The sequence below is a fragment of the Kribbella sp. NPDC004536 genome (assembly GCF_042873835.1).
Classification (GTDB): domain Bacteria; phylum Actinomycetota; class Actinomycetes; order Propionibacteriales; family Kribbellaceae; genus Kribbella.
The window spans coordinates 2,403,616-2,457,704 of sequence record NZ_JBIALY010000001.1 but is presented as its reverse complement, the minus strand read 5'-3'; the positions used below and the strand labels follow the sequence as shown (position 1 = coordinate 2,457,704).

57 protein-coding genes and 3 tRNA genes (3 of these 60 cut by a window edge) are annotated in these 54,089 nt (G+C 68.7%); 33 read left to right on the top strand and 27 right to left on the bottom strand.

The window, feature by feature from the left end:
- Window positions 1-869: the 5' portion of a serine hydrolase domain-containing protein gene (locus ACFYRU_RS12250; protein ID WP_387656602.1), read on the bottom strand. It extends 499 nt beyond the left edge of the window; the window shows 869 of its 1,368 coding nt (coding positions 1-869); the start codon lies at window positions 867-869; its stop codon lies off the left edge, out of view.
- A gap of 197 nt (window positions 870-1,066) precedes the next feature.
- On the opposite strand from ACFYRU_RS12250, the gene ACFYRU_RS12245 reads away from it, so the two are divergent.
- Complete coding sequence (locus ACFYRU_RS12245; protein ID WP_387656599.1) at window positions 1,067-1,951, top strand: hypothetical protein; 885 nt, start codon at window positions 1,067-1,069, stop codon at window positions 1,949-1,951.
- On the opposite strand, the gene ACFYRU_RS12240 is transcribed toward ACFYRU_RS12245, so the two are convergent.
- Window positions 1,915-2,562 (bottom strand): hypothetical protein, encoded by a 648-nt coding sequence (locus ACFYRU_RS12240; RefSeq protein WP_387656597.1) that lies wholly within the window; start codon window positions 2,560-2,562, stop codon window positions 1,915-1,917. The two genes, ACFYRU_RS12245 and ACFYRU_RS12240, sit on opposite strands and share 37 nt — an antisense overlap.
- A gap of 104 nt (window positions 2,563-2,666) precedes the next feature.
- On the opposite strand from ACFYRU_RS12240, the gene ACFYRU_RS12235 reads away from it, so the two are divergent.
- On the top strand, window positions 2,667-3,230 hold the full coding sequence (locus tag ACFYRU_RS12235) for a dihydrofolate reductase family protein (protein ID WP_387656595.1): 564 nt from the start codon (window positions 2,667-2,669) through the stop codon (window positions 3,228-3,230).
- Window positions 3,231-3,277: 47 nt separating this feature from the next.
- Here ACFYRU_RS12235 and ACFYRU_RS12230 read toward each other — a convergent pair.
- Window positions 3,278-3,350 (bottom strand) — tRNA-Arg (locus tag ACFYRU_RS12230).
- A gap of 80 nt (window positions 3,351-3,430) precedes the next feature.
- On the opposite strand from ACFYRU_RS12230, the gene ACFYRU_RS12225 reads away from it, so the two are divergent.
- From ACFYRU_RS12225 to ACFYRU_RS12210, 4 genes are all read left to right on the top strand, one after another.
- Window positions 3,431-3,985 (top strand): hypothetical protein, encoded by a 555-nt coding sequence (locus ACFYRU_RS12225; RefSeq protein WP_387656592.1) that lies wholly within the window; start codon window positions 3,431-3,433, stop codon window positions 3,983-3,985.
- A 159-nt stretch (window positions 3,986-4,144) separates the two neighbouring features.
- On the top strand, window positions 4,145-4,735 hold the full coding sequence (locus ACFYRU_RS12220; protein ID WP_387656589.1) for a hypothetical protein: 591 nt from the start codon (window positions 4,145-4,147) through the stop codon (window positions 4,733-4,735).
- The gene (locus ACFYRU_RS12215) at window positions 4,732-5,943 is read left to right on the top strand and encodes a hypothetical protein (RefSeq protein ID WP_387656586.1); all 1,212 of its coding nucleotides are present in this window, start codon (window positions 4,732-4,734) and stop codon (window positions 5,941-5,943) included. Before ACFYRU_RS12220 ends, ACFYRU_RS12215 begins: the two co-directional genes overlap by 4 nt.
- A 327-nt stretch (window positions 5,944-6,270) precedes the next feature.
- Window positions 6,271-8,139, top strand: coding sequence for a phosphoenolpyruvate carboxykinase (GTP) (locus tag ACFYRU_RS12210; RefSeq protein ID WP_387656583.1), 1,869 nt, complete (start codon window positions 6,271-6,273; stop codon window positions 8,137-8,139).
- 57 nt (window positions 8,140-8,196) lie between these two features.
- Here ACFYRU_RS12210 and ACFYRU_RS12205 read toward each other — a convergent pair whose 3' ends face one another.
- Entirely contained in the window at window positions 8,197-8,847 is a 651-nt protein-coding gene (locus ACFYRU_RS12205; RefSeq protein ID WP_387656580.1) for a phosphoribosyltransferase, read from the bottom strand.
- 29 nt (window positions 8,848-8,876) lie between these two features.
- On the opposite strand from ACFYRU_RS12205, the gene ACFYRU_RS12200 reads away from it, so the two are divergent.
- Window positions 8,877-9,290 carry a PPOX class F420-dependent oxidoreductase gene (locus ACFYRU_RS12200; protein WP_387656577.1) on the top strand — a complete coding sequence of 138 codons (414 nt, stop codon included), beginning with the start codon at window positions 8,877-8,879 and terminating at the stop codon, window positions 9,288-9,290.
- Entirely contained in the window at window positions 9,281-10,171 is an 891-nt protein-coding gene (locus ACFYRU_RS12195; RefSeq protein WP_387656576.1) for an LLM class flavin-dependent oxidoreductase, read from the top strand. The genes ACFYRU_RS12200 and ACFYRU_RS12195 overlap by 10 nt, the downstream gene beginning before the upstream one ends.
- Window positions 10,172-10,295: 124 nt before the next feature.
- Here ACFYRU_RS12195 and ACFYRU_RS12190 read toward each other — a convergent pair.
- A tRNA-Ser gene (locus ACFYRU_RS12190) sits at window positions 10,296-10,385 on the bottom strand.
- 288 nt (window positions 10,386-10,673) lie between these two features.
- Between ACFYRU_RS12190 and ACFYRU_RS12185 the strand changes: the two genes are divergently transcribed.
- From ACFYRU_RS12185 to ACFYRU_RS12160, 6 genes are all read left to right on the top strand, one after another.
- Window positions 10,674-12,251: an LCP family protein gene (locus ACFYRU_RS12185; RefSeq protein WP_387656573.1), complete on the top strand. Its 1,578-nt coding sequence runs from the start codon at window positions 10,674-10,676 to the stop codon at window positions 12,249-12,251.
- Window positions 12,252-12,318: 67 nt separating this feature from the next.
- Entirely contained in the window at window positions 12,319-13,308 is a 990-nt protein-coding gene (locus tag ACFYRU_RS12180) for a hypothetical protein (RefSeq protein WP_387656570.1), read from the top strand.
- 34 nt (window positions 13,309-13,342) lie between these two features.
- Entirely contained in the window at window positions 13,343-13,801 is a 459-nt protein-coding gene (locus ACFYRU_RS12175; protein WP_387656567.1) for a hypothetical protein, read from the top strand.
- Between the two features lie 4 nt (window positions 13,802-13,805).
- Window positions 13,806-14,762 carry an acetylxylan esterase gene (locus ACFYRU_RS12170; protein ID WP_387656565.1) on the top strand — a complete coding sequence of 319 codons (957 nt, stop codon included), beginning with the start codon at window positions 13,806-13,808 and terminating at the stop codon, window positions 14,760-14,762.
- A 40-nt stretch (window positions 14,763-14,802) separates the two neighbouring features.
- Window positions 14,803-17,973: a BTAD domain-containing putative transcriptional regulator gene (locus ACFYRU_RS12165; protein WP_387656562.1), complete on the top strand. Its 3,171-nt coding sequence runs from the start codon at window positions 14,803-14,805 to the stop codon at window positions 17,971-17,973.
- 87 nt (window positions 17,974-18,060) lie between these two features.
- A complete protein-coding gene (locus ACFYRU_RS12160) occupies window positions 18,061-19,464 on the top strand; it encodes an FAD-binding oxidoreductase (RefSeq protein WP_387656560.1) in 1,404 nt (467 codons plus the stop codon).
- Here ACFYRU_RS12160 and ACFYRU_RS12155 read toward each other — a convergent pair.
- Both ACFYRU_RS12155 and ACFYRU_RS12150 read right to left on the bottom strand, forming a co-directional pair.
- A complete protein-coding gene (locus ACFYRU_RS12155; protein ID WP_387656557.1) occupies window positions 19,461-19,691 on the bottom strand; it encodes a hypothetical protein in 231 nt (76 codons plus the stop codon). The genes ACFYRU_RS12160 and ACFYRU_RS12155 overlap by 4 nt on opposite strands.
- Window positions 19,692-19,706: 15 nt before the next feature.
- Complete coding sequence (locus ACFYRU_RS12150) at window positions 19,707-20,009, bottom strand: MarR family winged helix-turn-helix transcriptional regulator (RefSeq protein WP_387656554.1); 303 nt, start codon at window positions 20,007-20,009, stop codon at window positions 19,707-19,709.
- On the opposite strand from ACFYRU_RS12150, the gene ACFYRU_RS12145 reads away from it, so the two are divergent.
- Complete coding sequence (locus ACFYRU_RS12145) at window positions 19,992-20,534, top strand: hypothetical protein (RefSeq protein WP_387656551.1); 543 nt, start codon at window positions 19,992-19,994, stop codon at window positions 20,532-20,534. The two genes, ACFYRU_RS12150 and ACFYRU_RS12145, sit on opposite strands and share 18 nt — an antisense overlap.
- 234 nt (window positions 20,535-20,768) lie before the next feature.
- On the opposite strand, the gene ACFYRU_RS12140 is transcribed toward ACFYRU_RS12145, so the two are convergent.
- A complete protein-coding gene (locus tag ACFYRU_RS12140; protein WP_387656548.1) occupies window positions 20,769-21,635 on the bottom strand; it encodes an HIRAN domain-containing protein in 867 nt (288 codons plus the stop codon).
- 232 nt (window positions 21,636-21,867) lie between these two features.
- Here ACFYRU_RS12140 and ilvA point away from each other — a divergent pair, with 232 nt between their 5' ends.
- A complete protein-coding gene (gene ilvA / locus ACFYRU_RS12135) occupies window positions 21,868-23,139 on the top strand; it encodes a threonine ammonia-lyase IlvA (protein WP_387656546.1) in 1,272 nt (423 codons plus the stop codon).
- Here the strand turns inward: ilvA and ACFYRU_RS12130 are convergent.
- The 7 genes from ACFYRU_RS12130 to ACFYRU_RS12100 form a co-directional block, all read right to left on the bottom strand.
- Complete coding sequence (locus ACFYRU_RS12130; protein ID WP_387656543.1) at window positions 23,136-23,579, bottom strand: hypothetical protein; 444 nt, start codon at window positions 23,577-23,579, stop codon at window positions 23,136-23,138. The genes ilvA and ACFYRU_RS12130 overlap by 4 nt on opposite strands.
- A 68-nt stretch (window positions 23,580-23,647) precedes the next feature.
- Window positions 23,648-23,890 carry a LuxR C-terminal-related transcriptional regulator gene (locus ACFYRU_RS12125; RefSeq protein ID WP_387656541.1) on the bottom strand — a complete coding sequence of 81 codons (243 nt, stop codon included), beginning with the start codon at window positions 23,888-23,890 and terminating at the stop codon, window positions 23,648-23,650.
- Window positions 23,887-25,344: a rhamnulokinase family protein gene (locus ACFYRU_RS12120; protein ID WP_387656539.1), complete on the bottom strand. Its 1,458-nt coding sequence runs from the start codon at window positions 25,342-25,344 to the stop codon at window positions 23,887-23,889. The genes ACFYRU_RS12125 and ACFYRU_RS12120 overlap by 4 nt, the downstream gene beginning before the upstream one ends.
- Window positions 25,341-26,765 (bottom strand): arabinose isomerase, encoded by a 1,425-nt coding sequence (locus ACFYRU_RS12115; protein ID WP_387656536.1) that lies wholly within the window; start codon window positions 26,763-26,765, stop codon window positions 25,341-25,343. Before ACFYRU_RS12115 ends, ACFYRU_RS12120 begins: the two co-directional genes overlap by 4 nt.
- Window positions 26,766-26,776: 11 nt before the next feature.
- Window positions 26,777-28,804, bottom strand: a complete 2,028-nt coding sequence (locus ACFYRU_RS12110) for a bifunctional aldolase/short-chain dehydrogenase (protein ID WP_387656533.1) — start codon at window positions 28,802-28,804, stop codon at window positions 26,777-26,779.
- On the bottom strand, window positions 28,805-29,968 hold the full coding sequence (gene rhaI, locus ACFYRU_RS12105; protein ID WP_387656530.1) for an L-rhamnose isomerase: 1,164 nt from the start codon (window positions 29,966-29,968) through the stop codon (window positions 28,805-28,807).
- A gap of 3 nt (window positions 29,969-29,971) precedes the next feature.
- Window positions 29,972-30,298 carry an L-rhamnose mutarotase gene (locus tag ACFYRU_RS12100; protein ID WP_387656529.1) on the bottom strand — a complete coding sequence of 109 codons (327 nt, stop codon included), beginning with the start codon at window positions 30,296-30,298 and terminating at the stop codon, window positions 29,972-29,974.
- A 189-nt stretch (window positions 30,299-30,487) separates the two neighbouring features.
- Here ACFYRU_RS12100 and ACFYRU_RS12095 point away from each other — a divergent pair, with 189 nt between their 5' ends.
- On the top strand, window positions 30,488-31,564 hold the full coding sequence (locus tag ACFYRU_RS12095; protein WP_387656526.1) for a LacI family DNA-binding transcriptional regulator: 1,077 nt from the start codon (window positions 30,488-30,490) through the stop codon (window positions 31,562-31,564).
- Here ACFYRU_RS12095 and ACFYRU_RS12090 read toward each other — a convergent pair.
- Entirely contained in the window at window positions 31,544-32,194 is a 651-nt protein-coding gene (locus ACFYRU_RS12090; protein WP_387656523.1) for a TetR/AcrR family transcriptional regulator C-terminal domain-containing protein, read from the bottom strand. The genes ACFYRU_RS12095 and ACFYRU_RS12090 overlap by 21 nt on opposite strands.
- A gap of 84 nt (window positions 32,195-32,278) precedes the next feature.
- On the opposite strand from ACFYRU_RS12090, the gene ACFYRU_RS12085 reads away from it, so the two are divergent.
- Genes ACFYRU_RS12085 through ACFYRU_RS12075 form a run of 3 tightly spaced genes read left to right on the top strand, consistent with a single transcriptional unit; the run spans window position 32,279 to window position 34,645 of the window.
- A complete protein-coding gene (locus ACFYRU_RS12085) occupies window positions 32,279-33,082 on the top strand; it encodes an alpha/beta fold hydrolase (RefSeq protein ID WP_387656520.1) in 804 nt (267 codons plus the stop codon).
- A gap of 29 nt (window positions 33,083-33,111) precedes the next feature.
- Window positions 33,112-34,056 carry an aldo/keto reductase gene (locus ACFYRU_RS12080; protein ID WP_387656517.1) on the top strand — a complete coding sequence of 315 codons (945 nt, stop codon included), beginning with the start codon at window positions 33,112-33,114 and terminating at the stop codon, window positions 34,054-34,056.
- A gap of 43 nt (window positions 34,057-34,099) precedes the next feature.
- Window positions 34,100-34,645 (top strand): DUF4240 domain-containing protein, encoded by a 546-nt coding sequence (locus ACFYRU_RS12075; protein WP_387656514.1) that lies wholly within the window; start codon window positions 34,100-34,102, stop codon window positions 34,643-34,645.
- A 46-nt stretch (window positions 34,646-34,691) separates the two neighbouring features.
- Here the strand turns inward: ACFYRU_RS12075 and ACFYRU_RS12070 are convergent, their stop codons facing one another.
- Genes ACFYRU_RS12070 through ACFYRU_RS12060 form a run of 3 tightly spaced genes read right to left on the bottom strand, consistent with a single transcriptional unit; the run spans window position 34,692 to window position 36,910 of the window.
- A complete protein-coding gene (locus ACFYRU_RS12070) occupies window positions 34,692-35,321 on the bottom strand; it encodes a hypothetical protein (protein ID WP_387656511.1) in 630 nt (209 codons plus the stop codon).
- Window positions 35,322-35,333: 12 nt separating this feature from the next.
- Window positions 35,334-36,560, bottom strand: a complete 1,227-nt coding sequence (locus tag ACFYRU_RS12065) for an RNA polymerase sigma factor (protein WP_387656508.1) — start codon at window positions 36,558-36,560, stop codon at window positions 35,334-35,336.
- Complete coding sequence (locus tag ACFYRU_RS12060; protein ID WP_387658092.1) at window positions 36,557-36,910, bottom strand: YciI family protein; 354 nt, start codon at window positions 36,908-36,910, stop codon at window positions 36,557-36,559. Before ACFYRU_RS12060 ends, ACFYRU_RS12065 begins: the two co-directional genes overlap by 4 nt.
- Before the next feature lie 181 nt (window positions 36,911-37,091).
- Between ACFYRU_RS12060 and ACFYRU_RS12055 the strand changes: the two genes are divergently transcribed.
- From ACFYRU_RS12055 to ACFYRU_RS12045, 3 genes are all read left to right on the top strand, one after another.
- Window positions 37,092-38,516, top strand: a complete 1,425-nt coding sequence (locus tag ACFYRU_RS12055; RefSeq protein WP_387656506.1) for an MFS transporter — start codon at window positions 37,092-37,094, stop codon at window positions 38,514-38,516.
- A gap of 10 nt (window positions 38,517-38,526) precedes the next feature.
- Window positions 38,527-38,682: a hypothetical protein gene (locus tag ACFYRU_RS12050; protein ID WP_387656503.1), complete on the top strand. Its 156-nt coding sequence runs from the start codon at window positions 38,527-38,529 to the stop codon at window positions 38,680-38,682.
- 67 nt (window positions 38,683-38,749) lie between these two features.
- Window positions 38,750-39,112 (top strand): YciI family protein, encoded by a 363-nt coding sequence (locus tag ACFYRU_RS12045; protein ID WP_387656501.1) that lies wholly within the window; start codon window positions 38,750-38,752, stop codon window positions 39,110-39,112.
- On the opposite strand, the gene ACFYRU_RS12040 is transcribed toward ACFYRU_RS12045, so the two are convergent.
- Window positions 39,083-39,823 (bottom strand): enoyl-CoA hydratase/isomerase family protein, encoded by a 741-nt coding sequence (locus tag ACFYRU_RS12040; RefSeq protein ID WP_387656498.1) that lies wholly within the window; start codon window positions 39,821-39,823, stop codon window positions 39,083-39,085. The two genes, ACFYRU_RS12045 and ACFYRU_RS12040, sit on opposite strands and share 30 nt — an antisense overlap.
- Before the next feature lie 194 nt (window positions 39,824-40,017).
- The gene (locus ACFYRU_RS12035) at window positions 40,018-40,536 is read right to left on the bottom strand and encodes an ester cyclase (RefSeq protein WP_387656495.1); all 519 of its coding nucleotides are present in this window, start codon (window positions 40,534-40,536) and stop codon (window positions 40,018-40,020) included.
- A gap of 26 nt (window positions 40,537-40,562) precedes the next feature.
- Between ACFYRU_RS12035 and ACFYRU_RS12030 the strand changes: the two genes are divergently transcribed.
- Both ACFYRU_RS12030 and ACFYRU_RS12025 read left to right on the top strand, forming a co-directional pair.
- Window positions 40,563-41,240 (top strand): TetR/AcrR family transcriptional regulator, encoded by a 678-nt coding sequence (locus ACFYRU_RS12030; protein ID WP_387656493.1) that lies wholly within the window; start codon window positions 40,563-40,565, stop codon window positions 41,238-41,240.
- 210 nt (window positions 41,241-41,450) lie between these two features.
- On the top strand, window positions 41,451-42,371 hold the full coding sequence (locus ACFYRU_RS12025) for an SH3 domain-containing protein (RefSeq protein WP_387656491.1): 921 nt from the start codon (window positions 41,451-41,453) through the stop codon (window positions 42,369-42,371).
- A 46-nt stretch (window positions 42,372-42,417) separates the two neighbouring features.
- On the opposite strand, the gene ACFYRU_RS12020 is transcribed toward ACFYRU_RS12025, so the two are convergent.
- Window positions 42,418-43,686 (bottom strand): FAD-binding oxidoreductase, encoded by a 1,269-nt coding sequence (locus tag ACFYRU_RS12020; protein WP_387656488.1) that lies wholly within the window; start codon window positions 43,684-43,686, stop codon window positions 42,418-42,420.
- Window positions 43,687-43,773: 87 nt separating this feature from the next.
- On the opposite strand from ACFYRU_RS12020, the gene ACFYRU_RS12015 reads away from it, so the two are divergent.
- Window positions 43,774-44,559 (top strand): aminoglycoside phosphotransferase family protein, encoded by a 786-nt coding sequence (locus tag ACFYRU_RS12015; protein ID WP_387656486.1) that lies wholly within the window; start codon window positions 43,774-43,776, stop codon window positions 44,557-44,559.
- On the opposite strand, the gene sigJ is transcribed toward ACFYRU_RS12015, so the two are convergent.
- Window positions 44,498-45,376, bottom strand: coding sequence for an RNA polymerase sigma factor SigJ (sigJ, locus tag ACFYRU_RS12010; RefSeq protein ID WP_387656483.1), 879 nt, complete (start codon window positions 45,374-45,376; stop codon window positions 44,498-44,500). The two genes, ACFYRU_RS12015 and sigJ, sit on opposite strands and share 62 nt — an antisense overlap.
- 222 nt (window positions 45,377-45,598) lie before the next feature.
- On the opposite strand from sigJ, the gene trpD reads away from it, so the two are divergent.
- Genes trpD through ACFYRU_RS11995 form a run of 3 tightly spaced genes read left to right on the top strand, consistent with a single transcriptional unit; the run spans window position 45,599 to window position 48,017 of the window.
- Window positions 45,599-46,639, top strand: a complete 1,041-nt coding sequence (gene trpD, locus ACFYRU_RS12005) for an anthranilate phosphoribosyltransferase (RefSeq protein ID WP_387656481.1) — start codon at window positions 45,599-45,601, stop codon at window positions 46,637-46,639.
- A complete protein-coding gene (locus tag ACFYRU_RS12000) occupies window positions 46,639-47,562 on the top strand; it encodes a sigma-70 family RNA polymerase sigma factor (protein WP_387656478.1) in 924 nt (307 codons plus the stop codon). The genes trpD and ACFYRU_RS12000 overlap by 1 nt, the downstream gene beginning before the upstream one ends.
- Window positions 47,563-47,615: 53 nt before the next feature.
- On the top strand, window positions 47,616-48,017 hold the full coding sequence (locus tag ACFYRU_RS11995) for a YybH family protein (protein WP_387656475.1): 402 nt from the start codon (window positions 47,616-47,618) through the stop codon (window positions 48,015-48,017).
- Window positions 48,018-48,033: 16 nt separating this feature from the next.
- Here the strand turns inward: ACFYRU_RS11995 and ACFYRU_RS11990 are convergent, their stop codons facing one another.
- Both ACFYRU_RS11990 and ACFYRU_RS11985 read right to left on the bottom strand, forming a co-directional pair.
- Complete coding sequence (locus tag ACFYRU_RS11990; protein WP_387656472.1) at window positions 48,034-48,804, bottom strand: alpha/beta fold hydrolase; 771 nt, start codon at window positions 48,802-48,804, stop codon at window positions 48,034-48,036.
- A gap of 4 nt (window positions 48,805-48,808) precedes the next feature.
- On the bottom strand, window positions 48,809-49,573 hold the full coding sequence (locus tag ACFYRU_RS11985; RefSeq protein WP_387656469.1) for an acyltransferase domain-containing protein: 765 nt from the start codon (window positions 49,571-49,573) through the stop codon (window positions 48,809-48,811).
- 103 nt (window positions 49,574-49,676) lie between these two features.
- Here ACFYRU_RS11985 and ACFYRU_RS11980 point away from each other — a divergent pair, with 103 nt between their 5' ends.
- Complete coding sequence (locus ACFYRU_RS11980) at window positions 49,677-50,405, top strand: DinB family protein (RefSeq protein ID WP_387656466.1); 729 nt, start codon at window positions 49,677-49,679, stop codon at window positions 50,403-50,405.
- A 1-nt stretch (window position 50,406) separates the two neighbouring features.
- Here the strand turns inward: ACFYRU_RS11980 and ACFYRU_RS11975 are convergent.
- Window positions 50,407-50,495 (bottom strand) — tRNA-Ser (locus tag ACFYRU_RS11975).
- 256 nt (window positions 50,496-50,751) lie between these two features.
- On the opposite strand from ACFYRU_RS11975, the gene ACFYRU_RS11970 reads away from it, so the two are divergent.
- The 3 genes from ACFYRU_RS11970 to ACFYRU_RS11960 all read left to right on the top strand — a co-directional run.
- Window positions 50,752-51,990: an MFS transporter gene (locus ACFYRU_RS11970; protein ID WP_387656463.1), complete on the top strand. Its 1,239-nt coding sequence runs from the start codon at window positions 50,752-50,754 to the stop codon at window positions 51,988-51,990.
- 76 nt (window positions 51,991-52,066) lie between these two features.
- Window positions 52,067-53,284: an MFS transporter gene (locus ACFYRU_RS11965; RefSeq protein ID WP_387656460.1), complete on the top strand. Its 1,218-nt coding sequence runs from the start codon at window positions 52,067-52,069 to the stop codon at window positions 53,282-53,284.
- A 233-nt stretch (window positions 53,285-53,517) separates the two neighbouring features.
- A protein-coding gene (locus ACFYRU_RS11960; protein ID WP_387656457.1) for a gamma carbonic anhydrase family protein crosses the window boundary here: on the top strand, window positions 53,518-54,089 show its 5' portion. 22 nt of this gene lie beyond the right edge of the window; the window shows 572 of its 594 coding nt (coding positions 1-572); its start codon is at window positions 53,518-53,520; its stop codon lies off the right edge, out of view.
- Window position 54,089, bottom strand: a 1-nt sliver of a protein-coding gene (locus ACFYRU_RS11955) for a sucrase ferredoxin (RefSeq protein ID WP_387656454.1). The gene runs 953 nt beyond the window's last position; only 1 of the gene's 954 nt is visible here; its start codon lies off the right edge, out of view; its stop codon straddles the right edge of the window (only 1 of its three bases is visible, at window position 54,089). The genes ACFYRU_RS11960 and ACFYRU_RS11955 overlap by 23 nt on opposite strands.

Genomic DNA, 54,089 nt, shown 5'->3' with positions numbered 1-54,089 from the left:
GCGACGACGAGTTCGTGCGACGGTACGACCACGCAGTACTGCTCGTACGCGCCGTTCCCGTGGTACCCGTGCCGCGACATCCAGAACTGATAGCCGTACCCACACAGGAAGTCCGCGTTCTCCGACCACTCCGGGTGCGGCAGCGTGTCGACGTGCTTCGTGGTCGCGAGCTCCACCCACTCGCGTGGTACGAGCTGCTCGTCACCCCAGCGCCCGCCGCGCAGCAGCAACTCGCCGAACGCGGCAATCGCCTCGGTGCGTAGATGCAACCCGTGGAACCCGAACGCGTTCCCGCTCGCGACCCGGTCCCACTCGGCGTGCTCGATCCCCATCGGCTTGAACAACCGCTCGTCGAGGTACTCCGGCAACCCCTGCCCCGTGACCCGCTCCACCATCCGGGCCAGGACGAAAGTGGTCGCGTTGTCGTACGCATGCCGGGTCCCCTCGGCCGCGACGAACGGCACCCGCAGAAACCCCTTCACGAGGTCGGCCGGCTCCAACCGCCAGGCCTCCTCGAGACTGTCGAGCTCGTGCCCGACGGTCATCGACAACAGGTGATCAACAGTGATCCGCCGCCCCTGCTCCGACACGTCCGCCGGAACGTGCTCCGGCAACACGTCGACCACCCGATCGTCCAACGCCAACAGCCCATCGCCGATCGCCATCCCCACCGCGATCGAGGTGAACGACTTCGTCAACGAATACAGCAGATGTACGCGATCCGCCGAGTAGGGCGCCCACCATCCCTCGGCAACCACCCGCCCGCGATGCACCACCATCAACGAATGACACTCGACCCCCCGCCGCCGAATCCCGTCCAGCAACCCGTCAACCGCCCCCAACACCTCACCCCGCGGCAACAATTCCACCCACGAACGCTAACAAGAACAGCCTTGTCGGCGCCGGGCATTAATCTCGCGGGATGCTGATCGAACCGCGACCGCTGGGACCTGATGCCGGTGGGCGATGGGTTCGGTGGTGGGGGTCGGTGGGGTGGGAGCGTGGGGTGGATGAGTGGGTCGAGTGCCGGGTGAAGGAGGTTGGGCGGCGGGTTGTTGGTGTGGGGGTGACGTATCGGGCTCGGTTCTGGTCGGTTGTTCGGTGTTACTCGACTGGTGACGGGCTGGTTTGGTTCAAGGAGAACAACCCTGGGCATCGGTTCGAGGCCAGGCTGGTTGGGGAGTTGGCGCGGTTGGCGCCGGACCACGTGATCGTGCCGATTGCGGTTGATCCGGAGCGGGGCTGGTTGCTGACGGACGACTGCGGTACGACCCTCACGCACGCGGACGTTGCGGATCAGGGGTCGCGGCTGATCGTCGTACGGGCGTTGGCTCGGTTGCAGAGTGCGCTGCTCGGGAAGGTCAAGCCCGGGATGATCACGCTCGCCCCGGAGGCTGCCGGCGATCGACTGCGGGCCGTCGCTCGCGAGTGGGTAGCGTTGCCGGCGGGGCATCCGTTGCGGATCGACCCGGAGCTGGCGGCGCGGGCTCGGGTGGCGGCCGACGTTCTTGATCGACGTACGGCGGCTCTCAGCGGGACCGTTCCGCTCGACCTGGAGTTCAACGACGTCTACCCGGCGAACATCTTCGCCGACCGCTCCACCGGCGTACTCCGCCCCCGCTTCTTCGACTTCGGCAACACCCTGTGGGCGCACCCGTTCGTCACCCTGCACGGCTTCCTCGACTCGGTTGTCGACTGGACGCGGAGGTCGCTCTCCCATGAAGACCGGGAAGCGTTGTACGCGGCCTACCTCGCGGTCTGGAGCGATCACTTGGCCGCCGACCCTGGCGTGCTCCGGCAAGACCTGGACGTTGTCGAGCCGCTCGTCGACGTTCATCGGCTCGTTTCCTGGCAGCGTCTCATCCCCCACGCCGACCCGCTGGAACTCCGTACCCGCGCCGAGATTCCCCGGCGCTACCTGGAGCTCGCGGTTCGGGGCCTCCGTGGTTGAGTCAGCGCCAATGGAATCAGCGCGAGCACCGTGACGACGACCGCCGCTGGAAAGAGCCACGAAGGGTGTCGCGGCCAGGCCAGAAGTATGGCCTGAACGACGAAGACGACAGCGAGCGCGGCCGCGGCCACGAGCTCGCCGACTCGCGACCTGCGCGGCCCTTCCGGGAACAGGCCCGCGAGGACCTCGTCTTGATGGCTCGAGCGCGGGATCTGCGCCCAGTAGTTGATCAGATCGACCTTCAGGTCCGCCACGGCGACCATGGGCTTGAGCAGTGCGACGGCGATGCAACGGCGACCGACTCGCCGGCTGATCCTGGCTCCGAGCATTCCGGCCTTCGCGAATGCGACGTTCTCTCTCGCGATCCGGTGGGTCCACAGCGGATTGCGTACGACCAGTTCGTCGGATGAGAGCCACACCGCGGGCCGTACCAGGCCGAACCACCAGATCGCCGCCCAGATCACGATCCCCGTGATCGGATCACTGATCGGGTGGTCGACTTGCATTGCAGTCGAGATCAGGGCGATCGGCGCGATCGCAAGGATCGCCACTCCGATCCCGAGCCGGACACCCCAGCTCACCCGCCAACAACGGATGACGTCTGTGCTCACTCAGGAATCATGGCAGCCGGCGGAATTCTCGACCAGAGTGAGAATCGCCTTGTCGGATCCGGAGCGTGTCGTTCGTCGTAGGAGTGACAGGAAGGCATGGCGCCATGCGGAAACTGATCTACGGCATGAACCTGAGCCTGGACGGCTACATCGCCGCGCCCGGCGACGACCTCGGGTGGAGCGCGCCGAGCGACGAGCTGTTCCAGTGGTGGCTCGACCAGGAGCTGGCGATCGGGCTGTTCCTGTACGGGCGCAAGCTCTGGGAGACGATGAGCTCCTACTGGCCGACCGGCGACGAGCAGCCCGACGCGACCGCGGCGCAGATCGAGTTCGCGCGGAACTGGCGGGATACGCCGAAGGTGGTGTTCTCCTCGACGCTCGACAAGGTCGACTGGAACGCCCGCCTGTTCACCGGCGACGCCGTACCGGAAATCACCCGCCTCAAGTCCACCGACGGCGACCCGATGCGAGTCGGCGGCGCAACCCTGGCGACGGCGGCGCTGCGAGCCGGCCTGGTCGACGAGTACGAAATCATCACCCACCCGGTCCTGCTCGGCGGCGGCACCCCGTTCTTCACCACCCTCGACAACTGGGTGAACCTGACCCTGACCGAGACCCGCACGTTCCCCGGCGGCATCACCCTGGCCCGCTACGAGACGAGGCGCTGAACAACAAAGGCCCAGGTCAGAGACTCTCAACCTGGGCCTTCACGAAGCGCGCTCGGAGGGATTCGAACCCCCAACCTTCTGATCCGTAGTCAGATGCTCTATCCGTTGAGCTACGAGCGCTGGACAACGTCGAGTAACGATACATGGAGGGGGCGGATGTTTGCCAATCGGGGGCGGGGAGGGGCGTTTACGATCCGCAGATGGGAATCGAGGACTTGCTGGGTGGGCGGGATCTGGGGGACGTGAAGAAGGCGGTCGGGTTCGTGATGGAGAACTCGGACGACTTCCAGAAGGTGCTGAATCTGGTGCGGGGGTTGCCGGACGACGCGGTCGGGTTCATCGGGAAGCTGCCGGAGCTGTTGAAGACGATCGGGTCGGGGCTCGCGGAGGCCGGTGAGCAGGCGGCGAAGGCGGCCGGCGCGCTGGTGGGCGAGGACGGCGAGGGTGGTGCGCGGAAGGCGTTGACCGGGAGCGCCGGGACGATGAACGCGGCGAAGGACCGGCTGCACGACGCGGCCGGGATGTTGTCGGGGCTGGCGGGTGAGCTGGACAAGATCCCGGGGATCGGCGACGCCGCGGCGAAGAAGCTGAACGACGGCAGCGGCCAGGTCGGCGCGGTCGCGACGGAGATCGAGAGCCTGGCCGGGAACCTGCAGGACCTGTCCGGGATCCTCGCGACGGTCGGCGACGCGCTGAAGGGCCTCGGTACGAAGCTCACCGAGTCCGGTGGCTCGGTCCAGACACTGCTCGGCTGACACCAGCCCCCGGTGACTGGGAATAGGCTATTGCCCCTTCCCAGTCACCACAGACACTTCCCAGTCGCCGCCACCGTGGAACCGGGGTTGGGTGACGTTCGTCTAACGCGGGGTGTTCGGGCGGCGAGGGAGGACCTCCGCGTGGCTAAGGTCGCGGGCATGGCGAGTCGGCTGGTGCGTGGTACGGCGATCGGGTGCGGCGTCGCCGCGCTGGTGGGCGGCGGGGTCGGGTTCGCGGTCGGGGAGCCGGTGACGAAGTCCGACCTGGCGCCGGCCCGGGCGATGCCGAGCGACCTGTGCGCCCGGATCGGTGACGTGTCGAACCTGTTGCCCAAGGCATCGGGCGGACCGGTGACGATGACCCAGGGCGGTACGTCGACGATCACCTGCAGCGCGGGCAGCTCACGCGCGAAGGTACGGGCGTACACGTCGGCGAGCGTGAAGGTGACGATCACGACGTACGGCGGGCAGGACGCCGGCGCGGGCAACGCCCCGTTCACGCCGGACCAGGTCGCGAACCGGACCTTCACCCGGTCCCCGATCAAGGGGTACGACGAGGGCCGCCCGTACCCGACCAAGGTCGAACGGACCGAGAGCGGCCTGGCGGGCGAGTCGTGGAACGTGCACGCGCTCGTCCAGCACGCCGACATCGTCGTACTGGTGGAGTACACCGCCAACCCGATCGACGGGGACACCGCGCAGCAGGCGGCCCTGGCGCTGGCGGACCGCGCGATCTGGGAGAGCAAGTGAGCGACAGTACGCCGGCGATCCCCGGCTACCAGCTGGACCAGCGGATCCTGCAGCATCCGCTCGCGGAGCTGTGGCACGGCCGGTCGTTCACCGGGATGGAGGTCGTCGCGCTGATCCTGAGCGACGACGGCGCCCGGAACCAGACCGTCGTCGACCGGCTCGCCGGCGCCAGCCGTACCGCCGCGCTGACGCCCGGCCAGCAGGAGACGCCGCTCTGGGCGGCCAACTTCAACGCCGGGAATCCGTACGCGATCACGCAGCTGGTCCACGGGCAGACCGGCGCCGAGCGGCTGATCGACCCGCTGGACGGCGTCCTCGGGAACGACGAGGACTCGTTGCGCGCGGTCCGCGACCAGCTCAGCCGGTTCGGCGGCGTCGCGCCGACGCTCCCCGGGGCCGCGCCTCAGCAGGACCAGAGCATCCCGTCGTACGTCGACCGCCCGGCCGCGGCCACCACGGAGCAGGACAACGAGCCGCAGCCTTCCAGGATCGAGATCGCGCGGCAGTACCGCCGCAAGATCGGTCCCTGGGCGTACGCCGTGGTCGCAGTCGTCGTACTGATCGTCTTCACGATCGCGTACTCGGTCGGTACCGCGATCGGCGGCGCCGTGAAGGACGACCCGAGCGAGGCCGCCGCGAAGCCGGCCGTCAGCCCCGAGGCGTACCCGCCGACCGTGCTGATCCCGGCGATCAACCGCGTCACGACCGCGCCGTACAAGCGACCGGACGGCTCGGCCGGTGTCTTCGGCGCGACCTATCCGGCCGGTGCCGACGTACAGGTGGTGGAGAACGCGGAGCTCCCGTTCGCGTTCGGCTGGCCGCGGCCACCGCAGGTGAGCTTCCTCGGGGAGTCGTCGCAGCTGATCCTGCGCAAGGTCGTCACGGCGGCCGACTACGACCCGAGCGGCGCGGGGAACTCGTTCAAGGCGCAGTTCGCGCTGCACCCGTGCGCGTCGCTCGCGAAGTGCGTGGCCGATCGGCCGGCGTTCGACCAGCAGTGGACCAAGATCTACAAGACGACAGCACCGGCGACCGCGAAGGACGCGCGCACCTGGTTGTCAGTGTCCAAGCCGTACACGATCACGATGACCCGCGCGTTCCAGAGCGGCGGGCAGTGGTGGCTGGTCGGCGTCATGGTCTACGGCCAGCAGGTCGAGGCGCCGGACATCCAGCGGGTCGTGAACGACATCTGGCGGCAGACCAGCTGAAGTACCGCAAAATCTCCTGGCACGGCCCGCGCATCCCGCGCGGGCCGTTCTCATTTTCACAAGCGGCACCGGAAAGCGATTGTCGCGAAAACTTTGTGACCGGGTTCACGTTCTGGGGGTTCTCAGACCCGCACTGCGTCGCGTACCGTTAGTACCACTTGCACACTGGTATGTATCCAGCGGATCGACTGGTATGCGACAGATCACACCGCCAGCCAGCTGCACCGAACCGTCGGAGACCCCGGCGGCCGGACGCCGTACCCGCCTTTCAGCGTCGAGGGGCCGAACGTCGCCGGACCTCGGCAGCCGAGAGGGAATGAGCCGCGAATGACGACGATCGCCAATCCGACCCGTACCAAAGCCGACCACCGAGCCGACACCAAGAACCCCCTCGAAGAGCTGAGCGGCGCCCCCACCCAGCACGCCGGGCTGCTGGCCTGGGTGGCCGAGGTCGCCGCGCTGACCCAGCCGGACCGGATCCACTGGGTGGACGGATCGGACGCGGAGTACGCGCAGCTCACCGACGGCCTGATTGCGGCCGGCACCATGGTCCGGCTGAACGACGAGAAGAAGCCGAACTCGTTCTGGGTCCGCACCGACCCGTCGGACGTGGCCCGGGTCGAGCAGCGGACGTTCATCTGCTCGGTCGACGAGAAGGACGCGGGTCCGACCAACAACTGGGTGGCGCCGGCCGAGATGAAGGCGACGCTGACCGGGCTGTACCGCGGCGCGATGCGCGGCCGGACGATGTACGTCGTCCCGTTCTGCATGGGCCCGCTGACGGCGGAGCAGCCGATGTTCGGCGTCGAGATCACCGACTCGGCGTACGTCGTCGCCTCGATGCGGATCATGTGCCGCACCGGCGCCGAAGTACTCCAGAAGATGGGTGACGACGCGAAGTACGTGCCCTGCCTGCACTCGGTCGGCGCGCCGCTCGAGCCTGGGCAGCAGGACGTGCCGTGGCCGTGCAACGACGAGAAGTACATCGTGCAGTTCCCGGAGGAGCGCGCGATCTGGTCGTACGGCTCCGGGTACGGCGGCAACTCGCTGCTCGGCAAGAAGTGCTACTCGCTGCGGATCGCGTCCGCGATGGCCCGGGACGAGGGCTGGCTCGCCGAGCACATGCTGATCCTGAAGCTGATCTCGCCGCAGAAGCAGGTCCACTACATCGCGGCCGCGTTCCCGAGCGCGTGCGGCAAGACCAACCTGGCGATGCTCGACCCGACCCTCGAGGGCTGGGAGGTCGAGACGCTCGGCGACGACATCGCCTGGATGCGGTTCGGCAAGGACGGCCGGCTGTACGCGGTGAACCCGGAGTTCGGGCTGTTCGGCGTTGCCCCCGGCACCGGTTGGAAGACGAACCCGAACGCGATGCGGACGATCGAGAAGGGCAACTCGGTCTTCACCAACGTCGCGCTCACCGACGACGGCGACGTCTGGTGGGAGGGCTACTCGCCGACCCCGCCGGACCATCTGACCGACTGGAAGGGCCGCGAGTGGACGCCGGCCTCGGGCGAGCTGTCCAGCCATCCGAACAGCCGGTTCTGCACGCCGATCAAGCAGTGCCCGATCATCGCCGACGAGTACGACGACCCGAACGGCGTACCGATCTCCGCGATCATCTTCGGTGGCCGCCGGGCGACCACGGTCCCGCTGGTGACCGAGTCCCGGGACTGGGCGCACGGTGTCTTCATGGGCGCCACGCTGTCGTCCGAGACCACCGCCGCGGCGGTCGGCCAGGTCGGCGTGGTGCGGCGGGATCCGATGGCGATGCTGCCGTTCCTCGGGTACGACGCGGGTCAGTACTTCGACCACTGGCTGACCGTCGGCAAGCAGCACGACGCGGCGCAGCTGCCGAAGATCTTCTACGTGAACTGGTTCCGCAAGGACGAGGCGGGCAAGTTCGTCTGGCCGGGCTTCGGCGAGAACAGCCGCGTACTGAAGTGGGTCATCGAGCGGATCGAGGGTCAGGCCGACGCGGTCGAGACGCCGATCGGCCGGGTCCCCGCCGAGGGCGCGCTGGACGTCGCCGGGCTGGACCTGACCGCGCACGACCTGGAGATCGCGCTGAACGTCGACGCCGACGAGTGGCGCGCCGAGCTGCCGCTGATCGAGGAGTGGTTCGCCAAGCTCGGCGACACCGTCCCGGCCTCGCTGAAGGTCGAGCTCGACAACCTGAAGGCCCGCCTGGGCTGACAAGCACCGGCCGCCGAGTCGGAAGCCGGCGGCCGGACCACAGCGCGGCGCCCTGGGTCAATCCTCGGGGCGCCGCGCTGTACTTTGTTCGAGCACCTGGCGTACTTCTTCGTCGGTGACCGGGGAGAAGTCGCGGTACGCCTGGCCGACCGCGGTGAAGTACTGCGGGAACCACGCGCACACCACCCGGTCCGCGGACAGCGTCCGGGAGCTGCCCGGTCCGCCGACGGGTACTGCGACGATCACCTGGGCCGGGTGTTGCCGCCGTACCGCCTGCACCGCCGCGCGCATCGTCGTACCGGTCGCGAGGCCGTCGTCGACCAGCACGACGACGCGGTCCCGTACGTCGATCGGCGGCCGGTCGCCTCGGTACGCCCGTTCGCGGCGGCGCAGTTCGCGCTCCTCGTTCCGGCGTACCGCGTCCATCGTCTCCGGGTCGACACCCGCCGCGACCGGCTCGTTGCGGACCACGGACAGGTCTTCGCCGACGCCGGCGATCGCCCCCATCGCCAGCTCCGGCTGCCACGGCAGGCCGAGCTTGCGGACGATCAGTACGTCGAGCTCCGCGCCGAGGGCGTCCGCGACCGGAGCCGCGACGGGTACGCCGCCGCGCGCCAGCCCGAGGACCAGCACGGATCCCGGCACCGGGCCGAGTTCCTCCGCCACCGCCCGGCCCGCGGCCGCCCGATCCGGGTACGGCCTCCTCATAGCGCCCATGATCCACGTACGTTGACCGCATGCGAATCCCTGACAGTGCACGAGCCGTGCTCGAGTCGAACGCCCTCGGGCATCTGGTCACGCTCAACCCCGACGGCAGCCCGCAGGTCTCGGTGATCTGGGTCGGGCTGGACGGCGACGAGATCATCGCCGCGCACATCCCGAACAACCGCAAGGTGAAGAACATCCGCCGCGACGGCCGGGTCGCACTCACCCTCGAGACCGATGTCGTCAACGAGATGGGCCTCACGCAGTACCTGACGATCACGGGTACGGCACGGATCACCGAGGGCGGCGCGGTCGACGTACTGCGTACGCTCGCCAAGACCTACATCGGCCCCGACGCCGAGTTCTTCCCGGGCGCCGAACCGCCGCCCGGCTACATCACCCACATCACGGTGGACAAGATCGGCGGCGTGGGCCCATGGGCATGAAGCTAGGAGTGATGTTGCCGCTGGGCGCCGGCGACGGTCCGGGTGGCGGCGTGCCGGGTTGGAAGGACGTCCGCGGGGTCGCCGAGGCCGCCGAGCAGGGCGGACTCGACTCCGTCTGGATCGCGGACCACTTCCTCTACCGCGACGCCGAGGACAAGATTTTCGGCATGCACGACAGTTGGACCCTGCTGAGCGCGGTCGCCGCGGTCACGGAGCGGGTCGAACTCGGCAACATGGTCCTCTGCGCGTCGTTCCGCGATCCCGGCCTGACCGCGAAGATGGCAGCCACCCTCGACGAGGTGTCCGGCGGCCGCCTGACCCTGGGCGTAGGCGCCGGCTGGCACGACCCCGAGTACGAGACCTTCGGCCTCCCCACCGACCACCGGGTCGGCCGCTTCACCGAATGGCTCGAAATAGTCGCGAGGCTGATCCGCGGCGAGACCGTCACGTACGACGGCACCTATTACTCGGTGAGCGAAGCCAACCTGGACCCGGCTCCACCGCACCGGATCCCGATCCTGGTGGCCGGCCACCGCCCCCGAATGATGAAGCTGACCACGCAATGGGCCGACGCCTGGAACACAGCCTGGTACGGCACCCCGAACGACCGGGTCGACGAACGCCTGCAAACCCTCCAGGACGCCCTACAGGCAGCCGACCGCCCAGCCGACACCATGACCACCACGGTAGGCATCCTCGTCCGCGACCCAGACCAACCCTCCACAGACCCAAGCCCCAACGCCATCCCGGTCAAAGAGTTGCCAGCAGCGATCACGGCCTACGAAAAACTAGGCGTAGACCACCTGATCATCTCCCCCGACCCGATGACCCCAACCGCGGTCGAACGAATCGCCGAAGCAAGGAAACAGCTCCCCAGCTGACCCAGCCACGCACCGCCCGGGGGTCCGGGGGGCGAAGCCCCTCCGGGCGGGGTCTGGGGGTTGCACCCCCAGAAAAGGCCGGAGCTCTTCGCCTGCGCTGTTCGCAGGCAAAGAGCTCCCAGAGCGGAGGCGGCGAGATTTGAACTCGCGAGAGGGGTTTACCCTCAACCCGCTTAGCAGGCGGGCGCCATCGACCGGACTAGGCGACGCCTCCTCCGACGGTCCCCACTCGGGGGACGCGACGACGACCAAGACTATCTGCTCGACCGTGCTACGAGCAAAGCGGGGTGCCGGGGTGGGAGGGAAGGAAGCTGTGGACACGCTGAGTTGCTGAGAAGGCACGTTGTGGTGGTAGCCCTGGGCACCTGTACGCTGGCGGACATCGACGGGGGTCGCCAGCATCACGTCAACCAACTCGGTGTCGTGGGCGTCTGAAGTACCGTGGGCCGCCTGGCAGGGGCCGACGGTAAGGCCGTGACGTCGTCGATCAGGGAACGGAGCCATGACGCGGAGTACTCGCGCAGCCGGTCGGAGGGCAGCACCACGTCCCTCCCGGTCCCGGGCCCGCTCGCACCGCGCCCGGACGGCGTCGAAGGCGATCGGCCTGACCTTGCTCAGCGCCCTGGTCCCCGGTTCGGGGCTGTTGATGGGCGGCCGGAAGAAGCTCGGCGCGTTCGTGCTGACGATCAGCATCGGTCTGCTGCTGATCGGCGCGTACTTCGGTCTCGCGAAGCGCGACTCGGTCCTGGCGCTGGCGGTGTCCCCGCGGCAACTGCTGATCGCGACCGGCGCCTTGGTCGTGCTGGGAGTCGGGTGGATCTGGGTCGTGGTGGCGTCCCACAAGCTGCTCCGCCCGGTGAGCATGACGTACACCGCCCGGCTGGCGGGCTCGATGTTCGTCGGCCTGCTGTGTTTCTCGATCGCCGTACCGACGACGGTGGCGGCGCAGACCGTGATGGCGCAGCGCGACCTGGTCGGCAGCGTGTTCCAGGCCGAGGGCAAGTCCAAGAGCGCGACCCGGCCGAAGGTGAACGCGAGCGACCCCTGGGCGAAGATCCCGCGGCTGAACCTGCTGCTGCTCGGTGCCGACGACGGCATCGGCCGGACCGGTGTCCGGACCGACACGGTGATCGTGGCGAGTATCGACACCAAGACCGGTAACACCGCGCTGATCTCGTTGAGCCGCAACTGGATGCGGATGCCGTTCCCGGCGGACTCGCCGCTGCACAAGGCGTACCCGGACGGCTTCTGGGATCCGAGCAAGGGCAACGTCGAGCAGCCGGAGTACTACCTCGACGCGATGTACGACAACATCCCGAAGCAGCACCCGGGGATCCTCGGCCAGACCGACAACGAGGGCGCGGACGCGGTGAAGCTGGCCGCGAGCGCGGCGCTCGGCCTGGACATCGACTACTACATGCAGGTCAACCTGGCCGGCTTCAAGCAGATCATCGACGCGCTCGGTGGGATCACCGTGAACGTCAACTACCGGGTCCCGATCGGCGGCGACTACGGCGAGGGTCCTGGTACGAACGGGCACAAGTTGCCGAGCGGGTACATCGAGCCCGGCCCGAACCAGAAGCTCGACGGCTACCACGCGCTCTGGTTCGCCCGCGGCCGGTACGGGCTGAGCGACCCGTCGCGGCAGGAGCGGCAGCGTTGCACGATCCACGCGCTGGTGAACAGCGCGGACCCCGCCACCCTGGTGACCAAGTACCAGCAGATCGCGGATGCCAGTAAGGAGCTGCTGCGCACGGACATCCCGCAGGAGCTGCTGAAGGCGTTCATCTCGCTCGCGCTGAAGGTGAAGAGCGCCAAGGTCACGAACATCGACCTGGACAAGAACAAGAACTTCCCGAGCGGCAAGAACCCGGACTACGCGGCGATGCAGCAGATCATCCAGAAGGCGCTGAACCCGGCCACCGCGGGCCCGACGGCGAAGCCGACCAAGAAGCCGACGTCCGGGACCACGACCACGAAGAAGCCGACGCCGCCGAAGACGACCGGCACGCCGGGCGAGGCGCAGAACCTGAACGACGCGTGCGCCTACAACCCGAACGAGACCGGAACCGGAAACTGAGGACCAGCTGAACCCCTCCCCAGGGGAGAATTGGCCAAAATGAAAATTGGTCACACCTGGGGGTGACGTGAGGCGTTCGTTGGCGGTTGTGGTCGGGGTTTCGCTCCTGACCGTTGCGGGTTGCAGCAGCAGTAAGCCGGACAGTGGCAGCACGCCGTCGGCGGGTGGTACGACGACCAGCTCGACGCCGTCGTCCACACCGTCGTCCACACCCTCGTCGTCGGCGCCGACGGCCAAGCCGACGCCGACCGCGGTCGCGCTGTCGGTGCCGATGTACCAGCGCGCGCTGACGAACGTCGAGAAGGTTCTGAAGCCGAACGTCGCCCGCGTGATGAACGCCGGCACGGTCGCCGCGTTCGACGCGAGCCGCAAGCAGCTGGCCGCGGCCGTCGTCATCGAGCGGAACGAGCTCGCCAAGATCACGCCGCCGAGCGGCCTGGTCACCGCGCATCCACAGGTCCTCGACGCCTTCGACGCGTACGCCGGGGACGTGGCCACGCAGCTGACCAACGCCGGGAGCACCCGGACGAGCTGCGGGTTCCCGAAGTCGCCCGAGGTGCGGCTGTACGACGCCAAGAGCGGGCTCCGGGCCGCGTACGCCGGGCTCGCGCAGAGCGTGCAGACATCGATCGGGAAGGGCGTGAAGTTCGGCGCGCTGTCGGTACCGGCGAAGCCCGCGACGCCGGCCGTGATCGGCGGCCGCGGCGACAACGGCGACGTGTTCCAGCGCGCCGGGTCGCGCGGTCCGGGATCGCTCAAGATCGTCAACTCCGGCAACGACGTGGTGGTCGTCGTCACCAACAGCAACCCGCGCAAGCCGCAGGCCTCGATCTACGTACGGGCCAACAAGACCGCGACGCTGAACGGCGTCCGCAAGCAGGACTACTGGGTCTACTTCAAGTCCGGGACGAACTGGGACGCGACGAACCACCGGTTCACCGAGAACTGCGCCTACCAGAAGTTCGACGACATCTTCGACGGCTCGTACGCGTGGACGGTGACGCTGACCAAGTCGCCGCTCGGCAACGCGCCGTCGTCCGAGACCGAAGCCTTCTGAGACGCGCGCCTGGGGCGGATGAGATCCTGTGGCGATGCGTACGACGTACCGGATGCGGGCGGGACGATTCCTCGGGATCCTGGCCGCCGGGCTGATCATTCTCGGGGTGGCCGCCCTGCTCTGGGCGTTCGGCCTGCCGTCCGTCGCGGTGTCGGTGTTCCTCACGCTCGGCGGGCTGATCACGCTCGCCGGGTTGTGGATCCTGGCCCGGCCGCCGAAGGTCGCGCAGCTCCGGGACAAGGAGATCGACGTCCGCGGCGTACGGACCGCGTGGACCGACATCACGGAGGCCGGCCGGGTGCAGACCACGCACGGCGAGGCGCTCGTGCTGCGCACCAAGCAGGCCGACCAGCCGATCCTGCTGCCGATCTCGTGGCTGGTCCCGAAGCAGGTCGCGACGCTGGAGACCGTGCTGCGGGACAAGCTGAACGCGGCGCACGGGTACACGATCTGGGACGGGACTGCCCCGGAGGACGACGACAGCGCAGAATGATGCGGTGCTTTCCTTCGAGCTGTCGTACGACGAACTCCTGACCTACCAGGGCACGAACCCGCGCCCCGCGGACTTCGACGCGTTCTGGGACAAGGCGCTGCTGTCGCTGGACGCGGTGGAACCCGACGCCGAGTTCGTCGACGCGGACTTCCCGCTGACGGGGGCGACCGCCCAGCACCTGTACTTCAACGGCACCGGCGGCTACCGCGTACACGCGAAGGTGATCCGCCCGGCCGAGCCGACCGGGCCGGCCGTGTTGTGGTTCCACGGGTACGGCGGCGAGCAGCCGAAGTGGGTCGAGCTGCTGCCGTACGCGGCCCGCGGGTTCACGGTCGCGGCGCTCGACGTACGTGAGCAGGTCGGTTTCCGTACGTCCTCTCAGTCAGCGAACAGCTTCTCGTTGCACAACCACCTGGTGCACGGCCTCGACGACGGGCCGGACGGGCTGCTCTACAAGCACGTCTTCCTGGACGCGCGCCGGCTGACGGACATCATCGGCGGCCTGCCAGAGGTGGACGCCGCGCGGATCGCCACGACCGGGTGGAGCCAGGGCGGCGGGTTGTCGCTGGTCGCGGCCGCGCTCACGCCGACGATCAAGTACACCGCGACGGTCTTCCCGTTCCTCTGTGACTACCAGCGCACGTGGGACCTCAACCTGGAGACGGCGCCGTACGACGAGATCGTCACCTGGTTCCGCAAACGCGACCCGCGCCACCTCCGCCAGGACGAAGTCTTCAACACCCTCGGCTACATCGACGTCCAGCACCTGGCCCCCCGGATCCAGGCCGAGGTAACCCTCTTCACCGGCCTCGAAGACCAGACCTGCCCCCCGTCCACCCAGTTCGCCGCCTACAACAAACTCAAATCACCCAAACACCTCCACACCTACCCCGACTTCGGCCACGACGACCTCCCCGGCGCCCACGACGACATCTACCAACTAATAACCACCAACCTCTAACCCCACCCCCGCCCCGATGGTGGGTCCTACGATCGTTGGGGTGGGGGACTTGCGGATTCGGTTGTTGGGTGGGTTTGGGGTTGATCGTGCGGGGCGTGCGGTCGATCCGGCGGTGTGGCGGTTGCGGAAGGCGCGGACGTTGGTCAAGTTGCTGGCGTTGACGCGGGAGCAGCGGTTGCACCGCGACGTGCTGCTCGAGGCGTTGTGGGCGGACCGGGCTTCGGCTTCCGCGGTCAACAACCTCCATCAGGCGCTGCACGTCGCCCGGCGGGTGCTCGCCGGCGACGATCCAGCCAACGGGCTGCTGGAGTTGCGCGACGACTTCGTCGTACTGCGCGCGTCCGGCCTCGTCGAGGTCGACGTACGGACGTTCGAACGGCTCGCGGCGCTCGGCCGGACCAGCGGCGACCTCGCCGACCTCCGCGCGGCGGTCACCGCATACGCGGGCGATCTGCTGCCCGAGGACCGGTTCGAGGACTGGGCGGTGCGGCCGCGGGAGGAGCTCCGCGCGACCCTCGGCGACCTGCTCGTCGACCTCGCGGACGCGGCCGCGGCAGCCGGACACGACGCGGAGGCGTTCGACGGCCTGACCCGCGCGCTCGCGATCGACCCGCTGCACGAGCACGGTGTCCGGAGCCTGATGCGACGACATGCCGCGACCGGCCGTACGTCGGAGGCGCTCGCGCAGTACGAACGTCTGCGAACCGACCTACGTACTACCTATGGCACGGACCCCGACCCGGAGACCCAGCGCCTGTATCAAGAACTGCTGACCGGCACCGCGGCAGCCCGGACGGCCCAGCGCAGGCACAACCTCCCGCCGGCGTTGACCAGTTTCGTCGGCCGCGAGCGGGAGATCGCGGACGTCCATCGCCTCATCGAGCAAGGCCGGCTCGTCACCCTCACCGGCGTGGGCGGCGCCGGCAAGACCCGGTTGGCCGAGGAGGCGGCGCGCCGGCTCGTCGACTCGTACGCCGACGGCGTCTGGATCGCCGACCTCGTACCGGTCGCCGATCCGCAACTCGTCGCCGACACCGTGGCCGCCGCGCTGGGCCTCGACCCCGCCGCCGGCTCGGACTCGATGCGCACCCTGATCACCCGCCTGGCCTCGCGGAACCTTCTCCTCGTACTGGACAACTGCGAGCACCTGCTTGCGGCCTGTGCCGGCCTCGCGAGCGCGGTACGACGAAGCTGCCCGGACGTCAGCCTCCTCGCGACCAGCCGCGAACCCCTGCACGCTCCAGGCGAGGTGACCTTCCGCGTACCGTCGCTCGAGCTTCCAGAGCCGGCGGACGCGGGAGAACTGGACCGCCTCGGCACACTGTCGTCGGTACGGCTGTTCGTCGACAGGGCCCAGGATGTCCGACCCGGCTTCGCTCTCGATGCGGGCAACGCCGCCGCTGTCGTCGAGATCTGCCGTTGCCTCGACGGCATCCCCCTCGCCCTGGAGTTGGCGGCCGCTCGTGCCTCGCACCTCGAAGCCGCCGAGATCGCCGCGCGTCTCGGTGAGGCACTGTCGTTGCTCGGCCGCCCCGCCGAGGTCACCCGGCACGCCACACTGCGAGCAACGCTCGAATGGAGCCACGCCCTGCTCTCGGACGACGAGCAGGTGCTGGTGCGCCGGCTCGCAGTGTTCTCCGGCAGCTTCTCGCTCCGGTCCGCCGAGCAGGTGTGCGCGGACGACCGCGTTCCCGACGTTCTGGACGTACTAGGCCGCCTGGTCGACAAGTCGCTGCTGATGGTCGACCACGACGGGCCGCGCTCCCGGTACCGCCTGCTGGAGACCATCCGGCAGTTCGCGCACGAGCGGCTGGTCGCCGCACGGGAGGCTGCATCGATGGAGGCCGCCCATTGCCGGCACTTCCTGGAACTGGCGGCAGACGAGGACCCCGAGCGGGCCGGCGTCGTCGTCGAACGTCCCCAGCTGCTCGACGCGGATCACGACAATCTCCGCGGCGCGCTCGGCTGGGCGCTCCGCCACGATCACGACAGTGCCCTCCTGCTCGGGCTCAGCCTGTCGCCGTACTGGCTGGCGCGAGGTCACTTCTCTGAAGGTGCGGGCTGGCTCGAACGGGTCCTCGAGGTGGCAGTCGAACCGTCGCGCGAACGAGCGCGCGCGATCTTCGCGCTGGCGATCCTGCTCGCCCGCAGCGGTCTGGCCGACCGCCTCCCCCGGCTCGGCGACGAGGCGGTCGCGGTGGCCGAACAGTCCGGTGACCAGGTCGACCTGGTGACCACCCGGGTCATGCGAGGAACGCTGCTGCTCGGGAGCGGCGATCTCGACGAGATCGAGCGAACCGCCGAAGACGCGCTCGACCAGGCCGACGCCCTCGACGCGGCGCCGGTGGCCGCGGCCGCGCAAGGGCTGTCCGCGATGACCGGACTGTTCCGCGAGAACGCCGAGCTCGCACAGCAACGCTTCGAGGAATGTCTGCGGCGGCTGCGGCAGATCGACCCGAACACCGGCCGGTTCTTTCCCGGCGTCACGATGTGCTTGCCGCTGGTCCCCGTCTACGGTCAGTGGATTCCGGTCTTCGAGGAAACCTTCCTGCTCGGTCGACGGGTCGGCGCCACACAGGGCACCGGCTACGCGTTGTCGGGCCTGGCCGACGCGTACCGGCTGGCGCGAGACCTGCCCGCGGCACAGGACGCCGTACGACAGTCAGTCGACACGTTCACTCGACTCGAGGATGCGGCCGGACTCGGCCATGCCCTCAACCACCTCGGCTGCATCGAACGCGACCAGGGGCTGCTCGGTCCGGCCGAACGGGACCTGCGCGAAGCGCTCCGGATCCGTCAGCAACTGGGCGATCGCCGTGGTGAGAGCCTGACGCTCGCCAACCTCGGTCTGCTCGCCGCGGCGGCCGGCGATCCCGGCACCGGCCGGCGGCTCACCCGCGCGGCTCTCGATCGAGGCGAAGCTGTCGACGACGCGCCCGCGACGGGCGGTGCCCTGCTGAACCTGGCGGTCGTCGAGTTGTTCGCCGGCGAACGCCGTACCGCACGAATCCTGACCGAGCAGGCGGTCGAGGCCCTGCACCCGCAGGGATACCTGCGCCTCGAGGCGTGGACGCGGCTGCTCGCCGCCGAGCTCGCCGCCGACGACGGCGACACCGAGGCGGTGGACAGACATGTCCCGATCGCAACGGAGATCTTCACCCGGCTGGGCTGCCGGATCGGTCTGCCGCGGGTCCTGCTCATGAACCGCTAAGGCACGCTAAGCCGGCGCGAAGGCGTCCTTCCTAGCGTCGTTACCGGTCCAGGAAACGTCCTGGCCGGGAACGAATCAGGAGTGGAAATGACAACGACGCAAGCGCGGCAGGACACGCTCGGGGAGGCCACCCTCGGCGAGCTCGCCGAGGGACTTCGTGGTGAGCTGATCCGCCCGTCCGACCCGTCGTACGACGACGCGCGGTCGATCTGGAACGCCGCACACGACAAGTCGCCGGCGCTGATCGTCCGGTGCAAGGGGGTCGCCGATGTCATCCGGGCGGTCGAGTTCGCCCGGAGCGAGGGGTTGACGTTGGCGGTCCGGGGCGGCGGTCACAGCATCCCCGGTTTCTCGACCACCGACGGCGGCCTGGTCATCGACCTGTCGCTGATGAAGGCGGTCCGGATCGACCCCGACCGAGGCCGGATCGTGGCGCAGGGCGGGTGTACCTGGGGCGACGTCGACGCCGAGGCGCAGGCGTTCGGGCTGGCTGTCACCGGTGGACTGGTGTCCTCGACGGGTGTCGCCGGCTTCACGCTCGGCGGCGGGATCGGCTGGCTCGTCCGTAAGGCCGGCCTGGCCTGCGACAACCTGATCGGAGCCGATGTCGTCACCGCGGACGGCCGGTACCTGCACACGAGCGAGACCGAGAATCCCGACCTGCTGTGGGCCTTGCGGGGCGGCGGCGGCAACTTCGGTGTCGTGACTTCGTTCGAGTTTCGGGCCCACGAGGTGGGTCCGACCGTGTTCGCGGGCCTCGTCTTCTATCCGGGCGACCGTGCGGCCGAGGTGCTGCGCGGCTTCGGTACGGCGGCCGGCGCGGCGCCGGACGAGTTGTCGTTGGCAATCAACCTGACCACCGCGCCACCGCTGCCGTTCCTGCCGGAGGAGGTCCACGGCAAGCCGATCGTCGCCGTCCTCGGCATGTGGTCCGGACAGCCGGAAGCGGGCGACGCCGCGACCCGGCCGTTCCGCGAACTCGCGCCGGTCGTCGCCGACCTGTTCGGGCCGATGCCGTACAACGCGATGCAGACGTTGCTCGATCCGCTGTTCCCCCGCGGCCTGCGGAACTACTTCCGCTCGGCGTTCTTCGCCGAGCTCGATCCGGCCACCGTTGACGCGCTCGTCTCGGCGCACGCCGCGGTACCGAACGGCCTGTCCGAACTGCACGTCCACCAACTCGGCGGTGCGATGGGCCGGGTGCCGGCCGACGCCACCGCGTTCGGGACCCGGGACCGCGAGTACATCCTCAACGTGGTCGCCCGGAGCGAGGACGCGTCCGGGTACGAAGCGGCGGTCGACTGGGCGCGCGCGGCCGGCGGTTCGCTCGGGCCGGGCGCGGCGTCGTACGTGAACTTCACCGGCGAGACGAACGAGGACATCGTCCGGGCGTCGTACCCGCCGGCGACCTACGAGCGGCTCGTGGCGGTCAAGAACGCGTACGACCCGACGAACCTGTTCCACCTCAACCAGAACATCCGGCCGGCCTAGGGGCGCCGGAGGGCAGCGTCGATGACGGCGATCAGGGTGTCGTCGTCATCGGCCTGCCAGGTGTGGTCGTGCGCACACGTCCACTGATCAGGCTCGGCCGGTACGACGCACCCGAACAGCCGTACTTTCCCCGCCGCGGCCGCCTGCCGAGCCACCGGCGTCGGCAGACCGTACAGGATCGGCACGCCCGGCTCCCCACAGACCGGACAAGCAGGTGCGTTCGCCATACCGTCCAACGTACGTCAGGCGCCGTCCAGAAGAGCTTGGTGGATCTTGGCCAGAGCCTTCAGCAGCTGGGCGCGTTCGGTTTTGGTGAGGTTTGCGGTGATCCGGTCCTCAAGTTGCCGGCGTTCGGCCTCGACGGGGCCCTGGAGGGCACGGCCGGCCGGGGTCAGCCAGAGCCGGACGAGGCGGTTGTCGTGCGGGTCGGGGCGGCGTTCGAGCAGGCCGGACTCGGCCATCCGGGTGGCGAGCTTGGTGACGGCGGGCGTGGTCACGTTCACCGCGGCGGCGACCCCGTTCCCGCGATGGGTCGCTGGCACCACGAACGCGAGCGGCTCCTGCAGGATTCGGGGATCGAGGCAACGTTCCTGCGCCCGACCGGCTTCATGACGAACACCTTCGACTGGGCCGCGACGATCCGGGCCGGCAACTACGTCCTGGACCCGATCGGCCCCGGCCGCGCCGCGCCGGTCGACCCCGCGGACATCGCCGCGGTCGCAGCGGCCGCGCTCACCGAGGAAGGCCACGAGAAGCAGGCGTACACGATCACCGGCCCCGAGGCGTTCACCCTCGCCGAGCAGGTCGCGATCCTCGGCGCCACCCTCGGCCGCACCATCGACGTACGGCCGATCGAGACCCCGGAGGAGGCGGTCCGCTTCCGGTACCCCGACGGCGCCCCGCCCGAGCTCGCGGCGGCGATCGTCGAAGGCCTGAAGCTGATGCGGGCGGACACGACCGGCCTGCGAACAGACGTCGTACGACGGGTCACCGGGAGGGAACCGCGGACGTACGCCCACTGGTGCGCCGCCAACGCAGACCTGCTGAACCGGGAGTTATCCACAGATTAGATCCACAATCCACAGGCCCCGCCGCAGCTGTCCACAGGAGAGTTATCCACAGGCAGGCTCAGGATTCACAAATTCACGTCATGATTGCCCCGCGCAACCGTCTCGTCGGTGCGGGGCACTCGGACCCCGCAGCCGGGCAGCTCTCCAAGGGAAGCTGCCCGGCGCCCGTTCAACCCGGAAAAGTAGCTCCGCAGTACCGGCCTGGTGAGGCATGGTCAGTACTGCGCAGCCGCCCTAGTTGGCCTCTTTGGTCGCCCAGTAGTGCCATTGCGGGGAAGCGACTGGGGAGCGGGCCAGCCCGTCCGGCCAGGTGGCCGGCAGGTCGTGACTCCGTGCCGCGTACAGGATCACCTCCGATGCGGTGCGGTCACCGCGCACGGTCACCCGGGCCGCGGTCTCGGCACGCATGTCGGCGAGGTAGTGGATGGCCGGCAGGAACTCGGTGCTCAGCCGTGGGCTGAGCCGGCCGACGGGTTCGTCGTCCAGCCGGATCTCGACCACGATCCGGTGCCGGTCCTGGATGCCGTCCTCCTCCTCGATCGCGTGCATGGTGGCGTACGCCCAGCACTCGCCTTCCAGCCGGAAGAACGGTGCCAGCACGTCCGGATGGACTTCGCTGCCCGGTACGACGATGCCGCTGCCGGGCGGCAGCAGGTGATAGCTGCCTGGCGGGGGCAGGTTCACCGGTACCAGCATGTGCGGCTGGCCGAGTGCCACCGCGACGCTGGCGTGGAACTCCGTGCCCTGGTTGCCCTTGCCCTCCCAGTCCGCCGGTTCCCACTCACTTACCCACAGGTGGCACGGCACCTGCGGTTGCAGGCCTTGCGCCACCAGTTCCGACAACACCGGGTGGTACCGGTGCGCGTCGTCCCTCGGCAGATAGCCGACAACCTTGCCCTGCACCCGGACGGCGATCGACCGCGGGTCGAAACGGTTGTGCGGTTCCGGGACGAGGTCCGCCTCGGTGTCCAGATCTGCGCCGCGCGCCGGGATGGGGTCGGGGAACAGGCTACGGATCGCCTGCTCGTGCGGAGCCTCCCGCACGACTTCCTGACCACACCACAAAGCGTCGCCCCACAGACTGAACGGAATCAGTTCCATCTGTGCCCTCCAGTCCTCACTGACCGGCTTTACCCGGCTCATCCCGACCAGGACCCTGGTCGTTACACCGAGTGAGCGTATGAAAACTAGACTGCCCAGTGAAGGGCCGTTTCACGCATGGTGCAAGAGTCTGAAACGCAAAAGGAATCCGGTGGTCCGGACTTTGGACGCGGATCGTCTTGGGCAGCGAGCGAATCGGCGAAGATCGTGCAAATGCACGGGAAGGAACACCATGCAGGGCAGCAGTTCAGTCGCTCGACCGACGGTTGACGCCGACGCGATCGAGGCCGCGATCAAGCGCTTGGACGGGGTCGCCGTCCGTACTCCGTTGCAGCGCAACCTCCGCCTGTCCGAGCGCACCGGCGCCGAGGTCTGGCTGAAGCGTGAGGACCTGCAGATCGGCCGCTCGTACAAGCTCCGCGGCGCCTACAACCTGATCGCCCAGCTCGGCGACGCGGCGAAAGCGGCCGGCGTCGTCTGCGCAAGTGCTGGCAACCATGGCCAGGGGCTGGCGTATTCGTGCCACATCCTCGGTGTCCAAGGCAAGGTCTTCGTTCCGCGGACGACGCCGCGGCAGAAACGGGACCGGATCGCCGCGCTCGGCGGCAAGCAGATCAAGGTGATCGTCACCGGCGACACGTACGACGACGCGGCCGCGGCAGCACTCGCCGAGGGCGCGGCGAGCGGCGCGACGATGGTGCCGGCGTTCGACGACCCGAGAACCGTTGCGGGGCAGGGGACCGTGGCCGTCGAGCTGGTCGAGCAGCTCGGACACGCGCCCGACGTACTCGTGGTACCGGTCGGCGGTGGCGGGCTCGTTGCAGGGGTTGCAACGTGGATCAAGGAGCGGCACCCCGGCGTACGCATCGTCGGCGTCGAGCCTGGTGGGGCCGCGAGTATGGCGGCGGCGTTCGAGGCGGGTGCGCCGGTGACGTTGCCGCACCTGGACAGCTTCGTGGACGGTGCGGCCGTACGGCGGGTCGGTGACGTGACGCTCCCGCTCGTGCAGCGGGCCGGCGTGGAGCTGATGTCGGTGCCTGAAGGGCTCGTCTGCTCGGAGATGCTCGCGCTCTACCAGACCGACGGGCTGATCGCCGAGCCCGCGGGTGCTTTGTCGACAAGTGCCCTGGGCAACGGCCTCGACGTACGGCCCGGTGAGACCGTGGTCTGCCTGCTGTCCGGCGGAAACAACGACGTCAGCCGGTACGGCGAGATCCTCGAGCGATCGCTTGTGTACGAAGGGCTGAAGCACTACTTCCTGGTGACATTCCCGCAGGAGCCCGGCGCGCTGCGTACGTTCCTCGACGACGCCCTCGGGCCGGACGACGACATCACGCTGTTCGAGTACGTCAAACGCAACAACCGGGAGACCGGCGTCGCGCTCGTCGGCATCGAGATCAGCAGCCGCGACGACCTCCCCGGACTACTCGCCCGGATGGAGGTCGCCCCGCTGGACATCGAGCGCATCAACCCGAACTCCCCCGAATTCAGGTACTTGATCTAGTGCTTGGAGTGTTTCGGGTGGCGGGGGTCGTGGGGGTGGGTGCCGTCGTCCCACTGCGGGTCGACCGGCTGGCCCTCGCGGTTGCGGGAACCGTCGTCAGGCCAGAGGTTCTGGGCCTGGCTGCGGTGGTCCTCCGACACGGCGCGCGCCTGCTCGGCGGCGTCGCGGCGTTCGGTCGCGCCGGCTGAGAGCCGATGCGCCTCGGCGGTCTTCTCGTCGGCGGCCGCCTGCGCCTTGCGGGCACGCGCGTCCACCTCGTCGGCGATGGCGCGCTGCTTCTCCGCGTGGGCAGCGTTCGCGCGCGCCTCCTGCTCGTGGTCGTACGCCTCCTGCTCGGCCCGGCGCTGCGACTTACGGGACGTCATACCGGCGACGAGCGCCACCAGGATGACCAGCACCGCAACGGCGACGACGATCCAGACAATGGTCATTCCAGACATCGGTCCTCCTCGGCTCGATGATCAGAACCACCGGTACCCGGGGTCGTCGCCGCCTAACGTCCGGCCGCTCAGACCAGGCCGCGGCGGGCGGCCCAGACGATGGCTTCGATCGCGGTGCTGAAGCCGAGGCGGTCGCAGATCAGCCGGGTACGGCGCCGCACGGTGCGCTCGGACAGGTCCAAGCGCCGGGCGACACCGTCGACCGGCAGACCGGTGGCGAGCAGGCGGAGCAGTTGCAGGTCGTCGTGGCTGATCTCGCGCGGCGGCACCCGGCGTGGCACCGGTCGGAGTTCCTGGGGGAGGACGGTCATGCTTGATCACCTGTTCCGAAGACCCGGGACTCGGCGGCGTCCCAGTCGGCCGGTTTGCCCTGCGGGTCGTAGCGCCGCAGAGAATGGGTGGACCGGACCAGGGCGCGCATCGCGTCCAGGTCCGGGAAGGGCTCGCCGAGCGCGCGGGCCTGGACGAGTACGTTGCCGAGCGCGGACGCCTCGACCGGCCCGGCGAGCACCGGGACGCCGCACGCGTCGGCGGTCAGCCGGCAGAGCAGCTCGTTCTGCGAACCGCCGCCGATGACGTGCAGTACGTCCACGTCCCGGGCGGCGATCGTCTGCGCGGTGCGGAGCGTACGGCGGTACGCCAGCGCGAGACTCTCCAGGATGCAGCGCACCGCGGCGCCGCGGCTGCGTGGTGGTTCCTGTCCGGTCGCCCGGCAGTGTTCGTCGATCCGCGCCGGCATGTTGCCGGGGGCAAGGAACTCGGGGGCGTCGGGGTCGATCAGTACGGCGAACGGCGGGGCGTCGGCGGCGGCGCGGAGCAGGTCGTCGAGGTCGTCGCCCCAGATCCGTTGGCATTCCTGGAGGATCCACAGGCCCATCACGTTACGGAGCAACCGGGTCCGTCCGTCGACGCCGCCTTCGTTGGTGAAGTTCGCCGCTCGCGCTGCGTCGGTCAGTACCGGCGCGTCGAGCTCGAGCCCCACCAAGGACCAGGTCCCCGACGAGATGTACGCAAACCGCTCACCCCTCGCAGGCACCGCAACCACAGCAGACGCCGTGTCGTGCGACCCCACCGCAACCACAGGAATCCCCGGCGCCAACCCAGTCTCATCCGGCAGCACGTTCCCGATCACGTCCCCAGGCTCCCGAAGCGCGGGAAACAGCCGCCGCGGGAGGGATGCACGCCCAGTCGCCCCGAGCGCACCCACCCGCGAGATCAGCTCGTCACTCCAGTCCCGGGCCAACACGTCATAAAGCTGCGTAGTAGATGCGTTCGTCCGCTCCACCCCGACCTCACCCGTCAGCCAGTACGCCAACAGATCCGGGATCATGAGGAACGTCGCAGCCTCACCCACCATGCCATCGGCAACCAGCTGGTAGATGGTGTTGAAGGGGAGTTGTTGCAGGCCGGTGATGGCGTACAGGTCCGCAGCCGGCACCTGCGTTAGGACCTGTTCCATTACTCCGTCGGTACGCGAGTCGCGGTAGTGCACGGGATTGCCGAGCAGACGACCCGACTGATCCAGCAGACCGTAGTCGACCGCCCAGGAATCTATTCCGATGCTGTCGAGCGGGCCGGCCAGGTGCAGGCCGTCCAGGACCGAGCGGTAGAGGTGCAGGATGTCCCAGTGGAGGGTGCTGTGGACTCGGACGGGACCGTTCCAGAAGCGGTTCAGTTCGCGCAGTTGGAGTACGCCAGGACCGACCTCGCCGAGCATCACCCGCCCACTCGAGGCCCCGAGATCAACCGCAGCGACCCGCTTCACGGGGAAACCACCGTCAGGTCGAGGTCCAACAGGTCGGCCACAGCAGCCAGGTCGGCAGCGCGATGCCCGGTCCCCAACGCCCAGTGATGCGCCACCCCGGACGCCGACCACGCGTCGGTCCACTCGCCCGGATCGCACCCGAAGTCAACGCGCGACGTCGTGTTCCCGATCTGCAGCAATGGCCCCGGTACGACGGTGCCCTCCGACGCGATCAGCTTGAACGTACCGTCCCGCCGCTGCCCCAGCCCGCACACCGTCACCGGCCCAGGCTGTACGTCGAACTCGACCGAAACGCCCCAGCCACGCTTGCCGTGGTACACACCCAGCCCACGCAGCAAGGGCTTCCGCGCCGAGATCGCGAGATGCGCCGGCCCGTCGTGCCCCATCTCGACAACGTCGTCGTTGAAGTTCAGCGCCTGCAACTCGGTGAACGACCCACCCGCGCCGAGCCGGTCCATCACCAGCATCGCCAGCGACGTACGCAACTCGTACTCACCCGCCGCCGGCACACCCCTTGCCGTCAGCAACGATGCACCCAGGATCATCCCAGCCGCGACCCGTTCGTGGGTCTCACCATCAAGTCCGCGATGGTAGTAGGCCAACGAATCAAGGGAAAAGTCCTCGACCAGCCGATCCAGCGCGACCGAAACCGTCGCACCCCACCGGAAGTCGTCGGACTTGACCGAGTCGTCCAGCGTGAAGATCTCCTGCGCCAGCTCCATCCGCTCGGTCGTCTCGGCGTCGGTCACCTTCTCGACCCGAACCCGCAGATCATCGATCTCCAGCACCTCGACATGCCCGCCGAGCTGCGCCGACACCAGCGTCGGGTCGGTGATCACGTCCATCATTCCCGGGTACACGTGCCCGAGCAGCCCGTGCCGCCCGTGCCGGAGCGCCGCTCGTACGCCGGCGGCCCGGATCCACCGGTCGATCCGCGTCCACGCCCGCTCGTCCTCCAGGTAGCCGGACACCGAGCGGAAGTCGATGCCGCACCGCTCGAACGCGTTCGCCATCTCGGGCAGCGGGCACGCCCCGCAGTACGCCAGCCACGCGCCGGTGTCGAACGAGGCGTGGTCCATCGCCTCGGTCGGCTGCAGGTTCAGCAGCAGTACCGGAGCGCCGGTGCGCTGCGCCACCGGTACCAGCATCGACGCGGTCATGTACGTCGTGAGAAACCCGACGATCAGGTCACAGTCGGCCGCCCGCAACTTCTCGGCCGCGACGGCACCTTCCTGCGCATCGGAGATGAACCCGACGTCGACCACCTCGCAGTCGAGCGCCGAGAACCGCTCGGACACCCGCCGGGCCGACGCCTGCAGTTGCGGTAACAGGTCGGGGAACTGCGGCCAGTACGTACCGAGTCCCCCGGCCACCAGGCCGATCCGGGTGCGGCGAGGCGCGATCCGCTCCAGCTGGGTCATCCAGGTGGCTCCTAACGCAGGAACGCGGCGGCCACGCCGGCGTCGACGGGTACGTGCAGGCCGGTCGTGTGCGTGAGGTCGCCGCCGGTCAGCGCGAACACCGCGGCCGCGACGTTCTCCGGCAGCACCTCGCGCTTGAGCAGCGTCCGCTGCGCGTAGTACGCACCGAGCTCCTCTTCCGGTACGCCGTACACCGCGGCCCGCTTCGCGCCCCAGCCGCCGGCGAAGATCCCGGAGCCGCGGACGACGCCGTCCGGGTTCACGCCGTTCACGCGGATCCCGTACTCGCCGAGCTCGGCCGCGAGCAGCCGGACCTGGTGCGCCTGATCGGCCTTCGCCGCGCCGTACGCGACGTTGTTCGGGCCGGCGAACACCGAGTTCTTGCTGGAGATGTAGACGATGTCGCCACCCATCCCCTGGTCGATCAGCACCTTCGCGGCAGCACGCGACACCAGGAACGAGCCCTTCGCCATCACGTCGTGCTGCAGGTCCCAGTCGCGTTCGGTTGTCTCCAGCAACGACTTGGAGATCGACAGGCCGGCGTTGTTGACGATCAGGTCGACGCCACCGAAGGCGAGTACGGCGTCCCGCAACGCGGCCTCGACCGCTTCCGCGGAGGACACGTCCGCGGCCACCGCCACGGCCACGTCGGTGGAGCCGATCTCCTTCGCCGCGGCCTCGGCGGCCGCCTGGTCCAGGTCGGCGACGACGACACACGCCCCCTCGGCCGCGAGCCGCTGCGCGATCGCCTTGCCGATCCCGGAACCACCGCCGGTCACGAAGGCCACCCGCGTGGCCAACGGCTTCGGACGAGGCATCCGCTGCAGCTTCGCCTCTTCGAGCGCCCAGTACTCGATCCGGAACTTCTCCCGCTCGTCGATCGGCGCGTACGACGACACCGCCTCGGCGCCGCGCATCACGTTGATCGCGTTCACGTAGAACTCGCCCGCCACCCGCGCGGTCTGCTTGTCCTTCCCGAACGAGAACATCCCCACGCCGGGGACAAGCACGATCGCCGGATCAGCCCCCCGCATCGCCGGACTGTCCGCCTCGGCGTACGCGTTGTAGTACGCCTCGTAGTCCGCGCGGTACTGGGTGTGCAGCTCCTTCAACCGGGTAACACATTCGTCCACCGCCGCCGACGGGGGCAAATCCAGTACGAGGGGCCGGACCTTCGTACGGAGGAAGTGGTCCGGGCAGGACGTACCCAACTGGGCGAGCGAATGCAGTTTCTCGCGCGACAGGAACTCGAGTACTGCCTCCGAGTCGTTGAAGTGGCCGACCTGTGGATTGTCTGTTGACGCCAGCCCACGGATGAAAGGCGCGAGTGCGGCTGCCTTGGTTCGGCGTTCGTCTGCCGGGAGTGGCTCGTGGACGACGGCGCCGAAGGGCTCGGGTACGCCGCGGTCGGTGAGGAACTGTTCCGCGGTGCGGATGATGTCGAGGGCGTTCGCCTCGCACTCCTCCGAGGTCGCGCCCCACGCGGTGATGCCGTGGCCGCCGAGGATGCAGCCGATCGCCTGCGGGTTGTCGCGCTTGACGGCCGCGATGTCGAGCCCGAGCTGGAACCCGGGCCGCCGCCACGGCACCCAGACCACCCGGTCGCCGAAGCACTCGGCCGTCAGTTTCTCGCCGTCCGCCGCGGTCGCCAGCGCGATCCCGGAGTCCGGGTGCAGGTGGTCGACGTGCGGGGCGTCGACCAGCCCGTGCATCGCGGTGTCGATCGACGGTGCCGCGCCGCCCCTGCCGTGCAGGCAGTAGTCGAACGCGGCAACCATCTCGTCCTCACGGTCGACGCCCGGGTAGACGTCGACCAGCGAGTGCAACCGGTCGAGCCGGAGCACCGCCAGCCCCTTCTCGGTGAGGGTTCCGAGGTCGCCGCCCGACCCCTTCACCCAGAGCAGCTCGACCGGCTGCTGCGTCACCGGATCGGTCGCGGAACCCTTGGCCGACGTGTTGCCGCCGGCGTAGTTGGTGTTGCGCGGATCGGCACCGAGTCGGTTGCTGCGCGCAACGAGTTCGGCCGCGGTGTCACTCACTTATGCTCCCCATCCGGCTTGCTGACCGCCTTGACGGTCCTTGGTGATCTGGTCGAAGTACCCGCTGCGCTTGTAGGCGGCGATCGGGTCCCGGTCCAGGCCCTGCGACTCGCGCAGCTCGGCGAGCAGCGGGCGTACGTCGGTGTTGTACGCGTCCATCAGCGCCGCGTTGGCACCGAGTACGTCGCCTTCCTGCTGGGCCGTACGCAGTACGTCGCGGTCGACCAGCAGCGCCTTGGCGGTGGCCTCCTGGACGTTCATCACCGAGCGGATGATCGCGGGGATCTTCTCCTCGATGTTGTGGCACTGGTCGAGCATGAAGGCGATCCCGGCGTCCGGGTCGAGCGCGTCGCCGCGGACGATCTCGTTCATGATCCGGAACAGCTGGAACGGATCGGCCGCGCCGACCATCAGGTCGTCGTCGGCGTAGAACCGGCTGTTGAAGTCGAACGCGCCGAGCTTCTTGGTGCGCAGCAGGAACGCGACGATGAACTCGATGTTCGTCCCGGGCGCGTGATGCCCGGTGTCGATGCAGACCGTTGCCTTCGGCCCCAGTTCGAGACAGTGCGCGTACGACGTACCCCAGTCCGGCACGTCCGTGGTGTAGAAGGCCGGCTCGAACAGCTTGTACTCGAGCAGCATCCGCTGGTCGTCGCCGAGCCGCTCGTACACCTCCCGCAACGCCTCGGCGAGCCGCTCCTGGCGGTCCTGGATGTCGTCCTGGCCCGGGTAGTTCGTGCCGTCGGAGAACCACAGCTTCAGGTCCCGCGACCCGGTCTGGTCCATGATGTCGACGCACTCGAGCAGGTGGTCCGTGGCCTTGCGCCGTACCGCGGGGTCCGGGTTCGTCACGCTGCCGAGCTTGTAGTCGTCGTCCTGGAACACGTTGCTGTTGATCGCGCCGAGCCGAACGCCCTGCTCCTTCGCGTACGCAGACAGCGCCGCGTAGTCCTCGACCTTGTCCCACGGGATGTGCAGCGCCACGCTCGGCGCGACACCGGTGTACTTGTGCACCACGGCCGCGTCGGCGATCTTCTCCTCCGGCGAGCGCGGTACGCCGGGCTGGGTGAAGACCTTGAACCGGGTGCCCGAGTTCCCGAACGCCCACGAGGGCAGCTCGATCTCCTGGCGGCTCAGCGCGGCCTTCGCGGCATCGGGTGTCATGGGTCAGACCTCTTTCAGGTGGAAGATCTCGGGCAGCAGCAGGAACGCCTCGTCGGGTGGCCGGCCGTCGATGCCGGTGAAGAACTCCGCCATCTGCGCCTGCCACCGGGCGTTCACCTCGGTGGCGGCCATCGCCTTCTGCGCCGCCTCCAGGTCGTCGGACTCGACGTACCCGATCAGCAGGCCGTCGTCGCGGAGGAACAGCGAGTAGTTGTGCCACCCGGACGCACGCAGCGCGGCCTGCATGTCGGGCCAGACGTCGCGGTGCCGGTCGACGTACTCGTCGAGCCGGTCGGGCCGGACCTGCAGGCAGAAGCAGTAACGGTTCACGGCGGTACCTCTGCTCTGGGCGGTCTGTGAAAGGTTTCAAGAGCGTGCCCTGACGCTAAGCGGGCGTACGGGTGGGAGTCAAGAGCCTGCCCAGCTTTTACGACCGGTTCCGGCACGGTGCAACCGCGATCCGACCGGAACCGGGTATTCTTCGGCAGCTAACACGTTTCAAGTGCGCAGGGAGGTCTGGTGTCCGTCGACGACGCGGAAGCCCTGCCCGAGCGCACCCGGCGGCGCGGTGCGCCTAAGCCGCACGCGGCCGGCGTCAAGGCGGTGGCCGCGGCCGCCGGGGTCTCCCTCGGCACCGTCTCGAACGTGCTGAACCGGCCCGAGGTGGTCAGCCCGCTGACCCGCGCGAAGGTCGAGGCGGCGATGGCCTCGCTCGGCTTCGTCCGCAACGAATCCGCCCGCCAGCTCCGGGCCGGCTCGAGCCGGATCCTCGCGTACCTGATGCTCGACGCCGGCAACCCGTTCTTCACCGACGTCGCGAAGGGCGTCGAGGAGGCGGCGCAGGCGGCCGGGCTGTCGGTCTTCCTGTGTACGAGCAGCGAGGACGCCGACCGCGAGGCGGCGTACCTGGACCTGCTCGAACAGCAACGCGTCCAGGGCATCCTGATCACGCCGATCGACCAGAACTCGTCCCGCCTGCTCAAGCTCCCGTCCCGCGGTACGCCGGTGGTCGTCGTCGACCGCACCCTCGACAGCGCGACGCACTGCTCGGTCGCGGTGAACGACGTCCTCGGCGGTGAGCTCGCGATCGCGCATCTGCTCGAGCTCGGCCACGAGCGGATCGCGTACGTCGGCGGCCCGAACACGATCGGCCAGGTCGTCGACCGGCGCGACGGCGCCCGGCGCGCGCTGCGGACCGCCGGGAAGCCGATCGCGGACCTGATCGAACTGACCACCGGCGCACTGACCGTCGCCGAAGGCAGGGGCGCAGGGCAACGACTTGCGGGGCTGCCCGCGGACCGTCGGCCGACGGCCGCCTTCTGCGCAAACGATCTGCTGGCGTTGGGATTGCTGCAGCAGTGCGTGAGCCTCGGTCTGCGCGTTCCGGAGGACCTGGCGATCGTCGGGTACGACGACATCGAGTTCGCCGAGGCCGCCGCCGTGCCGCTCACGTCGGTCCGTCAGCCGCGCCAGCTGCTCGGCCGGACCGCCGCGGAACTGCTGCTCGACGAGTCGTCGAACCCGGACCACGAGCACCAGCGCGTCACGTTCACGCCGGAGCTGGTCGTCCGTACGTCAACGCGCGGGACCACCTAGTCCGTACGCGGCCAGGAAGACGTCGGCCGCCTGGTCGGCGAGCTTGGTGAGCTCGGTGCCGTCGGCGCGCTGCCGGGTGCCGGCGAACATCGCGCGGTTCATCGGCTTGTACATCACCAGACCTGCGAAGTGGTACGCCGCCAGGGTCGGATCGTCCAGCTGCCGCAGCAGACCGCGATCGCTCAGCCTGGTCAGCGCCTGCCCGAGCGCCTCGAGCGACTTCTCGAAGCCGCTGTTGAACCACGCGCCGCATACCTCGGGAAAGCGGTCGGCCTCGGCGATCACCAGTCGCCGGAGCTGCAGGACGCTGTCCGCGGTCAGGCTCTGGAGCAGGCGGTGCGCCAGCGCGCGCAGCGCCTCGCGGGCGTCCGCGGCCCCCTCGAGCGTGTCGACGTACGCCTGGAAGAGGCCGTCCAGCAGCTGGTCGCTGGTGCCGAGCACGATCTCGGCGAACAGGCGTTCCTTGTTCTCGAACTGTTTGTAGACGGTCTGCTTGGAGACGCCGGCCTTCGCGGCGACCTCGTCCATGCTCGCGCCCTGGTACCCGTGCTGGAGGAAGGCCTCGGTGGCCGCGGCCAGGATCGCGCGGCGTTTGCGGGGCGTCCGTCCTTCGACCTCTGTCAGCTCCATGCCGAAAATCATACTAGACAGTCCAGTTCTCTGCCTAGTACTGTACGGTCTAGTTCCAGCCGACCCCCTGTGAGGAGAAGAACCATGAGCACCGTGACCTCGGCCGACGGCACCACGATCGGCTTCGACGCGTACGGCAACGGCCGGCCGCTGATCCTGATCGACGGCGCGACCGCGCACCGGGCGGTGAACCCGACGAACGCCCAGGTCGGCGAGCTGTTGAGCGACGACTTCCGGACCTACGTCTACGACCGGCGCGGGCGGGGCGAGAGCACCGACACCGCGCCGTACGCGATCCAGCGCGAGATCGAGGACCTCGGCGCCCTGATCGAGGACGCTGGCCAGCCGGCGATCCTGTTCGGCTGGTCGTCGGGCTGCCTGCTGGCGCTGGACGCGGCCGCGGCCGGGTTGCCGATCGCGGGCCTGGTGCTGTTCGAGCCGCCGGTCGTCGTCGACGACGTACGGCCGCCGCTGCCGTCGGACTACGTCGAGCAGCTCGACGCGTTCGTCGCCGAAGGGCGCCGGGACAAGGCGGCCGAGCTGTTCATGACCGCGGCCGCCGGAATGCCCGCCGAGGCGGTGGCGGGGATGAAGCAGTCGCCGTACTGGGCTCCGCTCGAGGAGATCGCGCACACGATCGCGTACGACGGCCGCATCATGGGCACCACGATGTCCGGCAACCCGCTGCCCACGGACCGCTGGGCGGACGTCAAGGTGCCGGTGCTGGTGCTGTACGGCGACCAGACCTGGCCGGCGCTGTCCGCCGGGGCGCAGGCCGTCGGCTCGATGCTGGCTACGGCGACGGTTCGGGCGATCCCGGGCGAGAACCACTCGACCGAGGCGTCGACGCTGGCGCCGGTGCTGCGCGAGTTCGCCGACTTGACCTAGACAGAGCTCTAGCTTGTTGGATCGTGCTCATGGTGAATCTTGCGCTGGGCGCGATGGAGTACGGGACGCGGATCGACGAGGAGACCTCGTTCCGGTTGCTGGACGCATTTGTGGACGCAGGCGGCGAGTGGATCGACACCGCGAACTGCTACGCGTTCTGGCAGGACCCGAGTGGACACGGTGGTCAGAGTGAGGAGCTGCTCGGGCGGTGGCTGGCGCAGCGTCCCGGTGTACGGGACCGGATCAAGCTGGCCACCAAGGTCGGCTGTGAGCCGCTCTGGCCCGGCAGCTACCCGGAGCACTCGGAGGGCCTGAGTACGAAGGCGATCGACGCCGCCCTCGAGACCTCGCTCCGACGACTGGGTGTCGACCACATCGACCTGTACTGGGCACACCGCGACGACCGTTCCACTCCGCTGGAGGAGACCGCCGCCGCGTTCGGCAAGCACGCCACGAACGGCACCATCGGTCGCATCGGCCTGTCGAACTACGCACTGTGGAGGGCAGAGCGCATGCATGGCCTGGCGCAGCAGCAGGGTGTAGTCGGCCCGACCGCGCTGCAGCTCCGCTACTCGTACCTGCAGCCGCGGCCGTTCGTCCGCGGTCACAGCCACGACCACCGGTTCGGCTGGATCACCGACGAGGTCCTGGACTACGCCGAGAACAACCCGGAGCAGCAGCTGTTCGCGTACAGCCCGCTGATGTCAGGCGCGTACGAGAACCGCGCAGACCGCCCCATCGACCCAGCCTTCGACCACCCCGGCACCACTCGCCGCCTTGAAGCCCTGAACGACGTAGCAACCTCGCTGAACACCACACGCTCCGCAGTGGTCCTGGCCTGGCTCACGGGCGGCACCCCAGCCGTCACCCCCATCGTCGGCATCAGCACCGACACCTACCTGACCACAGCCCTCACCGGCGCCGGCCTGGAGCTGACCGCAGACCAGCGAAAGCAACTGGACGAGGTCTGGTAGTTGACCCTCCCGTTGGACCCTGGTCCGGTGAGATGGTTTGAGGGTGGACAAGGACGGGTTCTGGGGTCTGGTCGAGGATGCGCGGGCCTCGGTGGATGACACCGTGGCTGATCCGGACGGGGTTGCGGACGCGCTGACCAAGGTGCTGGGGACGGCTCGGACCGAGGAGATCGTGGGGTTCGGGGCCGAGCTTGCGCGGTTGCAGGTCGAGTCGTACCGCTGGGACCTGTGGGCGGCGGCGTACCTGATCAACTCGGGTGCCTCCGAGGACGGGTTCGACTCGTTCCGGGGCTGGTTGCTGGCCCAGGGGCGAGAGGTCTGGGAGGCCGCGCTGGCGGACCCGGACTCGCTCGCCGACGTGGTGGACGAGGACCGGCCGGAGGGGTTCGAGGGGTTCGACGGGGAAGGGATGCTGCACGTCGGCAGTCACGCGTACAAGAACGTGACCGGCGACGAGGCGGCGTACTGGAAGGCCGTCGACGCGGACGCGCCGGACACCCCGGACCTGCCGGCGGGTGCGGAGATCGACTTCGATGACGAGGACGACCTCACCAGCCACCTGCCCCGCCTCGCCGCGCTGTACCTCTAGGTTGGGGAGGATCTTCCACCCGGTTCGGGACGAAATCCTCCCCAGGTCAGCCCGGTTCGCCGCTGAGGCGCTCGATCGCGTTGCGCAGCCGGCGGCGCCAGCCGGACTGTCCGGCTTCGTCGTCGGCGGCGGCGAGGCTGACCAGGTGCTGGGCTGTCTCGAAGCCCTCGTCGACCACAGTGGTCTGCTCGATCTCACGGGTCGCCCAGCCGAACCCGTCCGGTACGAGCAGCTCGGGTACGAGTGCCTCGTGGCTGAGCGACGTCAGCTCCTTGTCGCCGTTCCCGATGCTGAAGATGGTCGTACCTCGCCGTCGTACGTCGCTGATCCGCTCCAGCAGCGTGTCCGTAGGCGCGTCCTCGGCGACCACGAGCAACGACTCGCCACGGCCCGCGTCGCGCAGCCGGTCCAGGCCGATCGCCAGGTGTGGTGGAGCATCCGGCGGTGGTGCCCAGCGAACCAGTGAAGGTCGCATGTCCTCGACGCCGGCCATGCGCAGCTCGTCGTCCAGGTGTGCGGTCAGGTGCCAGGGCTCGTCGTCGACCGGGCCGAACAGCATCAGCCCGCTGCGTCTGGTCGTGAACCGCCGCAGCGCGTAGCCGAACTGCGTGGTCCGGCTGCCCAGCTCGGTGCCGCTCAACATCTCCCGGAGGAGGGAGGCCCTGGTGAGATCCACCCCTCCAACATCTCATGCCAGCCGGTCGGCCTTCGACTGCAAGTAGTGCCGCTCCGGAACACTCGTAGTACGCCGTGCCGCCAACAGATAGCTCTCACGCGCAGCAGCCACGTCACCGGACATCTCCAGCAGATGCGCGCGCACAGCCTCGAGGCGGTGGTTCATGCGATCGTCGGACTCCAGTGGCTCGAGTACGGCGAGGCCCTCCTTCGGACCGATCGCCATGCCGACCGCTACCGCGTGGTTGAGCTTCACCATCGGGTTGTCGACCAACTGCTCGAGTACGTCGTACAGCGCCACGATCTGCCGCCAGTCCGTCTCCTCCGCACGCTCCGCCGTGTCGTGCACCGCTGCGATCGCCGCCTGCACCTGGTACGGCCCGAGTTGTGTCCGGGTGAGTGCATCGCTCACCAGCGCCTCACCCTCGACGATGGCGGCCCTGTCCCACTTGGAACGGTCCTGCTCGGACAGCGGGATCAGTGCGCCGTCCGTACCGGTACGGGCCGCCCGGCGGGCGTCCGTCAGCAGCATCAGCGCCAGCAGCCCGGCCACCTCGCCGTCGTCGGGCAGCAGCTTCCGTACGCCACGTACCAGCCGGATCGCTTCCGTGGTGAGCTCCGCGCTGTGCAGCGACGTACCGGACGACGCCGTGTACCCCTCGTTGAAGATCAGGTACAGCACGTGCAGTACGGCGCCCATCCGCTCGTCCCGCTCCGCCTCGGGCGGCAGCTCGAACGTACTGCCCGCCTGCTTGATGCTCCGCTTGGCCCGGCTGATCCGCTGCGCCATGGTCGATTCCGGCACCAGAAACGCGGCCGCGATCTGCGCCGTACTGAGACCGCCGACCGCACGCAGCGTCAGCGCGATCTGCGACGCCGGCGACAGTGCCGGATGACAGCAGAGGAACAGCAGGGTCAGTGTGTCGTCGCGCCCGCCCGGGTCGTCGATCTCGGGGCCTGCGGCAACGAACTCCTCCGGGGCGGCGAGCTGTGCGGCGTTCTCCTCGCGCCGGCGGCGAGCCGACTCGCTCCGGAGCAGGTCGGTGAGCCGCCGCGAGCCGACCCGGATCAGCCAGCCCCGCGGGTTGGCCGGTACGCCCTCCTCGGGCCACTGCTGCGCGGCCGCGAGCAGCGCTTCCTGCACCGCCTCCTCAGCCAGGTCGAAGTGGCCGTAGTGCCGGACGAGCGCACTCAGCACCTGCGGTGCCTGCTCACGCAGCAGCAGGTCGAACGTAGTCACATCTCCAACCCAGACATGTCCATCACCGGCCGTACCTCCACGGCCACGTACTCGGCGTCCGGCAGCCGGGCCGCGTACCCGATCGCCTGGTCGATGTCGTCGCACTCGACCAGGTAGAACCCGGCCAGGTGCTCCTTCGCCTCCGCGTACGGTCCGTCCGTCGTGGTGGCCGTGTCGTCGACGACCCGTACGGTCCGCGTGGTGATCGGGTCAGCCAGACCGGCCGCGCTGACCAGCAGGCCCTGTTCGGTCAGCTCTTGGGAGATCGACTCGTGCGCATGCACCAAGCCCTCGCGCTGCGCGGCGGACAGGCCTTCCCAGCTCTCGGCGTTGCTGTAGATCAGCAGCATGTACTTCACAGGCACCATCCTGTCCCCGGCGGAGGCCGCGGTGACCTCCAGTCAACAGGTACGTCGAAGCAGACCGGCCGTACTTCGACAGTTCCCGTATGTCGAAGTACAGCAGGTCGGCACCGACGTCTCCGGTGAGTGACGCTCAGCCGGGGCGTCCCGCCCGTACTGGAGATCGCTGATGGTGACCGAATCGAAGCGCTGGCTGGCGCTCGCGCTGCTGTGTCTGACCGGGTTCATGATCATCCTGGACGCGTCGATCGTGCTGGTCGCGATCCCGTCGATCGAGCGGGAGCTGACGTTCTCGACCGGCGGCGTGCAGTGGGTGCCGAGTGGGTACGCCCTCATGTTCGGCGGCCTGCTGCTGCTCGGCGGGCGGATCTCCGACCTGCTGGGACGACGCCGTGTGTTCATGACCGGGCTGCTGCTGTTCGCGGGGTCCTCCTTGCTGTGCGGGTTCGCGTGGAGTGGTGACGCCCTGGTGCTCGCCCGCGGTCTGCAGGGTGCAGCAGCCGCCGTGCTGGCTCCCAGTGCGTTGTCGATCGTGATGACCACCTTCCCGTCCGGTCCTGATCGCAACAAGGCGCTGGGGATCTGGGGCGCAACCAGCGGCGTCGGCGGTACAGCAGGGTCGCTCATCGGCGGACCTGTGACGGACGGACTCGGCTGGCAGTGGATCTTCTTCATCAACGTGCCGGTGTGCGTACTGGTCGTCGTACTGGCGCCAGTACTACTACTGGACAGCCGTGGACCCGGCCGCCGCCGCTTCGACGTAGCCGGTGCAGCGACTGTCACGGCCGCGCTCATCGTGCTGGTGTACGCCGTGATCGAAGCCCCTCAGTCCTCGTGGATCCGGACCGTTCTGCTGGTGCTGCTGTCAGGACTCCTGTTCGGGCTGTTCGTGCTTGTGGAGCGGCGGTCCGCCGCGCCGCTCGTACCGCTGCGGCTCTTCCGCTCGCGGGCACTGGTCGGCGGAAACCTCATCACGATCAGCTGGGGCTTGGCGGCGTTCGGGCTCAACTTCGTCTACACGCAGTACGCACAGCTCGCGCTTGGTGCGTCAGCGGTTCGCTACGGCCTCATGTCCGCGGTACTCGCTGCAGCGGCGGTGGGCGGCTCGATGATCGGACAGCACCTGGTCACCCGCGTCGGACCGCGCGTGGTCGCCTTCGTCTCGCTGTTGATCGCAGGAGCCGGTACGACGCTGATGACCCAGCTCACGGTGACGTCGGGGTACTTCGAGCTCGCGTTCTGGGGTCTGACGATCTTCGGCGTGGGACTGGGCGCCGGTTCGGTCGCCGGCTCGATCGCGTCGCTGAGCGAGGTTGCGGGCGAGGACGCGGGCGTCGCGTCCGGTCTGCAGAACGCCAGCTTCCAGATCGGCGGTGCCGTCGGCGTCGCGGCGGTCTCCGCCGTCGCCACCGCGAGTACGCGGGGAACCACGCCGGGGGACCTGGTGCACGGCGACCGGATCGCCTTCGCGACCGTGTGGGCGTTCATCGTGATCGGCCTGACCGGCTGCCTGCTGGTCAAACGCCCGTTGGAGGTTCACGGCTCCGCGAGTGGGCACCGGAAGGCCGTCGTCGCCGCCAGGCGGCCCAGCTGAAGGAGGTCCCATGCTGATCCTCGGCCTGATCCTGTTGATCCTCGGGTTCGTGCTGAACGTATCGATCCTGTGGACGATCGGCATCATTCTGCTCCTGGTCGGAGCTGTGTTCTGGATCCTCGGCGCCACCGGCCGCGCGGTCGGCGGGCGAAGAGTCTGGTACTGACCGAGAAGCCGGCAGAACCCCGCGCTTGCGCGGGGTTTCTGTCCGTCCGGCTCGTTACGTTGAGGCCATGAAGTACGTCGTGATGATCTTTCGGAGCGTCGACCGGGTGTGGACCGCGGACGACGATGCCGCCCTCGCGCGGTTGATCCGGCTCGAGCAGGAGCTGGCCGAGTCCGGTGAACTGGTCAGCTCGGAAGGGCTGCGGCCACCGGCGGAAGGCCGGATCGTGCAGGTTCGGGACGGTCAGCAGGTGGTGACCGACGGGCCGTTCGGCGAGGCGAAGGAACAGCTCGCCGGGTTCTACCTGGTCGACGCGCGCGACGACGAACACGCGCAGGCACTGGCCGGTCGGGTGTCGGCCGCGGTCGGCGACCGGGTCGAGCTTCGCGGCACCGTCATTTCATCGGGGATGCCGGACGAACTTCGGTGACCGCTTCTGGGTGAAGGCCTCGATTCCTTCGGCGAGTTCGCCGGACGCGATCGTCTCGCGGTACCGGCGTGCTGCTGCCGCGTCCGCGTCCGCGCCGTTCAGCAACGCGTTCACCGACTCCTTGGCCGACCGGATCGTCAGCTGCGACCGCGATACCAGCGTCTCCGCGAACGCCTCGGCCGCGGCCATCGGGTCGTCGACCACGCGGTCGACCAGGCCCTTCGACTCGGCCTCGGCGGCGGTCAGCAGTTCGCCGCTGAACAGCAGGTACTTCGTGGTCGCCGGACCGACCAGGTCGAGCAGCACCTTGATCGCGGCCGGCGGGTAGACGACGCCGATCCGCGCCGGCGTCACGCCGAAGCTCGCGTCCCGGGCCGCGAACCGGAAGTCGCAGTTCACGGCGATCTCCAGGCCGCCACCGATGCAGTGCCCGCGGACGACCGCGACCGTCGGCTTGGGGAACTCCCGTAGCGCTTCCTGCGCCCGCAGGTTCGACGCTCGGAGCTCGGCCATCGGGTCGTCCGGGTCGTCGCCGGAGATCAGCTCGCGGATGTCCGCACCGGCCGAGAAGCTCGGCCCGTCGCCCGTCACGAGGAGAACCTTCACCTCGTCGTCTGCCGCAAGCCCAGCGAGCAAGCCGGGCAGCTGCTCCCACATCGCGCGCGTCAACGCGTTCCGCTTCGCCGCCCGGTCGATCACGAGCCGGGCCACCTGGCCACCTTCGACCCGAAATCCCACCCCCGCAGTGAACCGCAATCCACAGCCACCCCGCCGCGCCGTGGATCACATACGGCTCAAGGCGGACCTGCAGCACCCACCATCGCCGGCGCCGGCCGCTCCTCCCCGCTCAGCCGCACGCCGATTCTGCCGCCAAGGCGGACATAGTGAGTGCCGCAGGTCCGGCCTCACATCGCCGCGCGCTTGGCGCGCGCCTTGGCTCGGGCCATTCGGAGCAGGTAAGCCGGCGTCGGCGGGACCCAGCCGAGCTGCTGCGCCTGGCCGAGGTCGTCGCGGTTCGCCCAGTGATCGACGATCTGCCCGTCCAGTACGCGCAACCAGTGGGACTGGGTGACCGCGAACTCCTTGCCGGTCGGCGGGAACGCGGTGTCCACCTCACCCTCCGGCGTCCACACCACGAACGGCGCGACGTGCCGCCCGCGCATCGTCGCGTGCACCGCCACCAGGTTGCCATCGGCAACAACCTGATGGATGTCGTACGCCAGCCCTTCGAAGGCCGTCCGCAACCACAGCGCGGTCGCGTAGTACCCGGCCGGTCCGCCGACCCGGCACGCCGGCGGCTCGACCCGGCCCTCCCGGTTGACCGCGTCCGGGTGGATCAGTTCGTCGAAGTCGGCCCGCTCCCCGTCGGCCATCAGCAGGATGCTGCGGACGGCGACGTCACCCGCATGTGTTGTCGTACTCATCAGGTCCCCCATTTATTAGATACAGTATGACTGTACTCAAAAGCATCGGATCGGTGATGGCGGAAGTCAAGAGGACGTACGACGCGAGCTCCCGGCGCGAGCGGGCCCGGCAGCGACGCCTGGACGTGGTGCTCGCCGCGCAGGAACTGTTCGACGCGCAGGGTTTCCAGGCGACCACGATCAGCGCGGTCGCCCGCCGGGCCGGCGTCTCGGCGGAGAGCATCTACAAGGGCTTCGGCACCAAGGCCGCGCTCGCGAAGGCGGTCTTCGACTACGTCATCGCCGGCGACGACGAGCCGGTCCCGATGGCGGAGCGCCCGCACATCCAGGCGATCCACGACGAGCCCGACGTACGGCAGAAGATCCGGCTGTACCTCACCGGCGCCGGGGAACGGCAGCAACGGTCGGCCCGGGTACAGATCCTGATCCGGGACGGGCGGCACAGCGACGAGTCGCTGCGCGAGACCTGGCAGACCTTGCTCGACGAGCGCCTGACCGGCATGACGATGTTCGGCCGGCACCTGTACGGGACCGGTGACCTGCGGCCCGGGATCACCCTCGACGAGGTCGTCGACGTGCTCTGGACGTACATCTCGGTCGAGCTGTACGAGCTGCTCGTACTGCTCCGCGGCTGGCCGCTCGAACGGTACGAGCAACACCTCGGGACCGCGATCGTCGCGGCCTTGTGCCGACCAAGCGTTTGATCTCGGAACGATCACTTCCGGATAGCGGTCGGATCACGGCGTGGGCCCGCCGGTGGATGTTCGCAATGCGTTAAGACTGGGGGCCGATTCGAACCGGCGCGGCGAAGTGTGCTTGACTCCTGCGGTCGATAACGTTTTGGTCTCGGCAGATTGGGTCAACAAGTGTCAGGTCGACATAGACAGGCGCGGCACCGGCAGTCGCGTGCGAAGGTGCTCCAGCCCGGTATCGCGAAGGTTGCGATCCCCGGCGCGGCAGTCGCCATGGTGGCCACCGGTTCGGCAGCCGCCTTCCCCAGCCAGCACGTCCAGCTCGACCCGTCGATCGCCAGCTCGTCCCTGCAGCTGTCGCGCGACACCCAGATCAGCCGGGACGCCCTGCGGCCGCCGATCAACCCGACCACCGCTCCGAGCGCCGCGCCGAAGCCGACCGCGTCGCCGTCGGCCAAGCACCTGAAGAAGCAGGCGCCGATCCCGTCGCCGACGTCCGCGAAGACCCGGGCCGCCCAGGACCTGCAGGCCGCGACGCCGAAGATCTCCGGCACGAAGTACACGACCACCGACGTGAACCTGTGGTCGCTGCCGCTCACCGGCATCCTGCTGGACGTGATCCCGAAGGGCACCAAGGTCTCGGTCACCGGCAAGGTCGACGGCCTGTACGCCGAGGTCGTCACCGACGGCAAGTCCCGCTGGGTCAAGGCGCAGTACCTGTCCGCGACCAAGCCCGTCGCCGACGTCGTCGGGTCGTTCTCGCAGGCTGCCTGCAAGTCCGGCTCCGGGATGGAGGACGGCCTCACCCCGGACGCTATCCGCGTACACCGGGCGATCTGCGCGATGTATCCCGACATCACGTCGTACGGCGGTCTGCGGGCCGGCGATACGGGCTCCGAGCACGCGACCGGGCACGCGATCGACATTATGATCAACAGCGCGTCGGAGGGCCAGGCGATCGCCGACTGGCTGAAGGCGAACTACAAGAAGCTCGGCGTCAGCCAGCTGATCTGGGAACAGCACATCTGGACGGTGCAGCGCAGCAGCGAGGGCTGGCGGGCGATGCCGGATCGCGGCAGCGCGACCGCCAACCACATGGACCACGTCCACGTGTCTGTGTACGGCAACTCCGGCACGGTTTGATCCTTCAACGAACAAGCGGCCCAGGGCGGGGACCTGGGCCGCTTTGCTACGGCTTGATGTTCGCGTTCAGGTGGAAGAAGTTCGCCGGGTCGTAGGCGCGCTTCACCTCGCGCAGCCGCTGCAGGTCCGCGGCGCCGTACGCGGTGTCCGCCCGGCCTGGGTCGCCGAGGAAGTTCACGAACGTACGGCCGGAGTCGGGAAGGCCGGTGACCTCGCGATCGATGATCAGTGAGTACGCGGCCTCGCGGTGCCCGACCGGTCCGGCGCCAGGGCCCGGGTGGGCCATCGCGCCGCCCCAGTGCCGTACCTCGACCGTCGCGTCCTCGAGTTCGGTCACGACGTCGATGACCTCGTCGGTCAACGTGTCCAGGAAGTCCAGGTGCCGCGCGGGCGTGCCGCCCATCGCGGCGTCGGCGTACTCGACGGTCTTCAGCTCGCCCGCCAGTCGCGGACCGGCTGTCGCGAACAGCGGCTTGAGCAGGTGTTCGGCGAGTTCGGCGGGGCCGGCGTACAGGACCTTGATCGCGACGGCACGCTGCTCGGTGCCGGGGACGCGGGTCAGGACGACGGCGGTGCTCAGGTCGTTCGGGATCGTCGCCGTCCAGTCGCGGTACGCGCGGAGGATCACGGCGGCGCGGTCGATGCCGTAGTACACGATGCCGGCGTGTACCTGGCGGACCGGGTACAGGCGGAACTCGAGCGACGTGACGACGCCGAAGTTGCCGGTGCCGCCGCGGATCGCCCAGAACAGGTCCGGGTGCTGCTCGGCGCTTGTGCTGACGAACCGGCCGTCGGCGGTGACGACCTCGGCGCGGATCACGCTGTCCGCCGCGAAGCCGTACTTGCGGGCCAGCCACCCGACGCCGCCGCCGAGCGTGTACCCGGTGACGCCGACGTCGCGGTGCGAACCGGACAGCGGGGCGAGCCCGAACTGCCGTGCCGCGTCCAGTACCGCACCCCAACGAGCGCCCGGCGCCACCTTCGCGATCCGCCGCTCCGGGTCGATCAGCACGGTCGTCATCGGCGTGGTCTTCAGCAGGATCCCGCCGTCCGCCGGTACGCGCGTCCCGTGCCCGGTCGCCTGCACCGCGAGCGGTACGCCGTACTCCCGGGCGGTCCGTACGGCCGCCTGTACGTCGGTCCGCCCGTACGCCTCGGCGATCACGAGCGGCCGCGAATCCACCGACGGAATCACCGACCGCCGCTGCTCGTCGTACTCCGCCTCACCCGGCAGGTGCACGGCCCCGTTGAACCCGGCCCCCAACAGCCCCGCCACCACGTCCCGCGTACCCGCCACCACTGCCTGCGTAGACATCCGGTCCACTCCCTCGCCGTATCCGCTTCTGCCCATACGTCGAAGGAGGCGCCCCCGAATAGACACACCCCGGCAAACTTTCTTCCGATGACCCACAACGTCGAACTCACCGACACGACAGCCACCAAGCACTACACGTCCTGGTCCCGCCAAGAACCGGCCCGCGAACTGGCCGCCCTAACCCTTCTCACCAAGGCCACCCCAGACCTGACCCCCACCCCACTCGCCTCCGCCGACGCGCCGACGCCCTGGCTGCGAATGACCCGCCTACAGGGCCACCCCCTCACACCCCCAGTCACCCCCGCTGAACTCACAGCACTAGGCGACGCACTCGAGAAGCTCTGGTCAACCACATCCGAGCCCCTCGACCCGATCGATCTGCCCGCACTCGTAGACCGCACCCGCAAAGGCCTGACCACCCTCCGCACAAGAGCGGGAGTGATAGGACAGGCAGCCACCACCTGGCTGACCAACCAACCCCAAGATCTGACCGACGTACAAGACCCGGTAGTAGCCCACGGCGACCCCAACCTCAGCAACTACCTGTGGGACGGCACAACCATCCGCATCATCGACTTCGAAGACGCCGGCCGTGGCGACCGCACCGTAGAGCTGGCCAACCTGGTCGAACACCTCTCCTGGCGCACAACAGACCCGACCCCGCTGCTGCAACGCTTCCAGACACCACCGGAGCGTTTCCAAGCAGCCAGGCTTCTCTGGGCAGGCTTCTGGCTGACCCTCATCGCTCCAGGCGGCCCCAGCGCACACCGCAACCCGCCAGGCACCGCGGAAGCCCAGGCCCACCGTCTACTCAGGCTGGCAGCGGAACAACCTCCAGGCGCTCCACATCCGCCAAGATGTCCAGCTCGGTGATCATCCCGTCCGTCACAGTGAACGCCAGGACCCCCATCAGCCGCCCGTTGACCACGGTGATCAACCCAGGCATCCCGTTGACCATCGCGACCTGCAGGTACGGCGCCATCCGCCCGAACATGAGCGCCTGCTCCACAACCTCCTTCGCCCCACGCACCAGCTTCGACACGGCCGGCCCGGCGTACTGCGCGCTCGCTGCACCCGCGTCTGCCCGCAGCAACACGTCCGGGTCGAGCAGCGACAGCAGTGCCTCGAAGTCCCCGCCACGCGACGCCGCCATGAACGCCTCGACGATCACCCGCTGCCGGCTCACATCCCCGTCACTGGTGGGCGCGCCCTGGACCCGCCGCCGCGCCCGGCTGGCCAGCTGACGGGTCGCGGCCGGCGACTTGTCCACAATCGTCGCGATCTCGTCGAACCCGACCCCGAACATGTCGTGCAGCACGAACGCCAGCCGCTCCGCCGGCGACAGCGTCTCCAGTACGACGAGCAGCGCCAGCCCGATCGCGTCCGCCTGGACCGCCTCGTCCTCCGGCCCGAGTTCACCGAGCACCGGGTCCGGTACGTACGTGTCCAGCGTGTCCTCCCGCCGCGACTTGCGACTGCGCAGCATGTCCAGACACACCCGCGACACCACCGTGGTCAGCCAGCCACCCAGATTGCCGACGTCGCTCACGTCCGTACGGCTCAACCGCAGCCAGGCCTCCTGTACGGCGTCCTCAGCCTCCGTCAGCGACCCGAGCATCCGGTAGGCGACCGCACGCAGGTGCCCACGGTTCTCCTCGAACCGTCGCGCCAACTGCTCATGCTCGTCCACCACTACCCTCCTCAGAAGCCCTGACGAATCAGCCCCCCATGATGTGACAGCTGCTCCGGGCCGCGGGCAGAGGGGGTAAGGTCGGAGCATGTTCTTGCGCGCTGGTATGTGGTGGGCCGTCTGCTGACGGCCTGAACCTGCGCGTATTCACCCGGCCGTCTCCTGCGAGGCGGCCGTTGTCATGTTCTCCTCGTGGGCGGCCCTGCACCCTGAGGAATGCCGATGGCAACAACGCTCCGGACGTGGTCCGGTCTGATCTCCGCGCTTCTGGCCGGCTCCGACCTGTCGTCAGCGGACACCAGCTGGGCCATGGACCAACTGGTGCTGGGTGACGCGTCACCTGCCCAGATCTCGGGCTTCCTGATCGCCCTGCGCGCCAAGGGCGAGACCGCGGACGAGCTCAACGGCCTGGCCACTGTCCTGCGCTCGCATGCAACCCCGGTGCAGATCCACGGACCGTTCGTGGACATCGTCGGCACCGGTGGTGACCGTACTGGCGCAGCGAACATCTCCACGATGGCCGCGGTAGTCGTCGCCGCTACAGGAGTAACCGTGGTCAAACACGGTGGCCGTGCCGCCTCTTCGTCGGCTGCCGGCTCCGGCGACCTGGTCGAGCACCTGGGCGTACCGCTCGACCTGTCCCCAGCTGAAGCAGCACAGACAGCCGCAGACATCGGCCTGACGTACCTGTTCGCTCCACGCTTCAACCCCGCTCTCCGCCACGTAGCAGTCGTACGACGTGAACTCGCGGTCCCGACCGCGTTCAACGTCCTCGCACCACTGCTCAACCCGGCAGATCCCCAGCACCAACTGGTAGGAGTCGCGAACGCCCGCATGCTCCCCGTACTCGCCGAAGCACTCGCAAAACAAGGGCGATCGGGACTGGTGGCAAGAGGCGACGACGGACTCGACAAGCTCACCACTACGGGCTACTCGCGCGTCTGGGTAGTACACAACGGGTCCACGGCTGAGGTGGTGTTCGACCCGCGCTCCCTCGGTCTACGACCGTCCTCACTCGCCGACCTCCGTGGCGGCGACGCAGCATTCAACGCGCAACTCCTGCGCGGGCTCGTCGATGGAGAACGCGGACCTGTGCGGGACGTCGTACTGCTCAATGCCGCGGCCGCACTGGCGACCCTGTCGTTGGAGGACGGGTTGGAGCAATTGCCGGACTGTTTCGAGCGGTGCACGGAGGCGGTCGACAGTGGACGTGCTGCAGCGGTACTGGATCGCTGGACCACCCACTCGTTAGCGTGCAGGTGATGACTGAGCTGCTTGCGGCCGCACGCGCGGGTGACGAGCACGCTTTCGGACAGCTGGTCGAGCCGTGGCGTGGTGAGCTGCACGCGCACTGCTACCGCATGCTCGGTTCGAACGCCGACGCCGAGGACGCCGTACAGGAGACACTACTGCGCGCGTGGAACGGCCTGGGTGCGTACGAGGACCGCGGGTCGATCCGTCCGTGGCTCTACAGGATCGCCACGAACAGGTGCCTCACACTGATCGAACGGCGGGGACGCCGTGAGCTCGAGGCGCTCGACCCGTATCCGGAGAAACGGCTGGCGTGGACGTCGTCGCTGACACCAGAAGCCGAGCTGTTGGCGCTCGAGTCGGTGGAGCTCGCCTTCGTCGCCTCGTTGCAGCACCTGTCCGCTCTGCAACGCGCAGTACTACTGCTGCGCGACGTACTGGCGTTCAGCGCGCGTGAGGTCGCGGAGCAGTTGGAGACGTCAGTACCTGCCGTCAACAGCGCCCTGCAGCGCGCCCGGTCGGTGGTGAGTGCCGTACCGAGTCAGCAGGAGACCCTGCGCGCGCTGGGCGAGTCGGGCGAACGCGAACTCGTACGGCGCTACATGGCAGCGTGGGAAGCGCGTGACGTCGAGGCGATCGTGGCGATGCTGGCCGCGGACGCGAAGTACTCGATGCCACCGCTGCCCGACTGGTTCCAGGGACGGGACGCGATCCGCACGTTCTTGCTCGACGGACCGCTGCGGTCGGAGTGGCGGTTCCTGCCGGCCCGCGCGAACGGGCAGGTCGCGTTCGGTACGTACCTGCTCGAAGGCGACCGGTACGTGCCCGGCGGGCTCGACGTCGTCGTACTGCGTGGGACCGAGATCGTCGAGGTGGTGTCGTACCTCGAGGCGGACTTCCCGGCGTACGGACTACCGGCCGAACTGCCGCGATGAGTTTGCGCGATCTCCCGGGTTGTAGGGGGTAAAGCCCTCCCCGGAGGAGAAACATGACTGACGAGCAGCAGATCCGCACCCTGATCGAGAACTGGGTCGCCGCGGTCCACGCTGGCGACCTGGACACCGTGCTGGCGGATCACTCACCGGACATCGTGATGTTCGACGTCCCGCCGCCGTACGACGGCGTGCGCGGGCTGGCGGCGTACACCGAGACCTGGCCCGGCTTCTTCAAGTGGCAGCAGTCCGGCGCATCGTTCGAGCTGGAGTCGCTCGACGTGACCGCGGGCTCCGACGTCGCGTTCGCGTTCGCGCTCCTCCACTGCCGCACCACCGACGGCGACCCGCGAGTACTACTCCGTCTCACGATCGGCCTCCGCAAGCTAGCCGACCGCTGGACAGTCACGCACGAGCACCACTCGTTCCCCCACGACGACGCGTCGAATGGCAGCTGATCCACCAGCATGTGTCCTATCCGGTGTAGTTGCCTGCGAAGCGCAGGATGGTGTCGGTTACGAGTTGTGGTTCGCGGAGGCTGGGGAAGTGGTCGACGCCGGGCATCCAGATGAACTCGCAGTCGGGGATCCGGGCGGACGTGCCGCCGGCCACGGCTGCGAGGATCGGGCGGTCCTTGTCGCCGACCATGACGACGGTGGGCGCCTGGACGTCCTGCAGCCGGTCGTAGATGGGTGGATCCGGCTGCAGGTACTCGTCCTGCTCGAACCACGCCGGTACTGCAGCACGCAGCTGTGCGACCACGGCGTCGTCCGAGCCGGCCGCAGCCCACTCGCGAAGGCCGAACTGCACCAGCCCTTCTACATCCCGCTCGGCCGCGAGTACGTCGTACCGTGCGTCCAGCTCGGGTTCCTCGGGCCAGCGGAACCCGGGTACGCCCGGACACAGCAGGACCAGCCCGTGTGTCCGGTCCGGGTGCGCCAGCGCGAAGCTGAGCGCCGTACCGCCTCCCATCGAGCAGCCGACCAACAGGACTCGCTCCAGCTCCAGCTGGTCCAGCACGGTCTCCAGGTCCTTCAGCAAGGAGAACTCGGTCGTGGGTAGCGGCGAGCGGCCGTAGCCGCGTACGTCGTACCGGAGGACGCGGCGGCCGTCGAGCCCTGGCAGCTGAGGGTCCCAGACCCGCGAGTCACCGATGCCCGGGTGCAGCAGGACGATCGGTACGCCACCTCCTGCCTCATGCTCAGCCCAGACGCTGTCCTGCCCAACCGGAATCGTCAGCTCCATACCCTCAGCATGCCCGTCCGCAGCTCCCAGTGACGCCGCGGAGGTACTCGGACAACTGCGGGTCCAACAGCCATGAGTGGCAGACAACCCCAGCCAGCGGCTCCTCCGGATACCAGCGCGCAAAGTACTCCACCGCGGCCGCGACAGACTCCTGCGATTCCTCCGCGTCCAACCGCCCGATCGGTGGGATGTGCAGCGACAGCACATGTCCGGACACCCCGTCTCCAAGCCCCAGCTGCGTACGAGTGAACGCATGCCGCCCGATCTCGAAGTCAGCACCGCGGAAACGCAGCGGTGGACTCCACAGCGGCATCAGCCCGACGCCAGGACGCCCGTGGATGTGTCGATGGGTGCCCATCACTCCGCCCAGCGCGGACACCGTCGCCACGGTCACCGACTCAGGCACACCCCGCTGCGCGTGCAACTCCCGCAACCGGGGCAGACTCGCCAGCAAGGCCCAGGCTGCGGCGAACAACCCCGTCGGCGAGGCGTCGTGCGGCACGGCCGGCCAACTGCGGAAGCCTGTGGGCGGTACGGCCAACTCCAGGTCCCGCTCGATCTCAGCGGCCAGCGCAGACGTGATCGCCCACCACTCCGGGTCCCTGTCCGGGTCAGGGCGCGCCGCCAGCATCTCGCGACGATCAGCCGCGACAACCCCGCAGTACTCCATCAACTCTTCGGCGTTCTCGGGGAGCTCCGGTCCGGTGCCCAAGCCCTTGAAGCGCATCTGGTCCTGCTCCGAAAAGCCCACCTGTTTCGCTGCACTCATCGCGTCCATGTTTCGAGCCCACCACGGGCCGGGAGCTTCGCGCACGACTTTTGTGTCCGAGGTCACTACTAGGCTCAGCGCGACAGCGAGCAAAGGAGCAGGCATGGCGAAGTTCGGACCGTCCGACGAGTTGCAAGGGGCGGAGTTCACCGAGGCGAATCTGAAGGGAGCGCGGTTCGTCGAGTGCGACCTGAGCGGCGTCGTGATGCGTGGCGTCGACATCCAGGGCACGGACATCGACGCGCCGTGGCTGGGTGAGGCCGGGGCCAGCCTGAAGATCAACGGCGTCGAGGTCGCGCCGTACGTCCAGGCCGAGCTGGACCGGCAGTTCCCGGGCCGCGCCGACCGCCGCGCCGAGGACCCGGACGGTCTCCGCGCCGCCTATGCCGCGCTCGAGCGCATCTGGGCGACCGCACTCGACCGCGTCGCAGCGATGCCCGAAGGCACCGTCGACGTGTCGGTCGACGGCGAGTGGTCGTGGGCGCAGACCCAGCGCCACCTCGTACACGCCACCGACATGTGGCTCGTCCGCAGCATCCTCGAACGCGAGGACTTCCACCCACTCGGCCTTGGCCACACCACGGACCCCTTGCAGTCCGAGCCCAACCCACCGTCGTACGCCGAAGTCCTGGAAGCCCGCGCCGGCCGCGTAGCGATGGTCCGCGACTACCTTGCCACGGTCACTGCAGCGGACCTGGACACTCCCCGGAAGAACCCGCACAACGCCGAGCACCCCGAGACCACCCGATCCTGCCTACACGTGATCCTCGAAGAGGAATGGGAGCACTACCGCTTCGCCACCCGAGACCTGAACACCATCACCAACTCCTGAGCGGAGGGCGTGGGATTCGAACCCACGAGGACGGTCACCCGCCCTACCGGTTTTCAAGACCAGCGCACTCGGCCACTATGCGAGCCCTCCATGGCGGTTACCGCCGAAGGCTGAGGATAGCGCGGCCGGGCGGCGGAAACGGCGTGCGGGGGCGGGTGGGGGCCGGTACGGTGTGTGCGCAGCGGCGGCGTGCGTCGCTGGGTACGGACGGAGGTGGGAGCAATGTCCGCAGCGTTCGAGGACACGGCACACACCGTCCGGTCGGCGCACTGAGCGGTTGACCGGGCGGACCGCCGGCTGAGTACAGCCGGTGTCCTGTCGTCCCGTCATGCCCTCAGGAGTTCAGATGCGTTCCATCGGCGCGTACGTCGTTCCGTCCGAGCTCGGACCCGACTTCCGCAAGATCTTCCCGGCCTCGGTCATCTCCAATCTCGGCGACGGCGCCATGCTCGCCGCCGGGCCACTGCTCGTCGCCTCGATCACGACCGAGCCGGCGGCCGTCGGTGCCGCCGCGTTCGTCCAGCAGCTGCCCTGGCTGCTGTTCGCCTTGTTCAGCGGCGTCCTGGTCGACCGGCTCGACCGGCGCCTCATGATCGTTGCCGCTGACACCTTTCGGGCTCTCGTACTGGCCGCGCTCGGCGCCACCGTACTGCTCGACACTGCACCACTCTGGGCCGTGTACGCCGCACTCTTTCTCCTAGGTACCGCGGAAACCCTTGCGGACAACGCATCCGGCGCACTGCTCGTCAGCGCCGTACCGAAGGACCACCTCGGCACAGCGAACGCGCGGCTGTTTGCCAGCGGCACGGTGCTTCAGCAGCTTGGCGGGCCTCCGCTAGGTGCGCTGCTGTTCGCTGCAGGCGCCGGTGTGCCACTGGTGTTCGACGCGGTCACGTTCGTCGCGGCGGCGACCTTGATCGCGCGGGTCGCCGTACGTCCTCCGCTGCCTGACCCCTCTACGCGTGCGGCGCTGTGGAGTGAGGTACGGGAGGGAGTCCGCTGGCTCTGGCAGCACGCCGGCGTACGTACGTTGGCCCTGTCGATTCTGGTCATGAACATCACGTTCTGTGCAGCGTTCGCGACCTGGGTGTTGTTCGCGCGCGAGCGGCTCGGGCTGACGGATACACAGTTCGGTCTGCTCATTTCCGTCGGCGCCGTGGGCGGTGTGCTCGGAATGCCGACGTACCACTTCCTGGAGCCGCGGGTGGGGTCCGTGACACTGCTCCGCGCCGGGCTGGTCGTCGAGACGACGGTGCACCTAGTACTGGCGCTCACAAGGAACCCTTGGGTCGCCGGAGCCACCATGGCCGTCTTCGGTGTCCACGCGGTCGTGTGGGGCATCGTCTCGACCACAACGCGGCAGCTGGTCACACCGGACAACCTGATGGGCAGGGTGAACAGCGTGTACCTGCTGGCGTCGGTAGGCGGTGCCGCGGTCGGCTCGGCGCTCGGAGGTCTACTGGCACAGCGGTACGGCCTGGCCGCACCGTTCGCGATCGCCTTCGTGGCGATGGTGGTCATGACGGCGGTCGCCTGGCGTCCACTGCGACACGTAGCGGTTCGAGAGGTACACGCGACGGACTGAAATCGGTTGGAATGGCCTGGGGAGCGCTTGCTAGGGTTCGCCAGCCGCCGACGACCACCGATGGGAGAGCTCCGCCATGCCCGCAGCCGCCTCGCTCGGTCTGCCGAACGTCCGCGGCCGGGTACCACTGCTGGCCGGGCTGGCGATCGACTCGTTCGGCGGTGGCTGCGCCGGGCCGCTCCTGCTGCTGTACTTCAACAAGGTCGCGCACATCCCGCTCGGGACCGCGGGGGTGATACTGACCGTCGCGACGCTCTTCTCGATCGCCGCACCGGCCGGCGTCGGCGTGGTCATCGACCGGGTCGGCCCCCGGAACATCGTGGTAGCCGCGCAGTTCGCCCAGGGACTGGCGTTCACCGGCTTCTTCTTCGGGCGGTCGGAGTGGCTGCTGTTCCTCTGCGCACTGGTGATGTCCACCGGGCAGCGCGTGTTCTGGTCGGCGATCTTCAGTCTGCTCGCGGACGTCGCCGACGAGGGCGAGCGGGACAAGTGGTTCGGGCTCGGCGGGATGATGCAGGCCGGTGGCCTGGCGCTCGGCGCGCTCGCGGCCGGGTGGCTGCTGGCGATCGGTGGCAACGGGCCGTTCCTGATCGCGATGGCGGTGAACGCAGGGAGCTTCTACCTCGCCGGCCTGCTGCTCCTGCGACTGCACCCGTCGCATCACGAGCGGTCGAACCAGGACAGCGGACCGGCACCGCTGCTGCGTAAGGACCGCACGTTCCTGGTGCTGATCGGTGCCAACACCTTGCTGGCACTGTGCACGATGATGCTCGGCGTCGGCCTACCGGTGTACGTCACCGTGGCCCTGACGGTCCCCAAGTGGCTGGTCGGTGTCCTCATCGCGGCGACGTCTGTGGTGCTGGCGACCGGCCAGACACTCGTCGTACGGCACACCGAGCAGAGGCGCCGTACGAACGTCATGGCCGTAGCTGGGATCACGTACGCGGCCTGGGCGTTGCTGATGGCGCTCCAGGTACACATCCCGGGTGGGTGGGTCGTGCCGGTGCTGGTGCTGGCGACGGCTTGTTACGCGTTCGCCGATGTGCTGCATGCGGCGACCAACAACGCCCTGTCGGCCGCCATCTCGCCGGAAGTCGGGCGGGGGAAGTACCTGTCGTACTGGCAGTACTCGTTCACGTTCTCGAGTGTGCTGGCGCCGGGATTCTTCACCCAGCTGTTCGAGGTGCATCACGAACTGCCGTGGGTCGTCCTCGCAGTGCTTGCCGTGGTCGCGAGCCTGACGATCTACGTACTCGCGCGGGTCGCTCCACGGCTGAGCTCCGAGCGGATCTGAGCGCCGTTTCCTGACCTGTCAGGATGCGTTGCATTCGATCGAACATCTGTTCTAATGTTGGCTCAGTTCGCGGTTCTCCACCCCGGATTGTCCGATGGACCGAGCCTCCCACCTCGACGTGGACGGCCCGGAGGACACCGCCGCCCGGGGCTGTGAGGACCCGGGCTGTGGAGAGTCCGCATCCTCGGTCGGGTACACGTTCAAGGAGGTCACCTTAGGAGAGGACACCGACAATGCTGATGGAACACCGCGGCCGTCGACCGGTCGTGCCCGCATCCGCGTACGTCGCATCATCGGCCGTGCTCTGCGGCGCCGTCGTCCTCGGCGAAGGCAGCAGAGTCCTGCACGGTGCGGTGCTGACCGCGGAGAACGGCGAGGTCCGGGTCGGCCAGAACAGCGTGGTGATGGAGAACGCCCTGGTGCGCGGCCGGGCCGACCATCCCGCACTGATCGGCGACGCGGTCCTGGTAGGTCCCCATGCACACGTGAACGGCGCCACGGTCGAGGACGAGGTCTTCATCGCCACGGGCGCCGCGTTGTTCCCCGGTTCCGTCGCCTGCGCAGGCGCCGAGCTCCGGATCAACAGCGTGCTGCACGTGAATTCGCGGCTGGCTGCAGGCACGGTCCTCCCGATCGGATGGATCGCCGCCGGCGACCCGGCCCAGCTCTTCTCCCCGGACCGGCACGAGGAGCTGTGGCAGGTCCAACGCGAACTGGATTTCCCGGGCACGGTGTACGGCGTGCCCCGCGGTGCGTCGATGCGCGACATCATGGCGCGCCAGTCGGAGTACTACGGCGCGCACGT

Bases quoted from the DNA above. Each gene is read 5' to 3' on its own strand.
- ACFYRU_RS11980 (WP_387656466.1), top strand. From the start codon at position 49,677: ATGGCGAAGTTCGGACCGTCCGACGAGTTGCAAGGGGCGGAGTTCACC.
- ACFYRU_RS12085 (WP_387656520.1), top strand. From the start codon at position 32,279: ATGAGCACCGTGACCTCGGCCGACGGCACCACGATCGGCTTCGACGCG.
- ACFYRU_RS12160 (WP_387656560.1), top strand. From the start codon at position 18,061: ATGACAACGACGCAAGCGCGGCAGGACACGCTCGGGGAGGCCACCCTC.
- ilvA (WP_387656546.1), top strand. From the start codon at position 21,868: ATGCAGGGCAGCAGTTCAGTCGCTCGACCGACGGTTGACGCCGACGCG.
- ACFYRU_RS12000 (WP_387656478.1), top strand. From the start codon at position 46,639: ATGACTGAGCTGCTTGCGGCCGCACGCGCGGGTGACGAGCACGCTTTC.
- ACFYRU_RS12185 (WP_387656573.1), top strand. From the start codon at position 10,674: ATGACGCGGAGTACTCGCGCAGCCGGTCGGAGGGCAGCACCACGTCCC.
- ACFYRU_RS12045 (WP_387656501.1), top strand. From the start codon at position 38,750: ATGAAGTACGTCGTGATGATCTTTCGGAGCGTCGACCGGGTGTGGACC.
- ACFYRU_RS12175 (WP_387656567.1), top strand. From the start codon at position 13,343: ATGCGTACGACGTACCGGATGCGGGCGGGACGATTCCTCGGGATCCTG.
- ACFYRU_RS12145 (WP_387656551.1), top strand. From the start codon at position 19,992: ATGGGTCGCTGGCACCACGAACGCGAGCGGCTCCTGCAGGATTCGGGG.
- ACFYRU_RS12030 (WP_387656493.1), top strand. From the start codon at position 40,563: ATGACTGTACTCAAAAGCATCGGATCGGTGATGGCGGAAGTCAAGAGG.
- ACFYRU_RS12205 (WP_387656580.1), bottom strand. From the start codon at position 8,847: ATGAGGAGGCCGTACCCGGATCGGGCGGCCGCGGGCCGGGCGGTGGCG.
- ACFYRU_RS12125 (WP_387656541.1), bottom strand. From the start codon at position 23,890: ATGACCGTCCTCCCCCAGGAACTCCGACCGGTGCCACGCCGGGTGCCG.
- ACFYRU_RS12060 (WP_387658092.1), bottom strand. From the start codon at position 36,910: ATGCTGCTGATCTACAGCAACGCCGAGAGCTGGGAAGGCCTGTCCGCC.
- ACFYRU_RS12115 (WP_387656536.1), bottom strand. From the start codon at position 26,765: ATGACCCAGCTGGAGCGGATCGCGCCTCGCCGCACCCGGATCGGCCTG.
- ACFYRU_RS12035 (WP_387656495.1), bottom strand. From the start codon at position 40,536: ATGAGTACGACAACACATGCGGGTGACGTCGCCGTCCGCAGCATCCTG.
- ACFYRU_RS12090 (WP_387656523.1), bottom strand. From the start codon at position 32,194: ATGGAGCTGACAGAGGTCGAAGGACGGACGCCCCGCAAACGCCGCGCG.
- ACFYRU_RS12235 (WP_387656595.1), top strand. From the start codon at position 2,667: ATGCGGAAACTGATCTACGGCATGAACCTGAGCCTGGACGGCTACATC.
- ACFYRU_RS11985 (WP_387656469.1), bottom strand. From the start codon at position 49,573: ATGAGTGCAGCGAAACAGGTGGGCTTTTCGGAGCAGGACCAGATGCGC.
- ACFYRU_RS12210 (WP_387656583.1), top strand. From the start codon at position 6,271: ATGACGACGATCGCCAATCCGACCCGTACCAAAGCCGACCACCGAGCC.
- ACFYRU_RS12140 (WP_387656548.1), bottom strand. From the start codon at position 21,635: ATGGAACTGATTCCGTTCAGTCTGTGGGGCGACGCTTTGTGGTGTGGT.
- ACFYRU_RS12195 (WP_387656576.1), top strand. From the start codon at position 9,281: ATGGGCATGAAGCTAGGAGTGATGTTGCCGCTGGGCGCCGGCGACGGT.
- ACFYRU_RS12055 (WP_387656506.1), top strand. From the start codon at position 37,092: ATGGTGACCGAATCGAAGCGCTGGCTGGCGCTCGCGCTGCTGTGTCTG.
- ACFYRU_RS12220 (WP_387656589.1), top strand. From the start codon at position 4,145: ATGGCGAGTCGGCTGGTGCGTGGTACGGCGATCGGGTGCGGCGTCGCC.
- ACFYRU_RS12225 (WP_387656592.1), top strand. From the start codon at position 3,431: ATGGGAATCGAGGACTTGCTGGGTGGGCGGGATCTGGGGGACGTGAAG.
- rhaI (WP_387656530.1), bottom strand. From the start codon at position 29,968: ATGACACCCGATGCCGCGAAGGCCGCGCTGAGCCGCCAGGAGATCGAG.
- ACFYRU_RS11990 (WP_387656472.1), bottom strand. From the start codon at position 48,804: ATGGAGCTGACGATTCCGGTTGGGCAGGACAGCGTCTGGGCTGAGCAT.
- ACFYRU_RS12155 (WP_387656557.1), bottom strand. From the start codon at position 19,691: ATGGCGAACGCACCTGCTTGTCCGGTCTGTGGGGAGCCGGGCGTGCCG.
- ACFYRU_RS11995 (WP_387656475.1), top strand. From the start codon at position 47,616: ATGACTGACGAGCAGCAGATCCGCACCCTGATCGAGAACTGGGTCGCC.
- ACFYRU_RS12200 (WP_387656577.1), top strand. From the start codon at position 8,877: ATGCGAATCCCTGACAGTGCACGAGCCGTGCTCGAGTCGAACGCCCTC.
- ACFYRU_RS12080 (WP_387656517.1), top strand. From the start codon at position 33,112: ATGGTGAATCTTGCGCTGGGCGCGATGGAGTACGGGACGCGGATCGAC.
- ACFYRU_RS12020 (WP_387656488.1), bottom strand. From the start codon at position 43,686: ATGTCTACGCAGGCAGTGGTGGCGGGTACGCGGGACGTGGTGGCGGGG.
- trpD (WP_387656481.1), top strand. From the start codon at position 45,599: ATGGCAACAACGCTCCGGACGTGGTCCGGTCTGATCTCCGCGCTTCTG.
- ACFYRU_RS11965 (WP_387656460.1), top strand. From the start codon at position 52,067: ATGCCCGCAGCCGCCTCGCTCGGTCTGCCGAACGTCCGCGGCCGGGTA.
- ACFYRU_RS11970 (WP_387656463.1), top strand. From the start codon at position 50,752: ATGCGTTCCATCGGCGCGTACGTCGTTCCGTCCGAGCTCGGACCCGAC.
- ACFYRU_RS12015 (WP_387656486.1), top strand. From the start codon at position 43,774: ATGACCCACAACGTCGAACTCACCGACACGACAGCCACCAAGCACTAC.
- ACFYRU_RS12050 (WP_387656503.1), top strand. From the start codon at position 38,527: ATGCTGATCCTCGGCCTGATCCTGTTGATCCTCGGGTTCGTGCTGAAC.
- ACFYRU_RS12130 (WP_387656543.1), bottom strand. From the start codon at position 23,579: ATGTCTGGAATGACCATTGTCTGGATCGTCGTCGCCGTTGCGGTGCTG.